The organism is Planktothricoides sp. SR001 (assembly GCF_001276715.1).
Classification (GTDB): Bacteria; Cyanobacteriota; Cyanobacteriia; order Cyanobacteriales; family Laspinemataceae; genus Planktothricoides; species Planktothricoides raciborskii.
The window spans coordinates 1-57,671 of sequence record NZ_LIUQ01000013.1; the positions used below are offsets into that span (position 1 = coordinate 1).

The following is a 57,671-nucleotide window of genomic DNA, read 5'->3' on the forward strand; positions in this document are numbered from 1 at the left end:
AATCCCTGAACCTTACCCGACCAACTGTGGATTTGTTGTCCTAAATGGAAGACAAATACCCGGATTTTCTGGCAAAAGAAGAATCTTAACAAAGATTTAAAAAATTGTCAGGGGTAATTAGGCATCAGCCCCACCCGGAGACTCACTATTCACTGGTGTGAAGCGGGCTGAAAGGGAGGTAACGCTTAACCAGTAAGGGAATCCCTTCGAGCCAATTAGTCAAGGTCAGCCGTGAGGCAAATGTCCGACAGGAACCCTCTCAATAATTAAGTAGCGAAATCTGGTTGATACGCTGCGACCAAAAAGGTCACGGGGAATGGGTAGGTAAATTTTGTGTGTTGCCTACAAAGATACGGAGTTTGATACCTCACGTATTAACGAAATCCCAAAAGTACCCAGGGGGACAGGGCAGCATCCTAAAACTAATAATCCCAAATCCACGGAACGAATTAAAGCCCATATTGGCTCTCAGGATAGGTCGATACTCCTAAGTAGTGATAAGTGTAAGCGCAAGCCATATGGGTGAGAGATGCAGTGCAGAAGCCAAAGACCAGCCTAACAACTGGTATATGCAGACAGCCTGCGCCTAAGTTGAAATGTAGAGTTTCAAGTAGTGATATATATGTCCAAAACACGACAAAAGTTGATGGTGGAATGGAACGAAATCCCCTGGAAAATAATCCAGCGGAAAGTGTTCAAGTTACAAAAGCGAATCTACAGAGCGGCTAGTAGGGGCAACGATGTCTTAGCAAAAGGGCTCCAGAAATTACTGTTAAAGTCATATTACGCAAAACTACTCGCTGTAAGGCAAGTAACTCAACTCAATAGAGGAAAGAAGACAGCCGGGGTTGACGGGATAAAATCACTGACACCCGTACAAAGGCTTAGTCTGGCCTCCAGATTGTCACTAACCTATAAGGCCAAAGCAGTCCGCAGAGTATGGATACCAAAACCCGGACGGGATGAAAAACGCCCCCTGGGGATACCAACAGTGGAGGATAGAGCGCGTCAGGCATTGGTAAAAATGGCACTAGAGCCGTATTGGGAATCCCAATTTGAGGAAACCTCGTATGGTTTTAGGCCAGGTAGGTCAACACATGACGCCGTAGCCAGAATATATCTTGTAATAAACAAGAAACCTAATTATGTTCTGGATGCAGATATATCTAAGTGTTTTGACAAAATCAACCACACCTACTTACTGAAAAAGCTCCAATGTCCAGCAAAAGTCCGACACCAGGTTAAAACTTGGTTAAAAGCCGGAATCATGGACGGAGGAGCCTTTGAAAAGCCAGAGGCAGGTACACCCCAAGGTGGGGTTATCTCACCCCTTTTGGCCAACATAGCACTAGATGGGATGATTCGGGATGTAGAAAGTCAATTTCCTATGTACTATTACAGCAAAAAAGGCTTATACACACCCCCTGTCAGAATCATTAGATACGCCGATGATTTTGTGGTACTACACCCAGAGTTAGAGGTCATCCATAAGGCTAAAGCGGCAATTGAAGCTTGGCTAAAACCAGTTGGTTTGGAATTAAAACCAGAAAAAACCAGGATATGTCACACCCTTAATCAGTTGGTTACAGGAAGTGAATTGACTGTAACTCCCGGTTTTGATTTCTTGGGATTCAACATCCGACAATATCCAGTTGGAAAACACAAATCAGGGAAAAACCCCCAAGGGAAACTACTGGGATATAAAACCCTGATTAAGCCGAGTAAGAAAGCAATCAAAGCTCACCATGTAGCCCTAAAAGAAGTTATTAAGACCCACAAAACAGCCCCGCAAGCGGGACTCATTGGTAGATTAAATCCAATGATTAAAGGGTGGGCAAACTACTATTCAGGGGTAGCAGCCAAGGAAACGTTCTCATCAGAAGACATGGTTCTTTGGCAAATGCTCAGAGCATGGTCAGTAAGTAGACGTGGAAGAAAACAAAAAGCCCAAGCAATACGCAAGTATTATCGCAAAGGCCGACATGGTACATGGACGTTTGCCACAGCAGACGGATTAACGCTATGGAAACACCAGGATGTGGAAATCAAGAGACATACCTTAGTCAAGCCTGACAAATCCCCGTATGACGGCGACTGGGTTTACTGGAGCACCAGGCGAGGACAAGACATAGAAGCCCCTACAAGAGTGGCAAAACTGCTGAAAAAGCAGAAGGGTAAATGTCCATATTGCGGGCAATACTTCACAAGCAGCGACCTGTTGGAAGTAGACCACATCATTCCTAAAAGCCAAGGCGGAAAGGATGAATACAAAAACCTGCAATTGCTTCACGCTCATTGTCACGATTTAAAGTCAAGATATGACGGGAGCACCCAAGGACATCAGGAGGAAGAACTGCCGCTCTGGTAATCGTACCTGTGTAAAAGGTCAATTTAGGTAGGAACCCAGTGCCGTGAAAGTGGCACGCTGGGTTCTGAATGGGAGGTGGGGAAAGCGATTCCCCCATCGACCCCTAATCCTAGTACAAAAGAACTAAGCCCAATCACTTCAACTGGCCGTAGTCATGCGAAACAATTCAGAACCCCCCGCCTTACCACCAGCAGTCCAGAGAGTTATTCCCGCATTTCGCCTTGGCGGATGGATTAGCTTTTGGGTTCAGGTCGTCCTAGCCGTCGTAGCTAGTATCATCTTCTTATTCGCGATTATCTTTGAAACCAGCAATTCTGGGGCTTCAGGCGGTGGGAGTAATCCCGGAACCAGCGCCGGAATCTTTTTTGCGGTGAGTGGAATAATCGCCCTACTGGTAAGTATCTATTGGTCATTCCGTTATACCAGGTTGGCGTTGCAGTTAAAAGCGAGTCAGGCTTCCCTGCGTCCCAAAAAAGCAGATGCCATGCAAATTTTGCGTTTGGGTGTGATCATCAATCTCGTTGGGATGTTTTTAAGTTTACTGGCCGCTGAATCGATTAGTGGGATTCTTTTGGGTAAAGCCCTGCAATCTCAAGCGGCGCGGGTTTCCTTGACTGTTCCTATGCAACAATTGATCCAACCGTTGGATATTTTTGTGATCTTGGCGAACACCCACACCATTTTCGCTCACTTCATCGGTTTAGTTACTGGGTTGTGGGTGATCAACTGGATTACGCGAGATAATAGTTAACCTTGCCAGAAAGTCCCGGAATGAAACCGCCAATTATGGCGGTTTTTTGCTGGCTGATGAAATGCGATCGCTCATCAGTTGGCGCTATTAAAGCAAGTCACTATCAGTGACTTGCTTATAACCAATCACCAATAAGCGATAATCCTGATATGACATCGATCGCTCCTCTCATGCCTAATGTTGATGATTTTGTGATTACATAACTTAACAATGTCGGAAACTGGAATTTTTGTGGAGTCTAGGAAGTGGCTTCAGCCTGCGATCGCTCTCCAGGCTGACTCCAGCTAACTCTAAGATATTGTTCCGGATTCAGACAGTCGCCAAAATATGCCGATTCGATCCGGTGTAATTCCAATAGCAAGCGATATTTGTAACGATTTCTGATAAAATGTAATAAAAGTTAAAAATTCGTCATAAATTCTAAATGACTTTATTGGTTGTCGGTGCCACAGGTACATTAGGAAGACAAATTGCGCGACGCGCCCTTGATGAAGGATATCAAGTGCGTTGTTTAGTCCGTAGTTTCAAAAGAGCAGCCTTTTTAAAAGAGTGGGGCGCGGAACTGGTGCGGGGAAATCTTTGCGATCCTGAGACTTTACCTGCCGCTTTCGATGGGGTGACTGCGGTGATTGATGCAGCCACAGCCAGAGCCACAGACTCTTTAAGTATCAAGCAAGTTGACTGGGAAGGCAAACTAGCGCTGATGGAAGCCGCCAAGTCTGCGGGGGTGCAGCGTTATATTTTCTTCTCGATTTTAGACGCGGAGAAATATCCCGATGTACCCTTAATGGAAATTAAGCGCTGTAATGAAGCGGCGTTAGCGGAATCAGGGCTAAACTATACAATTCTTCGTCTAGCCGGATTCATGCAAGGGTTAATTGGTCAGTATGCGATTCCGATTTTGGATAATCAGGCGGTTTGGATGACCGGTGAGGTGGTGCCGATCGCCTATATGAACACGCAGGATATTGCCAAATTTGCCATCCGCGCTCTATCTGTACCAGAAACGGAAAACAAAACCTTTCCCGTGGTAGGGACTCGTGCCTGGAGTGGTGATGAAATTGTGGCGTTGTGTAATCGCTTGGCGGGTAAAGAAGCCAAAATTATCCGCTCACCCCTGAGTTTATTGAGAACCGTGCGTAAAATTGCCCGATTCTTCCAATGGAGTTGGAATGTGGCCGATCGCCTCGCATTTGTGGAAGTGCTCGCTAGTGGCAAACCCTTAACGGCGTCAATGGATGAAGTTTATCCGGTCTTTGGCTTGGATCCCAAAGAAACCACCACTTTAGAAGGGTATTTGCAAGAATACTTCAGTCGAATTATGAAAAAACTCAAGGAACTGGATTACGAAAAAGAAAAAAACAGCAAGATGCAAAAGAAAAGGAAGATTCCTTTTTAGGCAATCCCAATCTAGCAACAGAAACCGGGTTTCTATGAGCGTTGTTGGTTGGTGGCAAGGGTTGACGTTAATTACCCGGTTTCTCAGAGGTTTGCCCTAGACCATACGGTAGAACCATGCTAAAAATGTCCTAGGGGCAAACCCTATCTCTGTGCTGTGTAAAACTTAAACCGAAGAAAGGCTGCTGAATGTCGCCCAAAGCAGGCATTATTTATAACGACAATAAACCGATCGCTTGTCGTGTTGCCCTCGAATGGCAAGACAAGCTGACTGATGCTGGTTGGCAGGTGGTCTCCACCACCGGAGTCGGGGGAATTCTAGGTTACTCCAGTCCAGAAAAACCTATCTGTCATACCGCGATCGACCAACTGGTTCCCCCTGGGTTCGATCAGGATATGACTTTTGGCTTAGTGCTGGGTGGGGATGGCACTGTATTGTCCTCGTTCCGCCAAGTGGCACCGGCGGGGATCCCATTGCTGACGGTGAATACTGGTCACATGGGTTTCTTGACAGAAATCTACCTGAACCATCTCCCGGAAGCGATGGCACAAGTTCTTGCCGGTGACTATCAAATTGAAGAGCGGACAATGGTCACGGTGCAAGTGATTCGGGACAATATCGTAGTTTGGGAAGCACTCTGTATGAATGAAATGGTGCTTCACCGGGAACCGTTGACCAGTATGTGCCACTTTGAAATCGAAGTGGGGCATCATGCACCTGTGGATATCGCCGCTGATGGGGTGATTATTTCCACACCCACGGGATCCACCGCTTATGGCCTGTCTGCAGGCGGCCCGGTGATTACCCCTGATGTGCCAGTATTACAGCTAGTGCCGATTTGTCCTCATTCGTTGGCTTCAAGGGCTTTAGTTTTTGCCAATAGTGAGCCGGTGAATATTTTTGCCGCGAATCCCGATCGCCTGGTGATGGTGGTGGATGGCAATGCGGGATGTTATGTGTTGCCGGAGGATCGAGTCCACATCAAGCGATCACCCTATAGTGCCCGGTTTATTCGCTTAAAACGGCCTGAATTTTTCCATGTGCTGCGAGAAAAGTTAGGCTGGGGATTGCCTCATGTGGCTAAACCCACTTCAGTGGAGTTACCGTGATCTTTGATCCGCTCGATGGTATGTCGCTGACATTAAAATCCTTGAACCTAAAAAAATGAATTTTGATGATAAAACTTATCGATCAAAAATAATATGAAAAATCCAGGGAAATTAAAAAGCAGTAAAAATACACTATTTGTATTTTTACAATCAGCAATATTTATGCTGATTAAATAATAAATGTGTAATTTTGTTGTTGCTAAAAGTCAGCATTTATTTATATGCCGAAAAATCTTGATGTTTAGGATATAACGATAATATTGTGATGAATAATTGGTATAATATCCAAGGTATTTTGATTTAGGAATAATTTAGGGTAAGGTTAGGGTAAGGAAGCCAAAAATCATCAGAAGATTCAGAGAATTAATTGAAATGAAAAAAATATTGCTCTGCTTTCATGGTTTTGAGGTTTTGCCTGTAGGCTTCCTAACTCAATAAAAAAATAAATTAATCAATGACGAGCTATTAGTCAGTGAAAAAATCTATGGAATCAATCTGCGATCGCTGTATATAATGGCAACTTTTGAACTTAAAATATGTCTTGGACTGCTATGGCCACAAACCCGATTCCAGGGAAAGACAGAAGAGGAGAAGCAGAAGGCGGATGATACAACAAACAGCAATCCTAGAACTATTTGAGAAAGGCGGCATTTCTATGTGGCCGCTATTGTTCCTCTCGATCTTATCGTTGAGCACGATTCTAGAACGGCTGGTCTTTTGGCTGGGCGTAATGAGCAAAGAAAGAGAACTGATCAATCGCGTGCTAGAAGCGGCCCGTTATGACTGGCAGGTGGCTCAAGAAATTGCCAAACAAGGGAGTAAACAACCGATTGGTCGATTCCTGTATGCTCCTTTGCGACTGCAAAATGCCGAGCCAGAACTGTTTCGTCTGGCGTTGGAGTCAGCGGCAGATAATGAGTTGGCGGCAATGCGTCGCGGCGAAAAAATTATGGAAGCGGTGATTGCTTTGTCACCAATGCTGGGTTTGCTGGGAACGGTTTTAGGTTTGATTAACTCCCTGGGTTCGATTCGTTTGGGTGATATCGGCACTAATGCGACGCGAGATGTTACCTCTGGAATTGGTGAGGCGCTGATTAGTACGGCGGCAGGACTGATTGTGGCAATTATGACCCTAGCCTTTTATCGGATGTTTCAAGGCTTTTTGTTCTCGCAGATGAAGATGTTCCGCAAGTCGGGGAATGAGTTAGAGCTGCTGTATCGGCAGTTTTGGGCAGAAGGTAGGCATAGTCAGGGGATGCCCCAGATGAACCCCCAAAGTCCGCAAAGTCCGCGATCGCTGTCGGCACCATCAGAAAGAAACATCAGTGCGGTTGAATCAGCCGATGGAGTGGCGCGATTCCCGCAAGGGATCCGCTTCGCGGAATCGCTGACTGACAGTCCCTTATCCCCAAGTTCGGGTTCTTTATCTGAGGGTTCAATACCTGAGAAAACCGGGCGACTGACTGACAGTCCCTTATCCTCAAGTTCGGGTTCTTTATCTGAGAGTTCAATACCTGAGAAAACCGGGCGACTCACGGAACCTTCTGCTTCAGAAATACCGACTTCTTTACCTATAGAGGATAGTCAGGTAGCGGATAGTCAGCGATCGACTCCAGAGACGCCGTTGCCGGGGGCGGGCACCGCGATCGCACCGCCCCTACCCAACAATGAACGCACCAGCACTCCTCCTGAGTCCAACACCTCTACAGTCGCCAACCACACGGAGGCAAAAGCGCCTGAAAGACCACCGGCAGCAGATAATAAACCAGAAGAAACCAGCAATGTTTAGGGCAAAAGTAGGGGCTTTTCCGTTGGCGGTGGTTCCCCTGTTTCCAGGTTGCCTTGTTTCGAGGTTGCCCTGTTTCGATGTTGCCCAGGGTCTTATGAGGGCTGACGCGATCGATAATTTTGGGTAAAATCGGGGCGGGGTCACTGCCCCTACAGATGCTTAATTTAATTGGGGGAGAGAGGCGATCGATGAAGATAAACCAGGATATTCAAGGGGAAGAAGCTCGCATTGAGCTAATTCCACTGATTGACGTAATTTTTTGCATTCTGACATTTTTTATTTTGGCAGCCTTGCAACTCACGCGCCAGCCCGTGATTGATGTAGCCTTGCCGAAAGCAGCTACCGGGGAGACGCAGACACAAGAAATGTTAATTGTCCGGCTAGAACCAGCGGGACAGGTCTATGTTTATATAGAAGAACAGCCTAGACTGGTGACATTAGACCAGTTAGAACAAATCCTCAGCTTTTATCACAGCAGTAATCCTATGGCGCTCATGGTGTTGTATGCCAGCGAGGAGGTCAAATATAATCTGGTGGTGGAAGTGCTCGATCGCATGAGAGCGGTCGGTGGCACCAGAGTAGCATTGGCGACCCTTCCCCGTGATGCCAGTTCCCAGCCGTCCATTCCCACACCAACCACCTTGCCACCGAGTAATATTCAATTACCACCACCTCCTGCCACCACCCAGCCGTAACCATTAGGGTGGGCATTGTCCCCCTACATACTGGCTGAATCGCTAAATTGTTATCGGATATAGACAAAAAGAAAATGGAAAACCAAAACCCTGAATCCCTAGAAAAAATTCGCCAACAATTTGACACCGGCCCTTATCCCAGAACTCCATTAGAAACTTCATGTAAAAACAACTATAACCTATTGTATTATCATAACTATGCTACCCCATTTTATTTAAGAAACCAAAAAGTAATTGATACCAAAGACAAAATTATTTTAGATGCTGGCTGTGGATCGGGATATAAAGCTTTAGCATTAGCCGAAGCAAATCCAAACGCCAAAATTGTGGGGATAGATATTTCTCCTAAATCCGTTGAACTGGCTAAAGCCCGACTAGAATATCATGGATTCAATGATGCAGAATTTCATGTTTTATCCATAGAAGAATTGCCCAGCTTAGAAATGCAGTTTGACTATATTAACTGTGACGAAGTTCTATATCTGCTGCCTGAACCCGCGATCGGGCTCCGGGCAATGAAAGCGGTTTTAAAGCCCGCAGGAATTATCCGCGCAAATCTCCACAGTTCTCTGCATCGGGTTTATTACTATCGGTCACAAGAAATGTTCAAAATGATGGGGTTGATGGATGACAACCCAGGAGAAATGGAAATTTCCATCGTTCGTGACATGATGCAAGCCTTGAAAGATAACGTTCAGCTTAAGGCGATTACTTGGAAAGATAATCAACAAGATAAACCAGAATTTTTTCTGGCGAATTATTTACTTCAAGAAGACAAAGGGTACACAATCACCGAAATGTTTTCTGCCATCCAAACTGCTGACTTAGAGTTCATCAGTATGGTAAATTGGCGACATTGGGAACTAATGGATCTATTTGAAGACGGCGAAGATTTGCCAGTGTTTCTCGCCATGAGTCTCCCAGAACTGTCTGTGGAAGAGCGATTACATCTGTTTGAGTTGTTGCATCCAATCCATCGACTGCTGGACTTTTGGTGCGGTCATCCGAACGCTGCCTCATCCTTTGTTCCTGTTAACAAGTGGCAAGAGGCCGAGATTAGAAGTGCCAGAGTACATTTACATCCTCAGCTAAGAAATCCTCAGTTAAAAGACCATCTGATTGCTTGTGTCACCGACCAACAATCTTTTGAAATTAGTCGCGACGTTAAGGGTTCAGCGATGAATCCTGTGATGATCGGAAGTCATCTTGCGGCCTGTCTGCTACCCCTGTGGGATGAACCTCAGTCAGTGACAGCCTTGGAGGAACGCTGGCTCCAGATTCGTCCGGTGGATCCGATCACCCTGACACCGATTAGTCCGCAAAAAGCTTTTGAGGAGATTAAAGAACTCTTAACTCATCTCGAAGTCTTTCTTTATGTACTTTTGGAACGTTGCGATTAACCGTTCAAGATCAAAATCACGATCAAATCCCATGTTTTTAGGAGATTAAGAGGTATTCGACGATTTTTTCTCTGGTTAATCTTTTATTTATAGATATCTTCTAGGTGTGGGCTTTTGCCCCCCGCTCAGTTTTTGTCAAAATTAACCGATAATTGCTATGTCTGGGTAAGCAAAAGCCCATTTTAATCGGCTGGTATCAGGAAATTTTAAATATCCTGGCATCCCACAAAAATTATCGAGGTAAAATCTAAATTCAATCGCTGGTTTTTTCAGCAAATATAAGCAAATATACGGAAAGTAAAAATGGAAAATCAACACGCTGAATCCCTAGAAAAAATTCGCCAACAATTTGAAACAGGCCCTTATCCCAGAGTTCCCTTAGAAAATTCTTTAAAAGAAGATTATAATTCTTTATATTATCACAATTATGTCACATCCTTTTATTTAAGGAATCAAAAAGTAATTGATACCAAAGACAAAATTATTTTAGATGCTGGCTGTGGCACTGGATATAAGGCTTTAGCATTAGCAGAAGCCAACCCAGAGGCAAAAATTGTTTGCATAGATATATCAGAAAACTCATTAAAGATATCTCAAGAAAGACTAAAATTTCATGGATTTAGGAATAATATAGAATTTCATCTTTTGTGTATTGAAGATTTGCCCAGCTTAGGGATGCAGTTTGACTATATCAATTGTGACGATGTTCTCTATCTGCTGCCTGAACCGGCGATTGGACTACAGGGGATGAAATCGGTTTTAAAGCCCGAAGGAATTATTCGCGCCAATCTCCACAGTTCCCTGAATCGGGTTTATCTTTATCGGGCGCAAGAAATATTCAAAATGATGGGGTTGATGGATGAAAACCCAGGGGAACTGGAAATATCTATCGTCCGTGAAATGATGAAAGCCTTGAAAAATGACGTTCAACTTAAAGCAACAACTTGGGCTGATAATCGAGAAAATAACCCAGAGTTTTTTATGATGAATTACTTGTTCCAAGAAGACAAAGGGTACACAGTAAACGAAATGTTTGCTGCGATGAAAGCCGCTGATTTAGAGTTCATCAGTATGGTGAATTGGCGACACTGGGAACTGATGGATTTATTTGAAGATTGGGAGAATTTGCCGGTATTTCTGGCCATGAGCTTACCAGAACTCTCGGCGGAAGATCGATTACATCTGTTTGAATTGTTGCATCCGAGGCATCGACTGCTTGACTTTTGGTGCGGTCATCCCAACAATGGTTCAAGTTTTGTTCCTGTTGACGATTGGCAAGACGCAGACTGGCGAAGTGCCAGAGTGTATTTGCACCCTCAGCTAAGAAATTCTAAGTTAAAAGACTATTTGATCCAATGTGTCATCGACCATCAATCTTTTGAAATTAGTCGGGACGTTCCCCACCCAACAATGAATCCGGTAATCATCGGCAGTGATATTGCTGCCTGTCTGCTACCTCTGTGGGATGAGCCTCAGTCAGTGACGGCCTTGGTGGAACGCTGGCTCCAGATTCGTCCGGTGGATCCGCTCACCCTCAACCCCGTGAGTCAGGAAAAAGCGTTATTAGAGATTACCAAATTTTTAACTGACCTGGAAGCCTTTCTATATGTGCTTTTGGAGCGTTGTGATTGAAGGTGGAAAAAAATTTTGCCGATGGGTGATATAAAAGTCAGAGACGGTGGGTAAGTTATCTCTAGAAGTTAAAAAAACAAGCATCCCACATCTCAAGGAGACCTTTAAAATGAAAACCGAATTAAAAGTCAAATTCCTCCAACACCTGAACGAAAAAAGAAGAGAAGGCGGTTTCACCCTGATTGAACTGCTCGTGGTGGTGATCATCATCGGGATTCTGGCTGCTGTGGCTCTGCCCTCCCTCCTCAGCCAAGCCAACAAAGCCAAGCAGGTTGAAGCTCGGAATAATATTGGTGCGATGAACCGGGCACAGCAAGCATACTTTTTGGAAAATAACAACACATTCGCAACAATCAAGGATAATTTAGGCATTGGGATCAAAAATAGTCCTAACTATACCTACACCATCAGTGCTGGTACTCCTAATGCTCAAGCCATCCAGATAGCACAGATAGATGCGGCTACCACAGGACAATCTCTCAAAGGCTATAAAGGGTTAACATACACCTCTACAGGTACAGCAGCGACAGAAGTTCTGACCCTGGGACTCCTCTGCGAGGCAAAAAGCCCTGGTTCTCAAGCTGGAGACCCTACCAGTGCTGGCTGTACTGCCGGTGATAAGAACCTCGCCGAATAATCAATACATAGTTTAATTTATGTCTGGTCGAGGAATGTGCCTGACGCAGAATTAGACAGGGAGAGTTATTCTTCCATTTTCAAGAGTGAGTAGTTGAAACTACTCACTCTCAATTATTTTTGGTTGGATTGTTTACAAGCTGGGATGAGTCACGCTGATGATCGAGGATGTTCGGGAAACTGACTTTGTGGATTGGCTGGAGCAAGCCGATCGGCATCGGCTCAAAGGAAATTATACCGAAGCAGCCAGCATTTACGAGCAGGCAATTGCCACGGAGCCTGACGTAAAATCTCACTACTGGCATTTAGGCTTGCTGTTACTTTTGCAGGGAGAAGAAGAAGCGGCTCATACCACTTGGCTGGTGGGGATGATGGATGGTGACTCTGAGCAGATCGAGCAGTGGACAGAGGAACTACGGCTGGTGCTGGAAACAGAAGCTTTAAGGCAAGAAGAATTGGGAGAGGATATGGTTGCCTGGTTGATTCGGCAACATATTCGGGAAATTTGCCCCCAGGATATTCACAACTTGTTGCATTTGATCCAACTTGGGAGCAAAATTAATCGTTTGCGAGAGGAGGAGTTAACTGCTTGGGATGCGATCGCAGTGCTAAAATCAGTCACTCCTAAGCAGATCGATCGGGATTTGCTCCTACAAGTTTTACGCAGCTTAATCAATGTGGCTCCACTGCATCCTTATCCGCAGGAATTTGCCGAAGCTTGTGTGCAGCATCTATCAGAAAGTGCTGAGTTTCGGGATCTGCTGATGGAGGTGGCGACGCAAATTGCCTATGAACTACATCAACCCAAAATCGCGATCGCCTGGGGAGAGTTATGTTTGCGGGCTGGGACTAGCACGCAACCCCAAGAACTTTTAGGGAATTTGGCTGGTATTTATGACTATGCGGGGAATTTTTCCCAGGCGATTGAAATGGCAAAACGCGCTTATGCTTTATGCGAAACTTTGCCAGACCAAGTTTTTGCGAATTACCGCATCCTGAAAAGCTTGCTCGGTGCTGGGGGATACTGGGAGGAAGCTAATGTTGCTTTAACGAAACAAGATTCATTGATGTTATCGCTGATAGCGGAAAAACCGCCAGAACTGGACTTGGTGAGGGCGAAACGTTTGCTGAGTTCTACTTTTTTATTTCCCTACTTGCGAGACGATCCGGTAAAAAATCGCCAGATTCAAAATTCTGTTGCCGATCTGTTTCAGTTTTATATTCAAGAATCAGCGCGGGAGATAGTAAGAAAATTTCAGGAGCAAGCGGTACAGCGTCGGCAAATTAATCCAACTGACAGACGTTTAAAAATTGGCTATATTTCTCATTGTCTGCGATCCCATTCTGTGGGCTGGTTAGCGCGATGGTTATTTCAGTATCACGATCGCCAGCGGTTTGAAATTCACGGCTATTTTATGAACTATCAGCCCTTGGACGATCCCTTACAAGCCTGGTATATGAATCATGTTGACCAAGTACATCAATTAGGTGCGGATAGCCTTAAGATTGCGGCAGAAATTGCCCAGGACGAAATTGATATTTTGATTGATATTGATAGCTTAACCTTGGATAGAACTTTTACGGTTATGGCCTATAAACCTGCGCCGATTCAAGTAACCTGGCTAGGTTGGGATGCGGCGGGATTACCTGCGATTGATTATTTCATCGCTGACCCTTATGTATTACCAGTCAAAGCCGCAAATTACTATACAGAAAAAATATGGTCTTTGCCGCAAACTTATATTGCAGTGGATGGCTTTGAGGTAGGAATTCCCACCCTACGGCGAGAGGATTTAGATATTCCCACTGATGCAGTAGTTTATTACATTGGTCAGAAGGGATATAAGGGTAATCTCCCCACAGCCCGACTACAAATGAAGATTCTTAAAGCGGTGCCGAATAGCTACTTTTTGATTAAAAGTAGGGCAGATGAAACGGCAGTAAAAAATTTCTTTACTGAACTAGCAGAAGCCGAAGGTGTGGACAGTTCTCGTTTAAGATTTATCCCGTCTGCTCCCTCAGAAGAAATTCACCGAGCGAATCTCGGCCTTGTTGATGTGGTATTAGATACTTATCCTTACAATGGCGCAACTACTACATTAGAAACGCTCTGGATGGGGGTGCCTATGGTGACGCGAGTTGGCCAGCAATTTTCGGCTCGCAACAGCTATACGATGATGCTGAATGCTGGAATCACTGAAGGGATTGCTTGGACAGATGAAGAATATATAGAATGGGGAATTCGTCTGGGGACAAAGCCACAACTGAGACAAGAAATATCCTGGAAATTGTTACAAGGAAGACAAACAAAACCCCTGTGGAATGCCAAACAGTTTACCCGTGAAATGGAAAATGCTTATCAGCAAATGTGGCAAATATATCTCAATGGTGCATGATAAATGGAAAATCACGAAAACTACAATAATCACTGGGAACAAAAAGCCTATCAATGCTGGATGCAAGGAGATTATGCTGGGGCGGCAAAATTTTACGATATTGCATCCGCAACGCTGCGCGAAAGAGCAATTTTGGCGCGTCCCGACATCCAGCAAAATTATTGGCTGATGAGCTTGATGTATTTATTGGCAGAAAATGAACCAGAAGCGGAAAGAGTTTGGCAAGAGAAATTAGCAGATAATAATTTGACGATTTCTGAGCCAGAGCAGAGGGAAAATTGGCTAATTGAATTAATTTCAATTTTCGATGCAGAAGCGGAAAGACAAAAGACAATTGCTCAGTTTAAAACCGCTTGGTTGATTCGGAACCATATTTTAAAATTAGCGGAGAAATTGCTCGAAGTTGCCACTTCGGGCAAAAATCAGGCAATTGCTTATCATCTAATGATTAAAATTTTACTAGAAAGTGGGGGCAATTGGGAAAAAGCACGGCAACTTTATCAAGAATATCAAAAATTACTGGAGGCGATCGCCAAAAAGGATGTGGCGATCGAATCCAGTTTTACTCTTGAATTGATGGCAACGTTGGGATTTCAAGCTTACTTCTGCGACTGTCCCCAACAGATGCACCAGTTTAACAATGAATTTGCTAGGTTTTACTACGAAAAAGTTAGAGCATATTTTCCTGATTTATCCCTGGAAAGGAAATCAAAGTTAAACATTCCAGAAAACCGAGATAAAAATTTAAAAATCGGCTACCTATCCAGCGGGTTTAACCGACACTCAGTTGGTTGGTTAGTCCGATGGATCTTCAAATATCACAATCGAGAAAAATACCAAATTTTTGCTTATAACTTAGGAAGTAAAAATGACGATTTAAAATATTTTTTTGAAGACATACAACAATCTCCATCAAATTTCATTGATGTTTTTAATTGGGGGGCTAGGGAAATTGCCGAATTAATTGCTAGGGACGAAATTGATATATTAGTGGATTTAGATAGCATTACTCATCGCTTGACTTCTCAGGTATTGGCATTACAACCGGCTCCCATTCAAATAACGTGGTTGGGGTGCGATGCTTCGGGATTACCAGCGATCGATTATTTTATTGCCGATCCTTATGTTTTGCCGGAAACAGCCTCAGATTATTATGCCCAAAAAATTTGGCGACTGCCCAAAGTATATGTGGCTGTGGATGGGTTTGAAGTGGGAATCCCGACGATCCGAAGAGATAGCTTAGGAATTCCCAACGATGCAGTGGTTTATTTCAGTTCCCAAACCGGATATAAACGCAATCCCGAAAATGCCAGATTACAATTGCGAATCATTAAACAAGTAAAAAATAGCTATTTTCTAATCAAAAATTTAGGAGATGAAGCCTTAACTAGAAGATTTTTTGAGCAATTGGCGGATGAAGAAGATGTAGATAGCTCCCGGCTGCGATTTTTACCACAAGTTTCTTTAGAAGAAATTCACCGAGCTAATCTGGGAATTGCCGATGTGGTGCTGGATACTTATCCCTATAATGGGGCAACAAATACGTTAGAAACACTGTGGATGGGGATTCCCCTGGTTACAAGGGTGGGGGAACAATTTGCGGCTCGTAATAGTTATACCATGATGGTCAATGCAGGCATAACCGAAGGGATTGCTTGGAGTGATGAAGCTTATGTAGAATGGGGTATTAAACTGGGTCAAAATTCCAGGTTAAGGCAAGAAATATCTTGGAAATTATTACAAGGAAGACAAACAGAACCCCTCTGGAATACGAAGCAATTTACTCGTGAGATGGAAAACGCTTACGAGCAAATGTGGCAGGCAAAGCAAAAATATTTGGCAAGTAAATTTTAGGAGGCTGTTTCCTCAATGGAAAACCAGAATAATTGGGAACAAAAAGCTGCTCAATGCTGGATGGCAGGAGACTACAATCAGGCGGCACAGCTTTATGAACAGGCAATTTCAGCTAATCCAAAACAGCGACAAAATTACTGGTATTTGGGGCTAATGTTGCTGTTGGGAGGAGAAGAAGAAGAAGCTCATACCACTTGGCTTCTAGGAATGATGGAAGGTGATTCTGAGCAAATGGAGGCTTGGACGGCAGAACTGTTGCAAATTCTGGAAACTGAGGCGAACAGGCAACAAGAAAAAGCCGAGAATTCACCAGCTTGGTTAATTCGACAACATTTGCGAGAAATTTGTCCCGGAGATATTTATAACCTATTGCAGCTAGTTCAACTGGCGATCGCTCAAGAGACATTAACTCCAGAGGACTTTGCCGCTTGGAACATTATTGAACTCCTAGAATCTACAAATCCTGGTAGTTTGGATTCGCAATTACTGATAAAAGTGGCAGAAAACTTATTGGAGTTTGCCCCCTTAGAATCATATTCCCAAGAATTTGTTGCTGCTTGTTTGCCTCATCTGAAAGGAAATTCAAATTTTCGAGATGTTCTCTTGGTGGCAGCCGCTAAAATTGGCTACCAGATGCGGGAAACGGACATCGCAATCGCGATCGCCCAATTATGTTTGCAGGTTAATGCGGAACATCCCGAAGAAATTTGGAGAAATCTGGCTCGTTTTTACGAAAAATCAAAGCAGTATGATCTGTCAATAAAAGCAGCGAAACAATGCTATGACCTATGTGAATATTTAGCAGATAAAATTGCCGCCAATTACCAGATTATCACAGCTTTATTAGTTACGGGTGGATACTGGGAAGAAGCAGTGGATATCTTTAAACGGCACGAGTCTATGCTATTGTCGTTTCTAGAGTTTCCACCGCAGGAAATTTTAAAACTCAGAGCATCGCGTTTGCTCACTGCTATGTTTTGTTTCCCCTATTTCAGAGATGAACCAAAAATTAACAGAAAAATCCAAAATAAGATTGCTCATTTGACCCAGGAACGCATCCAAGCAGATGCCAGGAAACAAGGGTATTCCTTTAATCAGCATTTGAATAAACCTGAATTGATGACTCAGGGAAGACGCTTAAAGATTGGATATATCGGCAATTGTCTGAGAAAACATTCCGTAGGTTGGATGGCAAGAGGAGTGTTTCAATATCACGATCGCGATCGGTTTGAAATTCACGGCTATTTCGTAGACTATGAGCCAGGGGATTCGCTGCAAGAATGGTATATTCATCATGTTGACCAAGCTCACAAATTAGGCTCGAATGCTTTACAAATTGCTGAGGAAATCGTCAACGATGAAATTGATATTTTAATCGATGTTGATAGCCTAACTTGGGAGGTTACATTTCAGGTGATGGCGTTGAAACCAGCCCCCATTCAAGCTACTTGGCTAGGCTTGGATGCGGCGGGACTGCCAGCCATTGACTACTATCTAGCCGATCCATTCGTTTTACCAGAAAATGCCCAAGATTACTATGTGGAAAAAATCTTGCGCTTCCCCAAAACTTACATCGCCTTGGATGGGTATGAAGTGAGTGTTCCCACCATGCGGCGCGACGAATTAGAAATTCCAGCGGCAGCAGTGGTTTATTACAGTGGTCAAACCAGTTCCAAACGCAATCCAGATATGGCAAGACTGCAAATGAAGGTTATTAAAGAGGTGCCAAATAGCTACTTTTTGATTAAAACTTGGCCTGATGTAGAAGGGGTGAAACAATTCTTTCTAGAATTGGCAGAATCAGAAGGAGTGGCGGTTTCCCGACTGCGATTTTTACCTAACGATTCTTCGGAAATTCATCGAGCTAACTTAGGAATAGTTGATGTGGCACTCGATACCTATCCTTATAGTGGTGCAACCACAACTTTGGAAATACTTTGGATGGGCATTCCCATCGTAACTCGCGTGGGCGAACAATGGGCTGCCCGGAATAGCTATACCATGATGGTCAATGCTGGAATTACCGAAGGCATTGCTTGGACAGATGAAGAATATATCAAATGGGGAGTTCGTCTGGGTTTAGACTCAGAATTGCGGCAAAAGATATGGTGGAAATTACGGCAAGGTCGCCAAACCGCACCCCTTTGGAATGCTCGGCAATTTACTCAGGAAATAGAACAAGCCTATCAGCAAATGTGGGAGAAGTTTCTCCAAGATTCAAGGGTTATACCATAAATGACTACAGCAATTTTCTAGGGCGAAGCATTTGTGGATTGCCGATTTGTGATTTTTTCCATAAATTTTGCCACAAATGCTTCGCCCCTACAAAGGTGCTCTATTAATCTGAAAAAATCTGTCAGTCAAGGTCAAGAATTAAAAATCATTAATCTTGTAGTCTTTCAGATAATCTCGAAGTTTAGCCACGATCGGTAGAGAAGCTAATCCTTGTTCTTTCAGTTCTGGAATTTGGCTGAGAACCTCAATTATATTATTAGCAAAATTATAATTAGGGTCATTTTTGCCATATTCCAGAGTGAGATACTGTAGTAACTCTACCGTATAGTCAGGAAAGTTCATCAGGTCAGCGATCGCAGCTAATTTGAGAATGTTCTGCGGATTTTTTAGGGGTGAGTCAAGGTCTTCTCGGATTAAATCGCGGAAATAAAGAGCATCTCCCCACAGTAATTGTCCGGCGCAAGAAGTTGATTGAATTGGCGAATCTTTGCGAGGCCGACGAGCACCCGCTAAATCAAATAGTGTAAATCCTTGGTTTCGCAAATAATTGTCCACATCTCCAAATAAAGGTTGATTAGCATAAATTTCAGAAAAGTTAACTTCCACTTGAACCGCTAAAATACTGCGGTCTAAAATTTTACCAGCCCCCTCCATTACCTGAATTTCTGCTCCTTGAATATCCAGTTGGAGAAAATCGATTTCCTGAATTGCTTCGGCTTCGCAAAAGGTATCTAAAGTGGTTGTTTCTATTTCAACCGTAAAATCTAGTTTAACTAAATCAGAAAGTCCGGCAAACCGATTAATGAAAGATTCATTTGGTGGATATAGAGAGCAACACATGGGATTTTTCGTTACATAAAGCGTGGCTTCACCCACAGTTTTTGCCAATGCCAAGGGAATATGTTTTTCCGTCCAATTAATCTGTCTCTGTTCGATATCTTCATTGGCTGCATCACAAGCATCAGCATCGGCATCAAATCCATAAATGGTCAGGTTGGGAGCAAAAAGATTCCAGCCTTGACTCCCGTAGTCATCTTGGCTGGTTATTTTTCGAGAACCCACATTACAGATTGTCATGGAAATTTGATCTAAATGACCACTTTTCTTTAAACTTTCCACAAAAGCTGACATGGCAAAATTCTCACTTTTCAAAATTGACTTTTCTGGGCAGGTATAGCAATGATATTCAAGTTGCTGGATAAATTATCAGCGGGATCTGATATGGGAATGAGTTGTCCAACATAGGGCTGATAGCGGAATAATTGATATCCATGACTGCGGAGATAGTCAGCTACAGGTAAGTTACTGCCCTGAGATCCAGCAATATTTTCATATAGAATTACTGGAGAAAACTGAGATAAAATTCTTTGACTGCCCATTAAAACAGAAAGCTCATGTCCTTCGGCATCAATTTTGATAAAATCGACTCGCTTCAGGTTTTCTTTTTCCATCAGGCTATCTAGGGTAAAGCAGGGAACTTCTAGATAAGATTCAGGGTTGATATTTTCGCTTGTGTCATCAGTGATAATTGCATTGAGTTCACTAGAATTACTCAGGGATAATCGAACTTTACCATTGCGATCGCTGGCGGCACCTGCACAGATTTTCACCCAAGAAATCTGATTAATTTCACAAGTTTCTTCCAAGCATTCAACACAACCGGGAAAAGGCTCTATCGCTAATACCAAACCTGTTGAACCAACACATCGGGCAGCACTAAAGCTATAAACTCCTACATTTGCCCCTACGTCGATCGCAGTCATTCCCGGTTGAATATGATTTCGCCAAAACTCCATTTCTTTTTCAAACCAGTCTCCTTCGGAAAGTAGTATGCTCGTAACCATACTATGACAAGTTGGCTCAACTGCCAAGAGCCACTCTTTTTCAAAAGGTATATATGTTTTTGAACTATCAACTCCTAAATCAGTCCAACGCCACTCTAAACTCTTAGGATTGTACCAAACGTCATTCCGGGCAAAATCCAGCCAAAATTGTGCTAAGTCTTTTTGCTTTATATCTAGAGCCATCAAATAGATGGCTTGAATGATCTGAAAACTAGAAATTGGCGCATAGTTGGCTAACTTTAAGTTGAGCAATCCCAGAGAGATATTTTTGGGTAACAGTTGAAAGCCACTGATTAAGTAGTTCCAGATATACTGGTTTAATAGTTCAACCGCTATTTCTATAACTTGTAATCTTTTCTTGGTATAGGTAATTACAGCATCTCGGCGTCCTAGGGATTGAATTTGTAATTGCTTAATGGCTTCTCTCAATAATAAGAGACATTGAGTATAGCCCTCCTGAGATGCGATGATTTCCAGGAGTAAATCACTGTCGATCGCCGTTTTTGAGAAGCGAGGCAGATACACAATACCGGGTGAAATTTCTGCCAAATTCACATACGCTGCTTGAACTGTATCATCCCAAGTAGAAAATACTAAAGGAATCGCTGTTTCAATATCTCCCGTCACTATCAACAACAGAGCAAGATGGGCAGCACAAAGAGGATGATTGTATTGTTCTACGCCCTGATTTAAGGCTTCAAATGCCATTTCAAGATAAATCTCTTTCATGGATGAATCTTGACAATTTTCTGCCTCAATTAGCGAGAGAACCGCAACATTATTAAAATCTAAGGCAGAGTTAGGTTGCTCCCAAGAGGTATTTTTCAGACTCGAAACAATATGAGGAAATAAACTGCGATCTAGATTGGGACAAGCCTGCTCTATGTATCGCCAATAATCAGCAGATAAATCAGGATTTTCCATAGGGATTACAGGTAAAGGGGTAAATTCGTTGCCATATGAACCATATGAAATTTGTAACTCCCAAATACCTGTTGGTGATTCAACGGCACGACCAGCACAAAAATTTTCGATTGACAAAACTGAAATATCTTCTGCCTTAGCTGAGGCGATCGCCTCCTTATTTTCGTTTTCCAAAACTATTCTCCCATGAATCCGAGGTAGTAGTGCTTGCCACTGAATTTTACTGAGTTGTCCAATCACGCAAATATCCGGGCCACTTTCCAGGTCTAGTTCTTGTTCCAGCATCAAATTCATCACAATGCTAGAGACAGCCATATCGGCATCCTCGTCAGAAATATTGGTACTATCTACCAGCAGAGTCATGTTATTTTTATCGGGATGAGAGGCGATCGCACCGATCGCCGTTGCCAACTCTTCTAACAGCGCATCTTCCGATGCAGTCCAGTCTGGAAATATAATTAGGTTAATGTTTCTTAATCGCAGTTGATGGGCAAGTTCTTGCTGCTGATCGGCAGTCAAAGATTCTGGTTCTGATATTGACTCTATATATTCCAATAGCGTTTTAGCTTCAGCAAAATCTGGTACAGCTTGCAAAACATCGGTGATGGCTTTTTTGGCCAAAGATATTTGATTAATTTTTACCGCTGCTTGTGCAAGATACCAGACAAAACGCCAGTGATTACAACCCAAGTTGATCGCGGCGATTAATTCTGATAACGCTTTCCCATAGCTTCCTTGTTCTTGTAAATATAGCGCCCACCAAAGTCTCAAATAACCATCTTTTTCATAATATTCGCGGTATTGAGAAATCCCACCTTCTCCGGTGGCTAACAACATTGAGGATTGGGCGATTTTTTTGTCTGCTGCCAATAATTCTGCAACATTATTTGATGTCAAGCTAATTTGAAATTCCGGCGATGTTTCTCCCAAAGCTTGAATAAACAATTCTGCCCCAGAAAGATTTTCTGACTCTCCGGTGACATCCTTCAGGGTCACAGGTTGATCGATTTGAGGATATCCGTAAAGAGTGCCCCATTCGCGATCGCGCTTCGGCTGCTTCAGCAAATTTTCGTAAATTTGATTAATTTTTTTTGCTGCATTTTCCGCACCAAAAATTTGGCGGGCATAATCCTGGGCATTTTTGCCAATTCTCGATCGTTCTTCTGGATAATGATATAGATATTCAAGGGCTTGCTGATATTCCAGTTCGCTATTAACAACTAACCCGGTGTAATTGTCCATCACTAGACTTTTAATCCCACCATATGGAAAGACAACCGGAGGAATTCCGGCATACATAGCTTCTTGCAAATTTAATTCGGCTGCGGCATAAGTATCTGGACATAATGGGTAGCCATAAACATCTAAAATCTCTAGGACTGATTTAATATTTTCCACAAAGCCCCAAAACTCAAATCGGTCAGCAGTCCCCATTAATCCAGCCTGCTGTTTAAAATAGCTTTGCTTATCCCCACCGCAAACAATAAAGCGAATATTAGGGACGTTTATTTTGCTACTCATTGGCACATAATTGGGGTGCATTTTGGCAAAATTGACGCTGCCAATATAGCCCACATTAAATGTTTCGTGGGGTTGCGGTTTTATATCAGTCAGTCGAGCAAAGTCAGCCCCATCATACACCATCCCAGTTTTTGACAATCTAATTTCAGTGGGCAGACTTTGAAAAACCGGCAGTTCTGATGAATATGGATTACAGGCGATCGCGCAATCCGCAAATCCCACTAACTCTTGAGTAATGACTTGGGGTGGGTTATCTCCAGCAATGTGAAACCATAGAATCAGACGCATGGGGGGCAATTCTAACCGGAGAAACTCGTATATCTGCGGATTATTCCAAAAATGAAATTGCACAATGTCTGCATTTTCTATGGCTTGGATCAGAGTCGGGAAATCGGGACTATTAATCACCGTTATACCGGCTGATTTTACCATAGCCATTGCATGGGGCTTGGCCGGATCTAAAGACATGACAATATGTTCAAAACTCCCCAGTTCTGATGAATACTTAGCAGTAGCGATCATGGAGCGAGCCGCTCCACCATTTCCCAGGCAGTGGATAATATGAAGAATCTTAGTATTGTTCATGTCTTATAGGTTAATTGGTAAATTTACGATACACTCGAATGGTAGAAAAAACGCCAGGAATAATTGGCAGATGGGCTTGAGTTTGGGTCGGATCCGTGGGATACAACAATGGAATCTCGATCGCTTCACACCCATAGACCTTTTCCATTAGTTCTTCACAGGCTTGCTTAATTCCCGGTTCTTGACCTCCGTGGTGAAATAAAATTGCATCTCTATTTTCATCATTCATTGCTGGCAAATAATCGTGAAAAGCCATAATCCCTCCTGGTGCGAGGATGGGGAAATAATCGAGAATATCCTGCCGCACTCCCTGATAACTATGATCGCCATCAATAAATATAAAAAGAGGAAAATTGCCATCGGACTCAAATATCTGCGCTAATTCACTCACCGCTTGGTGAGAAAATTCCCGTAAATGTGTCACCCGATCTGCCAATTTTGGTAGAAGTTCGTAAAAAGCTGGAGTTCCTCCCGGTTCCACTGTAAACCCGTGAAAATCTACTGCCATTCTATCCAAAGTCCGACAAGTCAAAAATAGTGAACTTCCAGCATAAGAACCAATTTCCACAAACCTTAATGGATCAGAAATTTCTGGCAATAACTTTCGCAGGATGTAGTAAAGCTGGAAACGTTCGTTTTGAGACATTTGACTTTCAATATCATGGGCTACTGGATCGTCCTGATAAAATTCTTGAACTAAGTCAGGTTCTAAGATGGGATTTAAAGGAAACTTATCCGGGCAGGAAAACCAAACACCTGTGCTATCAATGGGCTTAAGATCAAAATGAATTTGTCTTTGAGTTTCAAATTCATGGATGGCTTGACGACATCCTGACCAGTGACCATAGTCATCTACCTGAATAACACCATGATTAACAACTCGGTCATATAAATTATCTAAGATATTTTTGGTTGATTCATACCAATCCCCATCCATATGCAAAAAAGCAATCATGCCGATCGCATTCCGAACGGTAGGTAAAGTATGCTCAAAATAGCCTTTAACCGTTTGCACAATCTGCCAAACACCCAGTTGCGTACAAATTTCTCGAACACTGGTTTCTGGTGCAGCACAAGTGCCGGTTCCCCAACCCGTTGCATCCGCAGGAATGTGATTAAATTGGTCGGCATCCGTTGGAGTTGGCATCCCTTCAAAAGAATCAAAAGCATATAGATAACGTGCTTGCTTACTGTACCGTTGAATCACAGCCGCCATTAAAGCTGTGGAACCGCCACCGGCCACACCACATTCAACAATATTGCCAGAAATATTTGCCAAACAAATTTGTTTGACTAGCGAAAATAGAGAATAGAGACGAGATTCGCTCAACATCGTGTAAGGACGGATTCTCTGATAGAGTGCTTGAAATTCTGCATCTTCAATTGTTCCAGTCACCAGTTCTGGATATGCTGAAATCAGTTCTTGACGGCATTCTTTGGCTTCTAGATTGTTAGGGAAATATCGCAGTTCTTCATGCAAGACTTCCAGTGCCGCAGCGGGTTGATTCATTTGCAGAAAACAAGTTGCCCGTAAATAATCAAGTCCGACGATCGGTTGTTTGCATGATTTTGCTTGATTCAACCAATGGAAAGCTTCATTAACTTGACCAGACTGCAACGCTGCCGTCGCTTGTTCCATTAACTGCCCGACGGTTCCCGCCCTCAGTTCTCCTAGTAGCAACTGGGCTTTTTTATGGCTTGGCACAATGTCTAATAAACTCTTCAAAGAGTCAACCGCTTGCCGGGGATAACCAAGTCTGGCTAAAGCTAAAGCTTTACCATAGTTAAGATGTGGTACATCTGGATATTGGGCGATCGCTTCTTGAAAAAGAGTCAAAGCTTCCCCGTTCTGGTTCTCGTTCAGCTTATTAACTCCTTCCTCGATCAAGTTTAATGGTGCATGGTTGGGATCAGTTGCTTGAATTTGCCCACTAAACAACTGTTTTTCTGTGAAATTATCCGCTTGAGTGTTACGCAAAATAAATGGCGGATGTTTTAAAGGAAAAGACATCATCTTAGTCGGTAAATTTGCCAGCGGATTTTTCCCCTTCGTGTGAGTCCCTTCTGCTTCAAACCCGATATTAGACACTAAATTGATATTGGGTAAAATTGTTAAACCCCTGCGAATCCAACAGGATAGTTGCCAAGGATAATCCCAAGTATCTAAACGCTCATCGTAAACTTGTTGAAACACATTTGACCAACAGCGAATTGCCAGATCATCCTCAAGGATATCCTGAAGACAATTCTCTGCTTTGACTTGAGGCCAAAGCTTCATTTCTCGATCGTAATGCTGCCAAGATCGCTTCCAAGTTGCCCATCCCCAGGAATGAGCATACCGGGAAAAATAATAACTGTATGGAGTTTTCTGTTGGTTAAATTGAAAGTTATCTCCCGCGATCGCCATAATTTGTTCGTGATGACGATATTTTTCTAGTAATTCCTCACAGAACCGAAAGAATGTTATATCGGGTAAACAGTCATCTTCTAAGATAATGGCTTCTTCTACCTGATTAAATACCCAATCTAATCCGCTGGAAATGCGTTTTCGACAGCCTAAATTTGTTTCCGAGTAATTCGTCAGTACCTCACAATCCCAGTCTACCTGTTTAATAATTGCCCGTCCTGCTTGACATTTTTCTAATTCTCCGGCTGCCTCGGTTCTCGGCCCATCTGCAATCACTAGAAGCTTAGGGGGTTGAGCTTGACGAATTCTCTCAAATACTCGCTGAGTGGTATCAGGTCTTTTAAAAATAAAAAAGCAAACCGGAGTGTTTATCCTTAAATTATCCATCTTAATTCAGGTTGGTAATTGTTGACTGTTTAGCTGAATACAGCAAGGCTAATTCATCCAGATTTAATTCAGGTAAATTTGACAATTCGCTGCTATGATTTTTAGCTATTTTTTCCTGGTTCAAAATTAGGCGATAGTTGAGGATAGGCAACAGTTCCAACCATTTTTTTTCACTTAAATCTGGCAGTAGACAAATCTCTGGGGCTGTTGCATCGTCTAATTCTTCTTCCATCATAATTTTCATTAACACCGTAGATAAAACTAGATTAGACTCTTCATCAGAAACATCACTCTGATCGATAAGCAATGTTATCCGATCTGACTCTGGATGCTTAAAAAGCAATAATATCACAGATGCCAACTGGTCAATCAGCGAATTCTCCGGCTGTAACCAATCAGGGAACACTATTAAATTAATCTCTCTAAGATTTAAACTAGAAATCAACTCCTGCTTCGCGTGTTGTTTAATCGCTGTATCTATGATACACCACAAGCCGCTAATACTTTTTTCCATGGAAAACTCAGCACAAATCCGCTTTCTGGCAGCTTGGCCAAGTTGTGCAGCGAGGAGAGGATCTTTGATTAATCGCAATATGCGATCGGCCATCGCATCCACATCAGCTTCCTGGACGAGAAAACCTGTCTCCCCGTCTATCACCACCTCTGGAATGCCACCACTACGAGTGCTAATCACTGGCAAGCCAGAAGCCCCCGCCTCTAAAAATACAACTCCTTGGGCTTCGCATTGTCCATCAGATGTTTGAATTGAATGTTGAAGAAAAGCTCTAGCTGAACGCATTAATTCAGCGATTTCCCAGGGATTTTTTACCCCTAAAAATTTTACATTTTTCTCGATTTTCAGCGCTTTAGTAATTTGTTTACAGCTTTCTAATAAAACTCCGTCACCCACCATCATTAAATGGGCTTCACCAAAATCTTGAATAGCTTTGGCAAAAGCTAAAAGAGTCAAATGCGGGCCTTTTAGATCGACCAAACGTGATACAGCTAGAAACACTGGCTCTGAAGTAGCAGGATTAGCCCCACAAAATATAGATGGGTCAACCCCATTGGTGTTTACCTGAATTTTTTCTAAGGGTAATCCTAGATCGAGTAGCTGGGTTTTAATGAACTCAGTGGGGGCGACAATCGCTGCTAATTTGTGAAAAAGTTCTGGATAGAAATGACCTTCGTTTTCCAGTACCACAGTCTCCATTGCTTCACCATGAGTGTGGACAATCAGCGGTAATCCTGCGGCTTCACAAACATTCATTAGCGCAACTCCAGTGGGAATATATTCTGCCAAGACAGCTTCGACATTATTTTCCCAGAAAAATTGACCAAGACCGGCGATATTCTGAATCTCTGGTGATCCTCTATGTAAAACAATCACCTTGGCTGGTAAGCGTTCAATGTGGTTACGAATGAAGGTTTCCGAGTAGGCATTTTCATTGGGATGAACAATACATATTACTCTATCTTCTAAGGGTGGCTTTGAATGTGTAGGGTCATTTAAACTAGAATATTCCATATAGTAATATGTTGAATTGGATTCATTTATAATATATCGATCGCCCCCCACTGAATTTATCCTGTATTTCGGGAATTTCCGAAACCCGTTAATCTTAAACTACCCAAAAACTCCGGTTGAGCGATCGCGCTTACAGAATTAACCATCACAAACAAAGGATACATCAGACAGTCCAACTAACGCAGTCCTTTTTCTCGCAACAGACCATCAGCCCATGCTGCATCTGCTTCTGAAAGTGGGGGAACCGGCGATAAACCATAATCGATCGCTGCTGTCATAGCCTGCCAAATCCTACAACTTGTTTAACTTTGCCAGTCAGCCAGGAGTTCTGGGTCTTGGGGACGCCAAGGCAGGGGAAAGACAGGAATAGCTTCCCGGAAAGTAAAAGCATAGACCATAGCATTGGGACGGCGATCTCCCCGACTGATTAGCTATATTGCTCTTTATTTCTAATCTGTTCGATTTTTTCGCGAATCACTTGGCCAATTTCTTCGGGAGGCATATCGGCTGAATAGATTGGGCGATCGGGATTACGTCTTAACAGTTCTCCCAAGGCGTCACTAAACATCTCATCATTACTTCTATGATCTGACAAGAATTGTTTTAATTGAGCAACTGTCATCTCTTGAAAATTGGACATTACACAAACTCCCATTTACCATCGGCATAAATTACAATTGCGATTTCTTCTGATGTGCCAGCTTGAAGATAGATCGTTTTATATTTATGATCGTATCGAAATACATGAATTGGCTGAAACCCGTTGGAAAGCCATTGACATAAAATTACGGCTTTTAAAGACTGAGCTTCCGTTGGCAATTTTCACTCCTTAATCAATTAATTGGTTTATTATAGCCCGATCATAAACTGAGCAGAAATCAGACTGTCCAACCTGTCCAACTACCGCAGTCCTTGTTCTCGCAACAGCACATCTACCCATGCTGCATCTGCTTCTGAAAGTGAGGGAACCGGCGATAAGCGATAATCGATCGCTGCTGTCATAGCCTGCCAAATCGTACAAGTTGTTTAACAAAGTCTGCAAGTCAACCAAGGGTTCTGGGTCTTGGGGACGCAAAGGCAGGGGAAAGACAGGAATAGCTTCCCGGAGAGTAAAAGCATAGACCATAGCATTGGGACGCCGATCGCCCCGACTGACCAAAATGCGATAATCGGTTGGTGGCACTTCACCAATGGCGGGCATTTTCTCCCCAGTTCTGAGCAAATCAATTTCGACCAAATGAGTGGAACTGCCCAGCACTTGTCTCCGCTTGCGGATATATGCGTCCCGACCTTCTCCAGGACGTTTGTTGCTCGGAGACAAAATTTCAATAGCCGTAACCACTTCCCCGGTTTTCACTCGTCTAATTTCTAAATAGCCTTCCTTAACCGTAGTCGGCATTGGCATGGTAACGGCGAACGGTCGATCTTTGGTTGACGCCAAAGTACCAGCGGTAGAATATCTTGGTGGTTGACTTGATGGGGTTGATGATTTGGGCTGCCATACTGTTACATCAGGAAGACCGACTAATAAAAAATCATCCACATCAGTCTGATAAGTCCGCTTTTCAATCGCCACTCGATAGGTCGGACGCAACTGAGGACTCAACCAGTCTGCCAAGTTAACAATCAATCGATTATGAACTTCAGGCCATTCTTGGGGATCTTCTAAATACGGATCCATCCCAGGAAACGGAGAAGGCATACCAACACCTCCAGGTTAAACAGGCTTGTTGATTATGATAACTTTTCGATAAACTCTTGAATCCTTTGCCAGACTTGCTCTACTAAATCAAGGTCATCCGCATTAAACCATTCAATGTCTGCATCCCGCTGAAACCAGGTACGTTGCCGTTTGGCAAATTGCCTAGTATGTAAAATAGTCAGCCCGATCGCCTCTTCTAAGCTAATCTTTCCCGCCAAATAGTCTTTAATTTCTGCATAACCCAGGGTATTCAGCAACGGTAAGTCTCTGCCATATTTTTCACAAAGATATTCCACTTCGGCCACAAAACCCGCCGAAATCATAAGTTGCGTCCGTCGGGAAATGCGTTCGCGAAGCGGCGCGGATGCGCCATCGCGAAGCGGCGCGGATGCGCTATCGCTCAATGCCTGGGTTTCGCAGTCTAACCCAATCTGTAAGATCGGATAGCCCGGTGGATTTTCGCCCTGCTGTTGCGAAATCGGACACCCCGTCACATAATAAACCTCCAAAGCCCGTAAAGTTCGCACCGAATCATTGCCATGAATTTTCGCTGCTGCTAACGGGTCTACCTGTTGCAGCATTGAATAACATTGGGATTGCCCCAAATCAGCTAACTGCGATCGCAGTTCTGGGTGTGGTGGCACTCGCGGAATTTTCATCCCCCTAACCACAGATTTAATATATAAACCCGTCCCACCGACGAGGAGGGGTGGAGGGGTGTATGGTGTAGAAGCAATCAAAGACTGTGCTTGTTGTTGATAATCTGCAACCGTGAGAGTTTCCGTAGGATCGCAGATATCGATTAAATAATGCGGGACTTGCTGTTGCTCTTCCCGCGTCGGTTTAGCGGTGCCAATGTCAAAATCTCGATACACTTGGCGCGAATCGGCACTAATTATAATAGAATGCAAACGATGAGCGATCGCGATCGCCAGTCCCGACTTACCCGTAGCCGTTGCTCCACAAATTACAATTAATCCGCCCATAAAATTTTCTCTAACTGCCAACTGAGTTGAATTTTACAGCAACAATAGACCCTGCACCCCCCTGATAAATTTTACAGGAAATTGCTCTATCATCGCCTATAACCGTTTTGTGCTAAACTTTTTAAAGTTTTTCATATCTCAACGGTTAATATAGGCTATTCGCCTCATAATTGGAGCAATTTTACTATGACCAGTAGTTACAGCGCCGATCAAATTCAGGTTCTTGAAGGTTTGGAAGCAGTACGCAAACGACCTGGAATGTATATCGGCTCAACCGGCCCGCGCGGACTCCACCACCTAGTTTACGAGGTAGTGGACAACTCCATTGATGAGGCGCTGGCTGGTTATTGCACCCACATAGAAGTGGATCTAAATGCCGATGGATCTGTCACCGTCACCGATGATGGTCGAGGGATTCCCACGGATACCCATTCTAAAACCGGCAAATCTGCCCTGGAAACGGTTATGACTGTACTCCATGCGGGCGGTAAATTTGGCGGTGGCGGCTATAAAGTGTCTGGTGGCTTGCACGGGGTGGGCGTCTCCGTGGTCAACGCTTTATCGGAATGGGTGGAAGTCACCGTATGGCGCGACAACAAAGTCCATAATCAACGCTACGAACGAGGCAAACCCGTCGGGGAACTGGAAGCCAAGCCGTACAAAGAAAACCGCACCGGCACCTCGGTTTGCTTTCTGCCAGACAGCACCATTTTCACCACCGGCATTGAGTTTGATTATAAAACCATTGCCGGACGGATTCGGGAACTGGCTTATCTGAATGCCGGAGTGAAAATTACTTTTACAGACAACCGCTTGGATTTGTTGGGCAGCGACAAACCTCACAGCGAAACCTACTGCTATGAAGGAGGCATTCAAGAATATGTCGCCTATATGAACCGGGAAAAAACTCCCCTACATGAGGAGATTATCTATATTTCCGGCGATCGCAACAATGTCCAAGTAGAAGTGGCGTTGCAATGGTGTACCGATGCCTACAACGATAACCTACTGGGTTTTGCCAACAATATTCGCACTATTGATGGCGGCACTCACTTAGAAGGTCTGAAGGCGGTGTTGACCCGCAGCATGAATAACGTCGCCCGGAAACGCGGCAAACTGAAAGAGAAAGATGCCAACCTGGGCGGTGAAAATATCCGGGAAGGTTTAACCGCTGTGATTTCCGTGAAGGTGCCAGACCCGGAATTTGAAGGTCAAACCAAGACTAAGTTGGGGAATACAGAAGTTCGGGGGATTGTTGATTCTCTGGTGGCTCAAGTGCTCACCGAGTATTTGGATTTTCGCCCCCATATTGCGGATGCCATTTTAGATAAAGCGATCCAAGCATTTAAAGCCGCTGAAGCAGCACGTCTCGCACGGGAACAAGTCCGCCGAAAGTCAGTGCTAGAGTCGTCTCCACTGCCCGGTAAATTGGCCGATTGTAGCTCCAAAGAAGCCTCAGAAAGTGAGATATATTTGGTCGAAGGCGACAGCGCCAGTGGCTGTTTTTTTGGAGAAACTGAACTTGTTTTAACGGATGGGCGCTGTTTGAGCTTTAAAGAGTTGGTTGAGGAACAGGCAGCGGGGAAAGAACATTTCTGCTACACCATTCGGGATGATGGTCACATTGCGGTGGAGCGGATTATTAACGCTCGGATGACTAAGGCCAATGCGGAAGTAGTTAAGGTGACATTGGACAGTGGGGAAACGATCATCTGCACTCCCGATCATCCATTTATGTTGCGCGATGGGACTTATAAACCAGCAGCTTCCCTGACACGGGACGATCATTTGATGCCTTTTTACCAGTGTCTTTCTGAAAAAAATAAGAACGGCACGGGGTTGAAGGGGTATGAAATGGTTTGGAGTCCGAAGCGCAATGATTGGATCTATACTCATCTGTTGGCGGATTTTTATAATCTGGAACATGGGGTTTATCAAACTTCAGATGGCAACCACCGACATCATGTAGATTTCAACAAGCTGAACAATAATCCGACCAATATTCAGCGACTTCCAGAGGAAGAACATTTAGCCCTCCATCGGGCTCATCTGGAGAAAACATTGCATCGTCCAGATGTGATCGAAAAGAGCCGACGCATTCATCAGAGTCCAGAGTTTCGGGCTATGATGAGCGAGCGGATGCTTCAACCGGACACCCGAGAGATGCTTTCAGCCAACGCCAAGGCTCTGTGGGAATCCCCAGAACATAAAGCCTATATGATGGCTAAGTGGCGAGAGTTTTATGATAGTAACGAATCCTACCGCTTGGAAAATCGGGAACGACTTGACCGAGTACAGCGGGAGTATTGGAGCGATCCAGCCCATCGTGAGGAGCAAGCCCAACGAGTGCGGGAGTATTTTGCTTATCATCCCCATCTGCGGGAACAGTATTCACAGATGGCTAAGGAGCAATGGAAAGACGAGGATTTGCTGGCATGGCGCCGGGAAAAAACCAAGGAGCAATGGACTCCAGAGTTTCGCAGCAAGCGTCGTGAGGCGTTGGATAAAACCTATTACCGCAAAACTATTGAAGCTTTAAAGAAAGTTCACACCTATTGCGGTTATATGGATGTGGAAACTTATGAGTCATACCGTAAATGTCAAAAAGATCGCTCTCTGTTGACGTTTAAAACATTTTGCGATCGCTATTTTGATGGGGATGATGTCCGGGCGCGGGATGCTATTCGCAACTACAACCATCAGATTATTTCGGTGGAACCAATGGAGGAACGATTTGATGTTTATGATATCGAAGTTCCCAACACCCATAACTTTGCTTTAGCCAGTGGGATATTTGTTCACAACAGTGCTAAACAAGGGCGCGATCGCCGATTCCAAGCGATTCTCCCGCTACGGGGGAAAATCCTCAACATTGAAAAAACTGACGATGCGAAAATTTACAAAAATAACGAAATTCAATCGCTGATTTCTGCTATAGGTTTGGGGATTAAAGGGGAAGAATTTAACCCCGATCAACTGCGTTATCACCGTGTCATAATTATGACTGACGCTGATGTAGATGGGGCCCACATTCGTACCTTATTATTGACCTTTTTCTATCGCTATCAACGGGATTTGGTAGACCAAGGTTATGTGTATATTGCTTGTCCTCCTTTGTATAAGGTAGAACGCGGTCGCAATCATGTGTATTGCTACAGTGATCGCGAGTTGCAAGAACATTTAGCCCAATTACCGCCGAATGCGAATTACACAATTCAGCGGTTTAAAGGGTTAGGTGAAATGATGCCAGACCAACTTTGGGAAACCACCATGAACCCGGAAACTCGCACCCTGAAACGGGTGGAAATTGAAGATGCTGCCGAAGCCGATCGCATCTTTACCATTTTAATGGGCGATCGCGTCGGGCCGCGTCGGGAGTTTATTGAACAACACAGTAAACACCTCAATTTCACTGATTTAGATATCTAAACATCTACCTGTTTGAGCTTTAACTCATAATAGATTTTGGTCAGGTTAATTGATGAATTAACCTGACCATTTTTTCTGGATAAATTAACTCTAAAAACAGGTATTGTTTACCCGATAAATATTATGGTTTTTCTGCTGATACCCTGGCTGAAATTGTTCTATTCATATGAAAGTAGAGGGTTTTTCAACCATCGATGTTATTTAGCTTCTGGCTGATTTACCACCAAATTAGGCCAAATGCGATCGCAGAAAAACAGAGTTCCCGAAGCTACACAAATAGGGATAACCAACAGATTTAACACGGGAACACTAATTAAAAAAAGACAAACCAAGGCAAAACTACCACTAGCGGGTAAATGACCAAACACAATCTTCAATTTTTGCCGAAAACTTAAACGGCGACGTTCCAAAGGCCCATCAAAAAAATCCAAACAAACCAAAGTTGCCGCCACACCTACGCCAATAATCGTCGCCACCACCGTACCGCCAATGGGGATTAAAAAATTCAGCAAAAATAACAGGATGCCGAATCCCCCAGCGAACAGCAATTTTTTAATTTCAAACATCAATGCTCGCCAAATATCGCGCAGCAAAGCACCCATTCCCTCTGCCATTGGTGGTAGCTGACCTGTCCGCAGTTTCTCGATTTGCTCAGACAGTTGACCGTACCAAGGGGCACCGAGGATGCTGCCAATTTGCAACACCAGCAAGCCAATTAAAATCAGCAATCCTGCCACCAGCACTAACCGGAGTAACCAACCGATCGCCACCGCAATCATCGTCAAAGCCCCTAACCAAGGGGGAAGATTAGCGATTAAGCTTTCGATCCAACCGGACAGACCCCGCACCAGGGCATCAATCTGATTTAAGCCGGGAAACAACAAACCCAGATAAAGCAGAATCCCAGTAATCAAATTTACCAGGATAGGAATGACGATATATTGCAACAGTTTCGGGTTGTGCCGCAAAAATATCAGAGTGCGGAATGGGTAAGTCGCTCCGGCAATTAATCCAAAGCCACGAGGTCTAAAGCCACGAGGCGATCGCTGTTGGGGGGAAATTGGTTCAGGGGTTTGAGGTTCTGTCATCCAATGCTTATGAAATCTAGCGAGGACAAAAATTTTTTGTCTCTCCAGTGTAAATCTTTAGTGTAAATCTTTGCGAGGTCTTTTTTTCCGCTGGTTTGCTGCGGATTTTTCTGGGTACTCCTGTCCTGCTTCTCTAGCAAAAAGCCTCTGGCTGACCGAAGGGCAAAAAAAAACGCCCACAAAAGGGCGTTTGCCATCAGGGTGCATCTACATGAAATTAATCTAGCATACGAGGGGTAAAACCCCCCATACTTGTTACAATTCTTTACATTTAAGAGAGGAGAGAGGTTCGGGGCAGAGATTTGTCATAAGTTATCAGTCCGAGGATGCTAACGAGAGATTTCTGACAGAATCGAAATTGATTTTTTAAATTTAGCTTATAAATTTGTATATAGTTTTTTTATACATAAAGTAAATTTGAATGGGATTAGAAAAAAAATCAACAAAATCAGCAAAAACATGGCATCAGCTTTGAAGACGCCCAAGAAATATTGAAAGGCATTATTTTTACTGCTGTTGACGACCGATTCGACTATGGAGAGATTAGAGAAATTAGTATTGGTCTAATCCGAGGCGTAGTGATTGTGAGAGTTGCCCATGGAGAAAGACAAGGTTATATTCGCTTAATTTCGGATCGAAAAGCTACCCCAAAAGAAAAAAAACAATACAGTATCTCAGACGAACGACTTAAAGAGTTACAAAATATTCGAGATTCGGCGATTGATACTTCTGATATTCGTGAATTAGACGATCGCTTATGGGAACAAGGAAAAATGTTGAAACCGCTAAATAAAAAAGCGATTTCTATTCGGATAGACTCTGAGGTATTAGACTGGTTTAAAAGTCAACGGAAAAAATATCAATCTTTATTTAATAAATACGGTTTTGCATTTAGATGTTAATTATCAGCAACAAAAAAAGTAATTAAAAAGTAATTAAATATCACTATTTAATTACTTTTTAATTAAAAAGTAATTAAATATAGAAATATAGTCCAGCATCCGATAGGGTGAGCAAATTTTGCCCACCCTAATAACTACTAAATAATTTCATCGATAATGGCTAAGACCTGCTTGGGCAATAGTTTATCTTTGAACCAAATAATCGGCACCGAAACATCCCGAACATTCACCCCAGCTTTTTCTAAATTTAAGCGTTCGGAAACCGCGAGAATCAAGTTTTTACATTCTGACTTTTTGACTTGGGCAAATTTTTTGCGTAAGTATTCTGGACGCCAATAACCGACGATTTCAAAGAGGAGCGATCGCCCATCTGGATGCACCAACCGAAAATCAGGAATCATCACACTCCCAGGAATGGGAATTAGATCCACTTCTCTTTCTAACCGCCACTCGGTTTTCTGTTGATGCCAGCGATCGACAAATGATTCCTCTAACATACTGTCATAGGTTTTACCGGGAGGATAGTGGCTGACTAAATCACAATCAGAATTTAGGGTAAACCGGCCACTTTTCCACTGATTCGTATAAGTATCACGGCTTTGTAATTGGGCAGATAAACTCCATTTGGTGACGTGCAATAAAGCCGGTAACATTTTCGCCAGGGCTAGTCCATAGCGAGTATTAACTTTCAATACGCTAGTCGGGCCATCAATGGTAATAGTAAAACCATGATCCGCGTCTCCTTCAATATAAGCCATTAGTTGAAATAATTTCAGATAGCGGAATAACAGTTTATATTCCCCCGGATCGTTCCGATGAGCATGAATCACAATATGAGTGGCCTTGTAAAAAATCCCCTGTACTTGGGAAAGATTGTAGCGATTTAGCAACGCTTCTGGAGTGGGTGCTTCAAATTCCGTGAGAATTTTACTTTCTTCTAAATCCGCATAAAGTGCCGCTTGAATTTGGCTGGGAATAATTTCTTTTTCTTGTTCTTGACTTAGTTGGCTGGCTAATTTTTCTAAGGTTAATTCAGTGGCTTGACGACTGGGAACCGTTGCGGCAGCTAGGGTGAACACTCTGTATCGGAGTTCTTGCGGTTCCAGTGGACTAATGACTTCAAACTTACAAAAACCACTGCGTAATAAATGAGCAAGTCCTCGTTTAATCCGATAGTCGGTATTGTCCCCTTCTAATTCTAAAAGTTGTCGATTTAATTCCCCTTGACAACAGCCCACCGCTTCTTGGAAACAGGTGATGATTTGCTCTGCTGTCTTCAAATTTTTAGGGTTTATTGCCAGGTTTTTGGGCATAATTGTTTCCCCATTAGTTCTCAAGCTTAATAAATCAGTGGGTAACATAGTTGATGATTGGGTCTAACTATAAAAAATGGTTTTTATTAATGTATGATTTGAGTTAAACTATAAAATATGTAGATCTAAAGCATTACTGAACTGATTTTGTCACAAAATATTGAATAAGTCAATATGTCTAGAAAAGATACCTATCACGATTTAGTTAAATCAGCTTTAATGAAAGAAGGCTGGAGAATTTCCCACGAGCCTTATTTTCTGCAATCCGATCCCAAGCTTTCGATTGATTTAGGGGCAGAAAGAATCATAGCGGCTGACAAAAATCGTGATAAAATTGGAGTAGAAGTCAAGAGTTTTATTGCAGACTCCCAGGTCACGGAACTGCATCTGTAGGTCAGTATGGCATCTATCGATAATTATTAAAAATCCAAGAACCGGATAGAGAACTTTACTTGGCTGTTACTATTGACGCTTTTGAGAATATATTCAGTAGGCAGGTGGGAAAAGTAGCGATTAATTATTTCAAGTTAAAACTAATTGTTTTTTCTTTCGATGAGGAGGAATTACAATGGATTCTCACATAATTTTTTACAGAGAATGCGTGAAAAATTTTCTCGGTCAATATGAATCTCTTCAAGATGAGAATTCTAAAATCGAGCTAATTTTTGATGATGAACGAATGCGCTATATGGTTTTGTGGGTGGGATGGCATAAATATAAGCGCATCCATCAATGTGCTGTGCATATTGATATTGTGGGCGATCGCATTCTGATTCAGCGTAATGATACGGAAGATGCGATCGCAGAAAAACTGGTAGAGATGGGAATTTCTCAGGAAAATATTCTGATGAGTTTTATACATCCTCAACATCAAGATTACGAAGAAAAAGAAGTGGGAGTCGTTGCCGCGATCGCCAACGCTAATTAGCCGCGATATTGCATCCGCAAGGGGTTGCGCGATATTGCTCCGCAACGCTAACGCGATATTGCTCCGCAACGCTCCTGCGCGTTCGCACGAAAGCCGAATCAAAAACCGGGTTTTGATAAATCTGTAGCTTTGCCTAAGAATCTATCACAAAAACCCGGTTTTTTTAGATCCAGAAAATAGCCAGCAAAATGCCCGATTGTTATCAAGATAAATTTCCCCTTAATCTTTATCAGGGTCATCGGATTTTTTCGGCCATTTTGCTGATTTTTCTGCGGCTTTTTTTCTGGGGGTTTTGTTCACCCCATATAAAGGAATGGGGGGTTCTGGTGATTTAGTTGTTTCAGGGTTTGGCTCGGGGACAATTTCTAATTGTCTGGGTTGATATTTGGCCGGTTTTTGCGGTTTTTTATTCCCATTTTTATCGCCATTTTTCTCTCCATGTCGTCGCTGAGAGGTGTTTTCTTCTGCGGTATTTTCGGCAATGACTTCATATAAAATTGCCAGTTTATCAGGGGTGTTGCCTTTACGCAAAACTCGCCCTAGTCGCTGAATATATTCTCGTTCTGAACCTGTCCCAGAAAGCAGAATGGCGACTCTGGCATCAGGGACATCAACTCCTTCATTGAGGACATGAGAAGCGACGAGGGTTTTATATTCGCCACTGCGAAATCGGGTGAGGATTTGGTGCCTTTCTTTGATGGGAGTTTGATGGGTAATTGCGGGGATGAGAAATTGTTGGGAAATTCGGTAAACGGTGGAGTTATCCGCTGTGAAAATGAGGATGCGTTCGGGATGATGTTGGGCAAGTAAGTCCGCCATAATTCTCATTTTGCCGTCGGTTCCTAGGGCAATTTCTCTGGCTTCTCGATGGGCTAACATGGCTCTTCTTCCCGCAGGCGATCGCGCCGAAACTTGGACAAAGTTCTGCCAACCTTCTAGGCTACCGAGAGAAATTTTCGCCGATTTTAAGAATTCATTGCGGGTATTGATTAATTGGTTGTAGCGATCGCGCTCATGTTGGGATAATTTTACTTTAATTTTGACAATTTCATGGTCAGCGAGAGCACCTCCCGCCAGTTCTTCGGCAGTTTGGCGATAAACTTCGGGACCAATGAGATAATTTAAGTCAGAATGTTTACCATCCGATCGCTCTGGAGTGGCAGACAGTCCCAAGCGATAAGGGGCGATCGCAAATTCCGCAATCACCCGATTAAAATCTGTGGGTAAATGATGGCATTCATCAAACACAATCAAAGCGTAACGATTGCCCAAAGTTTCTGCATGAATGGCCGCACTATCATAGGTAGAAATTAAAATTGGGCTTTTGTCCCGCGAACCCCCGCCGAGGAGTCCCACCTCGACATCAGGAAATGCGGCTTCTAAGTGGGCATACCATTGGTGCATTAAATCCAGAGTTGGCACCACCACCAAGGTACTCCGAGGGGTGCATTGCATGGCTAACTGGGCTAAATAGGTTTTTCCCGCTGCGGTGGGCAACACCACCACCCCTTGACGTTTAGCTTTTTTCCAAGCCCACAACGCCTCCTCTTGATGCCGATAAGGGGGCATTTCCAAACTGGGGACTAACTCCAGGGCTTCAAACCCTTTGGCTTCGTCATTAAATTGAATGTCTTCCCCTTGAAGGGCTTCTAATAAGGGACGGTATTGAATGGCGGGGATGCGAAATTTTTCCACCCGGTCGTCCCAGGTGACAAATTCTACCCAGGCTTTACCCTTCGGTGGTGGATGCAGTAATAAGGTGCCGCGATCGTAAGTGATGGTCGGTATGCGTGCCATGTTCAGACTCCGATGCGCCAGACGCCGCTCCCATCTTACCACCACTAATGACCAGATTGACAATCTGAATCTAACAATCGCAGGTCTTTGCTCCGGAAATTTATGACGATTTGAGTAATCTTGGGTAAGATTGGGTAAGTTTCCTGCTTCTGTAGTTAACCCCTGGTTATTGTAAGGGAGAACAGGCATAAAGGGATCGCTTTCTTAGCCAATTTGCCTGGTCGATCAGAAAAACGCTGTAGATTTAGAAACCCGGTTTCTGGGTAGAAACCGGGTTTTGATTACTTTGCTTAAGTTTAAATTAAGTGGAATTTCAGCTTAAATTAAGCTTAAATTAAGCGGAAACCATACCGCCTGCGGCTTGCAGACGCGCCCGGGCTCTTTTCAGCGCTTGCTTGGCCTGAATTTGTTGCTGACGGCTGCCGGTGACCGCAGCATTCAGATTTTTTTCCGCTTCAGCATATGCTTTCCGGGCAGCTTCTTTGTCAATGGACTCACCGAGTTCGGCACCATTGACTAAGATCGTGACTTGATTATTTTCCACTTCGGCAAAGCCACCGAGTAGGGCGATCGCCACCCACTCTTTCTCTGGCCGTACCCGCATCACACCCACATCCAACGCCGTTAGCAAAGGAGCGTGACCGCTCAAAATGCCAAGCTGACCAGTGGTACTGGGCAGAATGACTTCTTGAGCCGAAGCATCCCAGATGGTCTTATCTGGAGAAATTACGCGAACATTTAGGGTCATAATTTATCGAGGATTGATTGTCAATGATTGACGGTTGACCGTTGACGGTTGACCGTTGACTGTTATTCGTTATTCGTCATTGGTTTGAGATAGCAAACAACTTGCCAACTTGCCAACTTGCCAACTTGCCAACTTGCCAACAAATAACCATTGAGCTTCAACGGTCAACAGCAAATAAAATTACTTGCCTTCGGCTTTCATTTTTTCGGCTTTGGCGATCGCCTCATTAATATCGCCCACCAGATAAAATGCTTGTTCCGGCAGATCGTCCAGTTCCCCAGACAGGATCATCTTGAATCCTTTGATAGTGTCTTCCAACTTCACATACTTACCAGGAGAACCAGTAAACACTTCTGCCACAAAGAACGGTTGGGACAAGAAACGTTCGATCTTCCGAGCCCGTGCCACGGTCAAGCGGTCATCTTCGGACAATTCATCCAGACCCAAAATGGCGATAATATCTTGCAGTTCTTTATAGCGCTGCAAAGTGGCTTGCACAGCCCGGGCAGTATTATAGTGATCCTCACCAACGATATTTGGCTGGAGCATGGTTGAGGTCGAATCCAGGGGATCCACTGCTGGGTAAATTCCCTTAGAAGCCAAACCGCGAGACAACACCGTGGTAGCGTCCAAGTGAGCAAAGGTAGTGGCTGGTGCGGGGTCGGTCAAGTCGTCCGCTGGCACATATACTGCTTGAATCGAAGTAATGGAACCCTCGGTGGTGGAGGTAATCCGTTCTTGCAGTTCACCCATTTCCGTAGCCAGAGTTGGCTGATATCCCACCGCAGAAGGCATCCGACCTAAGAGTGCGGACACTTCAGAACCGGCTTGGACAAACCGGAAAATGTTGTCCACAAACAGCAGCACGTCTTGCTTGTTCACGTCGCGGAAATACTCGGCCATCGTCAAAGCAGACAGACCAACGCGCATCCGGGCTCCCGGTGGCTCATTCATCTGACCGTAAACCAAGGCCACTTTAGATTCGCTGAGGTTCTTTTCATTAATCACCCCAGACTCTTTCATTTCGCTGTAGAGGTCATTACCTTCGCGAGTGCGTTCACCCACTCCAGCAAATACCGACACACCACCGTGAGCTTTGGCGATGTTATTGATCAGTTCCATGATGATCACGGTTTTGCCGACCCCGGCACCACCAAACAGACCCACTTTGCCACCCCGACGATAGGGAGCCAGCAGATCCACCACTTTAATCCCAGTTTCCTGGATGGAGGGCTTGGTTTCCAACTCGACCAGAGTTGGCGCAGAGCGGTGAATGGGGGAGGTTTCTTCGTTACCAACAGGACCGAGGTTATCCACGGGTTCGCCAGTGACGTTAAAAATCCGGCCTAGAGTTGCCTTGCCTACAGGAACGGCAATGGATTTGCCTGTGTCTTCAACTTCCATGCCGCGCACCAAGCCATCGGTGGAGGTCATAGACACGGCGCGAACTTGGTTGTCGCCGAGGAGCTGCTGTACTTCGCAAACCACGGAAACTTCTTGGCCTGATCCGTTTTTACCCTTAATGTTCACTGCGTTGTAAATCTTCGGCAGTTTGCCACTGGGAAATCTGATGTCTACAACGGGACCAATAATCTGGGTAATGAATCCTACGTTTGTTTTTTCTAATGTGGTGACCATGCGCGTTTTTAGAGAATTTACCTATAAAGTGATTCGGTCAAGCTGGGTCTGTCACCCTTAAAATGCCATCTTTAAGGGTATCACTGAAGGGGCTCCGAATTTAGTTATCTTGGAATTTGATTTTCTTTGACTACAGAATTCCGGCGATCCTAAAGATATTATTAATAATTGGTGATTTGTTATTTGTTTGAGAGCCTGGGGGCTCACAGAACATCAGCTTAAGATCATAAGTTTTACCCCTCCCCAGTGAATCTATCTCCTAGCCCCCTGGGGAAGAAAGGGGCGCAAGTGGTAGGATCGCCAAGGGATTTTAAATTTAATCAATCTACAAGTATCCATTTTTAAGGCTGGGAGAAATCTCAATGGGACGAATTTTTATTTCAGCGGGTCATGGGGGTTATGAAAATGGGACGATCGATCCCGGTGCGATCGCTGGTGGCACCACGGAAGCCCAGGAAATGATCTTGCTGCGAGATATGGTTGTGGCCGAACTGCGATCGCGCCGGATAGAAGTTTTATCGGTTCCCGATGACCTGAGTATGGAACAATCCATTTATTGGATCAACTCCAGGGCTAGAACTGGGGATGTAGCCTTAGAAATTCACTTAGGGTCGGCGTCCACTCCCGCCACCCGTGGGGCCAGAGTTTATCATATTGCCAACAACACCCAAAGAAGACAAGACGCCCAAAATCTCCTGCTGGCCTTATTGCGACGGGTGCCACAACTGCCCAGTCAAGGGGTTTTTGCAGACACCATGTCTGGTTTGGGTAGTTTGGCCTTTTGTCGATGGGTGAGTGTCTCATCGCTGTTGATCGAACTGGGCTATATTACCAACCCAGACGATCGCTTTTTACTGCAAAACCGCCGTCGAGACTTTGCGATCGGACTTGCCGAGGGACTGATCGCTTGGAGTGGGGCTACTCCAGCCCCCACACCGACGCCCACACCGACGCCCACACCGACGCCCACACCGACGCCCACACCGACGCCCACACCCACACCTACTTATAGCCGAATTAATATCAATATTAATGGTCAAATCTATGGGGAAGGCGGCATTGTTGTGAATGGCAATGCGTTTATTCCCATTGATTTAGCGGATAGCTTGGGAGTGAATATTTCTCAGGTCACTGAGATTCGTCGGATCACTTACAAAAATATTGTTTATATTAGGGCAGTTGAACTTCGTGATTTTTCCATATCTGTTGGCTGGAATGCTGACACAAGAACTGTCTTGCTGCGATCTATTGTGCAGATATGTCCAGGAGCCTTTGATCGCATCATGGGGCATGGCAACACCTCAGAAGTTCAGCTAATGATGTTCTTAAAAAGTAACAATGAAGCGGCAATTAATCAGTTTCCCGACCTCTCAAAAATTTATCGAGAAGAAGGCAGTATTGAGGGGGTAAATTATGACATCGCTTTCTGTCAAATGTGTTTAGAAACGGATTTTCTCCGCTTTGGTGGGGACATTACTCCGAATCAAAATAATTTTGCCAGTTTAGGTGCGATCGGTGGAGCCACTGCATCTGCCTCTTTCCCCAGTGCACGAATTGGTGTGAGAGCCCATATTCAACGGTTAAAAGCTTATGCCAGCACTGAACCTTTGGTTCAAGACGTCGTAGATCCGCGATTTCGGTTTGTCACGCGAGGAGTTGCCCCTTTAGTGGATCAACTCAGTGGTCGCTGGTCTGTGGATTTGCAATATGGGAAAAAGATTATGGCGTTGATGCGAAGACTCTATGAGTCTGCGGGGTTAATTTAAATAGGCGATTCTCGCGATTCGCCGAAGGGGGGATCCTGCGCGAACGGGCGATCACTGCCCCGGATCTCCCCCTTCGGCGAAAATGTATCTCTTTCTGAGTAATTTTACATATCGATACGCTAGAATAGCAGTACCTCTTCCTCGGATCACAATATCGGTAAAAATATCGGTAGTCTCGATCGCCAACGGTGAATTCGCTTATTTTGTGTAAACCAAAGTCTTCAATAATACGGGCTAAACCAAGGGCGATCGATCCAAAATTTGCTCATCCGAACCTGAGAGAAAAATTCTGTTAGGTTCTTCACGGCAACCCCTTAGCCAAACCGATAAGCATTATTCACAAATAATGACATCACACCCCTGCCCCCTGATTAAGGTGGATTGGGGGGAGGGAAAACTTCAACATCATCTTCAACATCATCGGCGATCGCGCTGATCGTCGATCAGCTTTTTATGTCTAGCTAATGTCTTTAAGATTAAAGATGATTGGAACCACCATCTCAAATGATGGGTCAAATAATCATGGAGTTACTGATATAGTCTGGTCAGCATTGAACCCACCCCAAAATACATCTTATTACCCATTTATTGGGGTGAAAAAAGTGTGGATAGAGTCTAGCGGATATCGCCAAAAAACGATCAATATTTGATGAAATTATCAGCAGATAATTCAGTTATTTGGAGCTAAATAATGGAAATATTAAAGATGGCAACTGCCGATCCTGCTCATAATATATTGGGTTATGAAAAACAGCCCCTCGATGCAATTTTTGCGCCAAAAACCGTAGCGGTAATTGGCGCCACAGAAACTCCCGATAGTGTGGGCAGAACCGTCATGTGGAACTTACTCAGTAGTCCATTTGGCGGCACAATTTTTCCCGTCAATCCCAAGCGGAAAAATGTATTAGGCATCAAAGCTTATCCAAATATTAGTGCGGTTCCGGAACAAGTAGATTTAGTAATAATTGCCACTCCGGCTCCAACCATACCGGGAATCATCAATGAATGCGTCGCCGCCGGAGTCAAAGGGGCAATTATTATCTCTGCCGGGTTCAAAGAAATTGGCGACCAAGGAGTGAAACTGGAACAGCAGATCCTCGCCAATGCTCGGCGGGGCAATCTGCGAATTATTGGGCCAAATTGCCTGGGGGTAATGAACCCTTTAATCGGACTGAATGCGACCTTTGCCAGCACGATCGCCCGTCCGGGAAATGTAGGATTTATCTCTCAAAGTGGCGCCCTTTGTACCTCCATTTTGGATTGGAGTTTACAAGAAAACTTTGGCTTTAGTGCCTTTATTTCCATTGGTTCGATGTTAGACCTAGACTGGGGAGATTTAATTTATTACCTAGGGGACGATCCCCGCACCAGCAGCATCGTCATTTACATGGAATCCGTCGGCAATGCTCGGTCATTTTTGTCCGCCGCGCGGGAGGTCGCCTTAAGCAAACCTATTATCGTAATTAAAGCCGGTCGAACCGAAGCGGCGGCCAAAGCGGCGGCATCTCATACCGGCGCATTGACCGGCAGTGATGAAGTGCTCAATGCCGCATTTCGTCGTTGTGGGGTATTGCGGGTGTATCATATCGCCCATCTATTCTCTATGGCGGAGTTGCTGGCCAAGCAAGATCGACCCACAGGCCAGCGTTTGACGATTATTACCAATGCGGGCGGGCCGGGAGTGCTGACTACCGATACCCTGATCAGTGAAGATGGTGCTTTGGCTGAGTTATCCCCAGAAACGATCGCCTCTCTGAATAAAATTCTGCCGACTCATTGGAGTCACAATAATCCCATTGACATTTTGGGAGATGCGGATCCAGACCGCTATGCCAAAACCCTAGAAATTGCCGCACAGGATCCCAATAGTGATGGCTTGCTGGTAATTTTAACCCCCCAAGCCATGACCGATCCGACTCAGACCGCTGAAACCTTAAAACAATGCGTTCAAAAGCTAACCGGGTCAGCAAAACGTAAACCAGTGCTGGCCAGTTGGATGGGGGGTGCCGAGGTGTCGGCAGGAACCAAAATTCTCAACCAGGCCAATATTCCCACTTTTCCTTACCCAGATACGGCGGTGCGGATTTTTAATTATATGTGGCAATATAGCTACAACTTGAAGGGAATTTATGATACCCCTTCTTTAGCCCAGAATGCGGAAGAATATCCCAGTTGCGATCGCGCTGCCGCCATTATTCAAAAAGCACAAGCCGCCGGTCGGTTTCTCCTGACAGAATTTGAATCCAAGCAGCTACTCGCCACTTACGATATTCCCATTGTGGAAACCCGCTTGGCCACCAGTGAAGCGGAAGCCGTAGAAATGGCCGAGCAAATGGGTTATCCGGTGGTGTTGAAAATTTTCTCGGAAACCATCACCCATAAAACTGATGTCGGTGGAGTCCGGTTGGATCTGGTGGATGCCGAAGAAGTCCAACACGCCTATCGGGCAATTGAAACCTCTGTGACGGAAAAAGTCGGTGCCGAGCATTTCCAAGGTGTCACCGTGCAACGGATGATCAAACTCAAAGATAGCTATGAACTGATTTTAGGCAGTAGTCTCGATCCTCAATTTGGCCCAGTGATGCTGTTTGGCTCTGGGGGACAACTGGTGGAAGTGTTTAAAGATCGGGCTTTAGGGTTGCCACCACTCAACAGTACCTTGGCGCGGCGGATGATGGAACAAACCAAAATCTATAAGGCTCTTCAAGGAGTGCGCGGACGGAAACCCGTGGATCTAAAAGCCCTCGAAGGGCTGATGGTGCAATTTTCTCAACTGATCGTTGAGCATCCTTTGATTAAAGAGATTGATATTAATCCTTTGTTGGTTTCTGAGGCTGGTCTAGTGGCCTTGGATGCCCGCGTACTGCTTCACGACCTGGATATCACCGAAGACCAAATCCCCAAACCCGCGATTCGTCCTTATCCGAATCAATATATCACCAAGATTACGCTCAAGAACGGGCAAGAAGTGAAGATTCGGCCAATCCGACCCGAAGATGAGCCGATGGTGCAGAAGTTCCATGAAACTCTCTCAGAACGCAGTTTGTATTTGCGCTACGCGCAAATTCTTAAAACCAGTCGTTTGTTCGCCCACCAACGCTTGTCCCGGATTTGTTGTATTGACTACGATCGCGAAATTGCCTTGATTGGGGTGCGGCGGCATCCGGAAACCCAGGAACCTGAAATTTTGGGAATTAGTCGATTATCCAAATTGCACAGCAACAAAGAAGAGGCGGAGTTTGCTGTGTTGGTCAGCGATCCGTTCCAAGGACAAGGGTTGGGGACTGAGTTCTTGCGCCAACTGATTTCTATTGGTCGGGCAGAAAATTTATCCGTGATCCGGGCGGAAATTCTCCGACATAATTTCGTGATGCAGCATATTGGCAAAAAATTAGGATTTTTGATTCAGCGCGTTCCCGGAGAACCAATGCTCAGTGCTGAGTTATCCCTTACATCCTAGACACCCGGTTTCAGCGTCAGTCCTAGATGCATAAATCAATGCGATCGCCCGGTCGAATCATTTTTGGATTCCGAGGAATAGCGATCGCATTGATCAAGATAAAGATACAAGATAAAAATGATTTTGTCCGATTGCCCGACCCAAGGCGAACCCCTAGGTCGGGGAACCGTCCATTGAGCAGCCCTGGTTTTTCTGGATGCCCTGGTTTTTCTGGATGTAGATGCGACCATCTTGATGAAAAATCCCCAGCGAGTTACTTGATTTAATCGTCCACAATCTGCGCCCAGTCGGGGAAAGAAGGGGGGAAAAAATTGATATCGTAATCAGAATCTTCCCATTCTTTAACCCAAAGCGGCACTTTGCCTCGTTGGGGTGTCCGAGAAAATAAGCGATCGCCCACTTCGAGAATATAAAACACCTGTTTGAGCGTGTCTCCTCGATCCAAGGCTAAAGTGAGGATGTCATCCAATTCTGGATTAATCCGTTTCACTTTTTCTCGGTCGTCTTCTACCCAGACCAGCTTTAAGGATTTCAGACGGCGGGGACTCAAGTCACTTTTAAAGTAAACTCGCTTTAGGGTGGCCACAGGCTCTAAACTGCGCTCAATTCGGCGAATTTGTTGCACTCGAAGATAGTGCCATTCGGCCAAACGCAACCGCTCTTCGGGCGGAATTTCCCCTTTCTTGGTGGCGTGTTGAAAGCCATATCTCGACAGAGAACAACCCAAATTTGCTAATAAATGGATCAGTTCTCTTTCTTTGGCAGTTGCTTGACGTCTGCCTTGGGTTTTGATGGTTGCTCGTTGTCTTGTAATAGTCATGGTCGATGATGCCACGGGTTTGTGATTACAGATAGCCAGAGGGGTAGAACAGAGCAGCAATGGAAGGCTTGGCATCAGCAATTGCTGGGGAAGTTCTACCCACCTGAAAAATATATTTTCAGATTATTTCCGCGCTGGCTGGCGAATTACTCTCACGGTGATTAACCTATGATTTCGTTTGAATCTCCTCTGTATCGCCATCCTCATCAGTTCCAGTGTATCCTTGCTTATCGCTCTCTTTCGTTCCTTGAGAACGACTATTTTGGAGCATTTCAGAGGATTTTTCCCAGGCAAAACCTGAAGCCGATGCTTTGAGCGGATTCGCACTGGCACTGCCAAGGTTAAATATGGCAAAGCTGGCGGAGATAAGCGCCGCAACTACGAGAATATTCTTTTTCATGAGATGTACCCTGCTTTCCTAAAAATGTCACTTTTGAAGCAATTGCAATCTTCAAAAGTGGGCCTTTGCAATAGACCTCTTGTGGTTTGACCACTCAGCCGTTAATAATGGACACATACAGGCCAAGCCTGTTGAAACTGAACTGTCTTCAATGACGGATCTCTGTTTCCACAATCTTGCACCAATCCTTCTTGTTTGGGGAGAGGATCCTGAGCCATCAGGGACTTGAACCATCAGGGACTAAACCATCAGGGTGCATTATCATCAGGGAATAAAACCATCAGGGTACACAACATCAGGGAGTCAACTCATCAGGGATTTATCAAACATCAGGTGCATCTATCTACATTATTAGCAGCGATCGCCAAAAAGCCATCGTTGCTGTGGTTGAGAAGCTCTTACCTGGCAGTGAGGGTCTCTCAACTTTTTGTTTGAATTAGAGAAATCACACAACACACACTTGGCCAGAACCAAGCCTGTGTAGGCTTTGCCCGCATCTATCTATGCGGATAGAATTCTGCGGTCTAAACACTACACACCTTTACTCTTATTATATCTACAGTCATTGGTTATGCAAAACTGAAAAATTTTTCCGGAATTAACACCTGTAGGAGAAAAAAACTTTTAATTTTAGATAGGTTTTGGCAAAGTTAAGCAAATTTAATTTACGAATATAAAATAAATTTTATTTAAATTTTATTAAAACTGGAAAAATCCAGCCCAGTCAATTTGCTAAAACTAAAAATCCGCAAAATACTGCCGCTGCTATCTTTAACTATCTATGGGGCTGCATTTGCCAAACCATCTCCTTTTCTTCATTGGCTGATGGCCATGACGGATCCCCTGACAAAAACTACACCCCTGGCTTTGAGAAAAGCCAGGGGTTTAACATAAGCTGTAATGTAAGCAAATGGGTTTTTTGCGGATTTTTTTCTTGGCAGACTAGCCAAAATTGCTCCCTGATGGCTTTAAGATTTTTGGGCTTTGGAGAGTAAAGCCATTTTCTGCGGATAGATTTGAATCTCCATTTGATCGTCATCGCGAGTGCCAAGCGATCGCTTCACCTCACCCAAATAAAGCAACTCAGAAATACCCGGTTCAGGATGCAATACGGTTCGCGCCCGAATAGTCAGTTTATCTTCCCCGTTGCGACTAAAACGACCGGGGGAATAAAGATCCGCCGCAGCTTGACGCAGGGTGGCCTCAAGTTCTGACTCAGTAATCGTCGCCGGTACAGCAATCACCGCTTGAGTGGCGGCATCATCGTAAACTAGAGAAAACTTTACCGCCCCAGGAATTGGCGTGCGAACATATAAGCTCACCCCCAAGGCAAATAATCCACCCGTCAGGACAGCCATAAAACTGGTGATCCCCACCAAGCGAAATCTAAATCCCCATCTGAGGATAAAGCTCAATCCGGTCAAAACCGCAAAAACGAGGGTGCCAATTCCCACCCACTTTGAAGCCATCAGAATCAGATCATTGGATATCATAAGAATTTTAAGAATTTTTTTACTCAAGTTTCCGTCTCGTTGCTGACAAACTCAACCGAGTCAGGGTTTGGCGATTCCAAGGCGGCTTTTAAAGCGTGCCAAGAAAGATTAGCACATTTAATCCGCACAGGGAATTGAGCGACTCCTTGCATGACGTTTAGCTTGCGGTGTTCTTTGGGAAATTCTCCCTCCCCTTTCATCATGCCTTGAAATCGTTTGACCATTTCCAGGGCTTCAGAGATGGTTTTTCCTTGTAATGCTTCTGCCATCAGATCCGCAGAAGCCATTGAAATGGCACAGCCTTCCCCTTCAAATTTCACATCTTCGATGCGATCGCCCGCTTGATTAAGCTGGACTGTGATCTCAATGGTGTCACCACAAGAGGGATTGTGGCCGCGTTGGCGACAGTGAACCGGGCTTGTTGTCCCCTTATGCCGAGGGGTTTTGTAGCGCTCCAGAATAACTTGCTGGTAAAGATCGCGCAAATTACCAAGACTCATGGTGTAATTGCTTAGAAGTTAACTTATCTTTACGATACTCCGAATAGTTACAGGTTTTCTTGGAGAATCCATTTTTCTTGGATGCAACCTACTTCAAATCTCAGGTCGTTGCACTTGCTACTTCAACTTCCCTGTTCCCCTAGGCTCACGGATGCGGCTGGGATCAATGCCTGTAGATCGTCGATCGATCGTCGCCTGATTTTGGATGATGGTTATGTCAGGTGGCAAATGTCCACCTGACATAAAACATATCTTGATAGATATATCCCTAGAAGCCTAAATCAACGGCGATGCGATGAGCGCAGGCAAAGCCAGAAAAGGCGACGGCATTTAAACCTTGGCCGGGAAATGTGCTATCCCCCACGCAATATAATCCCGGAATAGATGTGCGATTAAATGGCATGGGTAATAAGCCTAAAAGTTTCCGCTGGGGAATTGGCCCATAGGTGCCATTGTGCCGATTTAAAAATTTTTGGTGGGTGCGAGGAGTGCCGATTTCCATATAATCAAGTCCGGCATCTAATCCAGGAAAAATAGTTTCTAATCGCTCGATGATTCGTCCGGCAGCGGTTTCTTTTTTGCCTTCATATTCGGTGGTAGAGAGTCCTTTCCAGGGAGCGATCCAATCGGGGGTAAAGCTATGGATGATGTGATATCCTTCTGGGGCTAAGTCTGGATCGAGTAAGGTGGGAATTGAGACAAAAATTGTGCCTTCTGGGTCTTGCATATGTTGCCAGTTTTCTAGGAGAATATGATGGCAAGCGGTGTCTGGGGGGATGACAGATTTTTCTACCCCTAAATGTAAGCTGAGGAAGCTGGGAGATTCTTGGTAGCGATCGCGCCAAGTTTGTTCTTTTTTCGGCAGGGGTGTATCCGGTAATAACTTATCAAAAGTATCCCAACGAGTCGCATTGGAAACGATTCGTTTGCCATAATAGATTTCTCCATTGGATAGTTCCACCCCGATTGCCCGTCCTTTTTCCATGAGAATGCGATCGACTCGGGCTTTATATTGAATTTTGCCCCCGTGTTTTTTTAACCCTTCTACCAGTTTTTCGGCAATTTTCCCCACCCCACCTTTGGGATAGTTAATCCCGCCATAATGTCGGTCAGAAAATACCATTCCCGCATTAATCATGGGGGTGATATCTGCGGGGACTACTGACCAGCAGTAGCACTCAATATCAATAAATTTCAGCAGCGTTGGGTCTTTAATATATTTGCGGGCGATATCTCCCACGTTTTTTGGCAGGTATTTCACCAAACCCAAACAAGCTAGAGGGTGTTGAAAAAAGACGCGGGTCAGATAGCCTAGTTCTTCCAGGGATAACAATTCCATCACGTTGAGGCAGTTGAACACTTGCCAGCATTCGTCATAAAAGTTACGGATCCCTTGGCGTTCTTGGGGAAATTTATCTCCCAGTTCTTGCAAAAATTTCTCATAGTCTCGGTGGACTTGCACCCGCAAATCATTGGGCAGGTGGTAATCAATTTGGATCGGATCCGGGATGGTTTCCAGGCTGACATTGACCGCATCTAAGGCACGAGTGAGCAAATTGGTGGTGCCTTGTTTGCCAAAGCCAAAGATCATGGAGGCGCCTACGTCGAAGTGGTAGCCATTGCGTTCAAAGTACCCAGAACTGCCTCCGGGAATGACGTAGCTTTCTAAGACAAGAACTTGTGCGCCTTTTGCAGCTAGTTGGGTGGCTGTGACAAGTCCGCCGATCCCGGAGCCAATAACGATAACGTCAAATTTTGAGGGCATGATCAGTGATGATTGACGATCTAGTTGCGATCGCGGTTGTTGACAATTGTTGACAGAACACAGCAATGCCGTGTCCTTACATTTTACCTTTAAAGCTTTCTCAGGTTAAGTCCCATGCATAAAAAGAAAATACGGGATTAGTTTAATCTTGCCAACTAATCCCGCCTGCCGATCCTTATGAGAGGAGAACACGATATTTACTATAAACTTATTGCAAAGTTTTGTCAATACTTTTTGAGAATTTTTTTCAAAACTTTTAGATATAAAATTTATTGCATATACTTTATCTGCAATAAATTAACATAATTCGCCGATGGAGCATCAACAAATAACAAACAACAAATAACAAATGACAAATAAGAAAAAAATCCTGATCGCCGATCAATCCACGATCGCAAGGCACTATGATGATTTACGTTTAGCCACAAATTTACCGAATATGACTATACAATTGCGTGTCTTCGTTCCACCTCATCCTTTAATTAAGCATTGGCTGGCAGTGGCTCGCGATCGCGACACCCCATCAGTCCTGTTTCGCACCGCCATGACCGAATTAGGCCGTTGGCTGACTTACGAAGCTTGTCGCGATTGGTTGCCCACTCTGGATGTGATGATTTCGACGCCCTTGGCGCCTTGTCCGGCGACAATGGTGAATCCCCAAAAGCCGATCGCGGTGGTGCCGATTCTGCGAGCGGGTTTAGCCCTGATGGACGGAGCGCAAACGGTACTGCCGACGGCATCGATTTATCATTTGGGCATGGTACGGGATGAGGAAACCTTAGAACCTCGGTGTTATGTGAATAAGTTGCCAGAAAAGTTTGAGCCGGAAACCAGAGTGTTGATTTCCGAACCGATGTTGGCGACGGGGGGCACGATTATGGCCACTATGACAGAGTTGACTAATCGTGGGGTGAGTCCGGATCTGATTCGGATTATTTCCGTGGTGACAGCCCCTCCCGCTTTGCAGAAATTGAGTCTACAATATCCCGCGTTAAATATCTATGCCGCTTGTATTGATGAACATCTCAATGAGCAGGGGTTTATTGTTCCGGGATTAGGGGATGCAGGCGATCGCACCTTTGGCACCGAATAAATCCCCAAAATTGTCCGGAGCTATTTGACAAAAAGACTGTTATTCGAGTGATTCACTCGAAGTTATCCTGGAAATATCGGTTAATGAATAGGGAAGAGAAATGAGTGATCAAGATAATTTTACAGGTGGATTAATCGTTGGCGCCGTCGTCGGTGGTTTAGTCGGAGGCGTGATTGGCTTTCTGCTCGGAGGAGGGCGATCGCAAGAGGTTTTAGCCGATGAGAATAGTCCACTGCCGGAATCAAAATTGCGTAAAATCATCAAACGCCCGCTAAAAGGTGAAGAGGAAAAGATTTCTGTCGCACGGCGAACCTTAGAAGAGAAAATTGCTCAACTAAATGAAGCCATTGATGAAGTCCGCTTCCAGTTAGGGGATGACCACGATCATTCTGATGAACTGGACAACCCTGAAGCGATTTCCTCGCCGGTCGCTCCCCGAAAGCCCATGACGGATAACCGAACTGACTGACGCATCTGGAGACGGTTGACTTTCAAATTTGACCAACTTTCAGGAGGTTAACTGCTCCAGACCGCCTCCCCATCGTTTACACTAAATTTAAGCCTTAACCAACTTAATTAATTTGCTTTCGCAGCATAAACTTATGGGAATAGAGATACTCACCCAGACCATAGCCACTTTTCTGAACATCTATTTTGCCCTGTTGATCATCAGGATTCTCTTAAGCTGGTTTCCTCAAGTCAACTGGTACGATCCACCGTTTTCGATTCTCAGTCAGCTAACTGATCCTTATCTGAATATTTTCCGTTCTTTCATTCCCCCAATCGGTGGCATTGACTTTTCCGCAATTTTGGCTATTTTGCTCTTGCAAATTGTGGCTGATGTATTTGCTAGTTTACCAGCAGCAAGTGCATTTTAATAAGGTAAACAAAAATACAAGTAGAGACGTTTTGGTTACGTCTCTACTTTTTTAAATTTCCAGGATCAAAAGTGTTCAATTCGCACCGCAGAGGCAAAACCAGAGGCTTTGAATTGTTTTAAGCTCAAAGGTAATGGATTATTTACCGGCACAGAAATTCTCACTTCAAAATTGCTTTCCCCAGGGGGAACTTCATCAATTTTTCCTACCCGCGTCCGGTTCGGCAGCACGTTATTGTCATTGGCATCATAAATCCGACCATAAACATCCGCATCGTAGACCATTTTATTGGTGGGATTTTTGGCGGTTCCAGTGATAATAAAGCAATTAGCAGGATTGCCAGAACCATCGCTAGTCACCAGCCCTTCGGAGAATTCTGCCGGACAGTCTTTGTAAGATAGGTCAGAGAGGGTAATTTGGGTCATTGCCCAAGCGGGGGGCATCCAAAACCAAGTGGCGATCGCGATCGCTACGGTCATTACCACCCCATAAAAAGCCCGAAAATTCAAATGCCATCCGGCACGCTTCGCGAACAGGCGAAATCGACTCGTATTGAACATTACTTTATTGGTTACTTGATTGGTTAAAATTACGCTAACCACTAGCTTATATCACTTCCCCGGTAATTAAAGGGTTTTTCTATTCATTAGGACTTACGCAACGACTCTATATATGAGTATTGGTGCGTTACCGTCTCGGAACAACACCCTACGGATAGCTTAAATAGGATTGCTATAGGACTTACGCATGGTGTCGATATTTCTGGTTTTGGAGGGGCAATCCGAAAGCGGTGGTTGCCCTTATATATAGCGTATTGGCGTACAGCAATTTTCTCCGCGAGTAAACCACAAATATCTGTAGGGGCGAAGCATTCCGCCAGAAGTTTGATGCTTATAAAGATTAACCTGACTGCCGGAATGCTTCGCCCGCTCGTGGTTTACTCAACAGAAAAGCGCTGTAAGTCCTATTTTGGATTTATGCCCGAAGGCGATTAAGTAGAAACCAGGAATGGCTGATTTTTTGACATTGCTTCTGTCAGGCAATGATACCAATTTTCCATCCCTTCCCCGGTACGGGCTGATACTTCAAAAATACTCGCTTGGGGAGCTACTTTTTGAATATTGGTTAAGGCTTTTTCCCGATTAAATCCCACCACTTCGGCAATATCAATTTTGTTTACAATCACCACATCAGCGGATTTAAACATGGTCGGATATTTTAGGGGTTTATCTTCTCCTTCGGTGACAGATAACATGACTACCCGCATATTTTCGCCTAGGTCATAAGCAGCAGGACAGACCAAATTGCCCACATTTTCAATAATTAGTAAATCCAAAGCATCCAGGTCAAGTTGTTTGACTGCCTTGGCGACCATTTCTGCTTCTAAATGGCAGACCGTTCCGGTGGTAATTTGGATGGCCGGGGCACCGGTTTTACTGAGACGAGAGGCGTCATTATCGGTTTCTAAATCACCGACCACGACTCCAGCTTTTACCTGATTTTTCAAATCACTAATGGTACGTTCTAGCAAGGAAGTTTTGCCAGAACCAGGGGAAGAAAGCAGGTTTAACACTAGCAAACCTTTGGCCATAAAATAGCCTCGGTTCCGTTCCGCAAGGCGATCGTTTTTGTCCAAAATTCCTTGGCTAATTTGAACAATGCGATCGCGCATCCGCGCCGCTTCGCGATCGCCTTTATTCTGACCATTTTGGGAATGGGGATGATGATGATCGTGACCAGAAAGGTGTTGATGATCGTGGTGATGGTCATAGTCATGGTCATGGTTATGATCATGGTTATGATCATGGTCATGGTTATGATCGTGGTTATGGTCATGGTCATGGTCATGGTCATGGTGAAAATGGCTATGAATTCCAATTTCTCCAGTGGTTTTACTACATCCGCAATCTTTGCACATAATTTTATTTTGTTATTTGTTGGTTGTTGGTTGTTGTTAGTTGTTGGTTGTTGGTTGTTTGTTGTTTGTTGTTGCCCCCCCTTTGAAGGGGGGGTTGGGGAGGTCGTTGTTGGCGCTGGTTATCGAAGAACGAAGAACGAAGAACAAACAACCAATAACCAATAACAAATTCAAACAAAGTCCGATAATTCTAGAGAAGTTAATTCAATTTCTTTTCCCGAAATCATTTTTTGACTGAATTGTTCACAAGTTGGACATTGATAAAATACATCAGGTGGGGAAAATTCCCGCTGACAGTGAGAGCAATAACAAACAACGGGGACTGATTCTATTTCTAGAATTGCTCCGTGGGCGATCGTGCCTTGTGTCACCACATCAAAGGCAAACTCTAAGGCTTCGGGAACCACCCCAGACATTTCACCAATCCGCATTTTTAAGCGATTGATTTTGTTTGCTCCTTGCTGACGAGCATTTTCTAGGGCAATTTCTAGGGTTTGTTCCATTAAACTGACTTCATGCATGTCATTATTTTATCGTAGATAATTCTGACAAATTGATCGTGGGGAGAATAGTCAAAATTCGCTGACTAATTGTTTAATTTTTTCTAAAGCAACCGCGATCGCCGCTTGGGTGGTGGGGGAAAATTGTTCGCCAAAGTCGAAGTTAACCGCTGGAATGAGTACCCACCAAGCAGCCGGGGCGACCCCATAAACCTGTTTGGCTAAGGTGAGGAGCGATCGCGGATTACTGGTATGTCCCAAACAATTGGTCGTTTCTGGGACTTCATCGGTCAGGGGATAAACTTGCACCGTTGTAGACTCTGGGTAGGCATCGATAAAAATGGCTCGCTGGACGGTAGCTAGTTCTGCCGCCAATTCTGGAGTTAACTGGTGGACCGCATAACTGCGGATATATGGCAATTTCCACTCCTCGACCAGAGTGGCAACCTGTTGCCCCACCCCATCATCACTGCGGAGGGTATTTCCATATCCAATCACTAATACTGATGGCTGGGTGTTTTTTTCTTGATTGGGAATCATGCTTTTATTTCCTGGGATTCGGTTAATGTGCCGATCGGGTCATCACCGATCGATCGGCGGCAATAAACTCCTTAACAGCCTGATAAATATTTTGTAATTGTTTCATGGTTTCTGCGATCGAGGTGAAATTGTTTTGAGTGATTTCTGCTTCGATTTTACTGGTAATTTCTGGGATGATAAGAATCCCCACATTTTGACTTGTTCCTTTAATTTGCTGCATTTTGTGAGCCAGATGAAAGTAATTTTGCTCCGTGAGGGCGGTCATGGCTTCTTCTAGATAGGTGTCGGTTTGTTGGACAAAGGTTTCTAACAGTTTTTTTTCAAAAAAATGATTGCTTCCAGAGATTTTGTGTAGTCGAGCAAAATCAATGGGAATTTGTGCCGATAATCGGTGTGAATCAACGGCGATCGCCCGTGAATCAGGATTCACCTGTTTGACCGGACTGTTCTGAGCAATCATAGCAGTCTGGGTGAAATGGTTCAAATTTTCTGAAGCGGTGATTCCCTTAAAAGATCCGCTGTGCAGCATCGCATTTTTTAACTGATC

General features: G+C 44.3%; 47 protein-coding genes and 2 pseudogenes (1 of these 49 running past the window's edge). 23 read left to right on the forward strand and 26 right to left on the reverse strand.

Annotation, left to right across the window (positions count from 1 at the left end; genetic code table 11):
- Positions 1-622 precede the first annotated feature (622 nt).
- From ltrA to AM228_RS09825, 12 genes and pseudogenes are all read left to right on the forward strand, one after another.
- Positions 623-2,368: a group II intron reverse transcriptase/maturase gene (gene ltrA / locus AM228_RS09770; protein ID WP_054465939.1), complete on the forward strand. Its 1,746-nt coding sequence runs from the start codon at positions 623-625 to the stop codon at positions 2,366-2,368.
- Positions 2,369-2,522: 154 nt separating this feature from the next.
- On the forward strand, positions 2,523-3,119 hold the full coding sequence (locus AM228_RS09775) for a DUF3611 family protein (protein WP_054465940.1): 597 nt from the start codon (positions 2,523-2,525) through the stop codon (positions 3,117-3,119).
- A 424-nt stretch (positions 3,120-3,543) separates the two neighbouring features.
- Entirely contained in the window at positions 3,544-4,518 is a 975-nt protein-coding gene (locus AM228_RS09780) for an SDR family oxidoreductase (protein WP_054465941.1), read from the forward strand.
- 188 nt (positions 4,519-4,706) lie between these two features.
- Positions 4,707-5,627 (forward strand): NAD(+) kinase, encoded by a 921-nt coding sequence (locus AM228_RS09785; RefSeq protein ID WP_054465942.1) that lies wholly within the window; start codon positions 4,707-4,709, stop codon positions 5,625-5,627.
- Positions 5,628-6,231: 604 nt separating this feature from the next.
- Positions 6,232-6,865, forward strand: a pseudogene (locus AM228_RS35095) (MotA/TolQ/ExbB proton channel family protein); the annotation flags it as partial.
- Positions 6,866-7,604: 739 nt separating this feature from the next.
- A complete protein-coding gene (locus AM228_RS09795) occupies positions 7,605-8,111 on the forward strand; it encodes a biopolymer transporter ExbD (RefSeq protein WP_054465943.1) in 507 nt (168 codons plus the stop codon).
- 74 nt (positions 8,112-8,185) lie between these two features.
- Complete coding sequence (locus AM228_RS09800; RefSeq protein ID WP_054465944.1) at positions 8,186-9,511, forward strand: class I SAM-dependent methyltransferase; 1,326 nt, start codon at positions 8,186-8,188, stop codon at positions 9,509-9,511.
- A gap of 303 nt (positions 9,512-9,814) precedes the next feature.
- Positions 9,815-11,143, forward strand: a complete 1,329-nt coding sequence (locus tag AM228_RS09805; protein ID WP_054465945.1) for a class I SAM-dependent methyltransferase — start codon at positions 9,815-9,817, stop codon at positions 11,141-11,143.
- 109 nt (positions 11,144-11,252) lie between these two features.
- Positions 11,253-11,780 (forward strand): type IV pilin protein, encoded by a 528-nt coding sequence (locus AM228_RS09810; protein WP_054465946.1) that lies wholly within the window; start codon positions 11,253-11,255, stop codon positions 11,778-11,780.
- A gap of 157 nt (positions 11,781-11,937) precedes the next feature.
- Positions 11,938-14,175, forward strand: a complete 2,238-nt coding sequence (locus AM228_RS09815) for a tetratricopeptide repeat protein (RefSeq protein WP_054465947.1) — start codon at positions 11,938-11,940, stop codon at positions 14,173-14,175.
- 3 nt (positions 14,176-14,178) lie between these two features.
- A complete protein-coding gene (locus AM228_RS09820) occupies positions 14,179-16,029 on the forward strand; it encodes a hypothetical protein (protein WP_054465948.1) in 1,851 nt (616 codons plus the stop codon).
- A 15-nt stretch (positions 16,030-16,044) separates the two neighbouring features.
- Positions 16,045-18,264, forward strand: coding sequence for an O-linked N-acetylglucosamine transferase, SPINDLY family protein (locus AM228_RS09825; protein WP_054465949.1), 2,220 nt, complete (start codon positions 16,045-16,047; stop codon positions 18,262-18,264).
- A 138-nt stretch (positions 18,265-18,402) separates the two neighbouring features.
- Here the strand turns inward: AM228_RS09825 and AM228_RS09830 are convergent, their stop codons facing one another.
- The 10 genes from AM228_RS09830 to miaA form a co-directional block, all read right to left on the reverse strand.
- Positions 18,403-19,416 (reverse strand): FkbM family methyltransferase, encoded by a 1,014-nt coding sequence (locus AM228_RS09830; RefSeq protein ID WP_231636733.1) that lies wholly within the window; start codon positions 19,414-19,416, stop codon positions 18,403-18,405.
- A complete protein-coding gene (locus AM228_RS30845) occupies positions 19,413-23,138 on the reverse strand; it encodes an FkbM family methyltransferase (RefSeq protein WP_082348822.1) in 3,726 nt (1,241 codons plus the stop codon). The genes AM228_RS09830 and AM228_RS30845 overlap by 4 nt, the downstream gene beginning before the upstream one ends.
- Before the next feature lie 10 nt (positions 23,139-23,148).
- Entirely contained in the window at positions 23,149-25,932 is a 2,784-nt protein-coding gene (locus AM228_RS29545; protein WP_072160732.1) for a TylF/MycF/NovP-related O-methyltransferase, read from the reverse strand.
- Position 25,933: 1 nt separating this feature from the next.
- Positions 25,934-27,460, reverse strand: coding sequence for a glycosyltransferase (locus AM228_RS09845; RefSeq protein ID WP_054465951.1), 1,527 nt, complete (start codon positions 27,458-27,460; stop codon positions 25,934-25,936).
- 176 nt (positions 27,461-27,636) lie between these two features.
- Positions 27,637-27,738 (reverse strand): DUF4058 family protein, encoded by a 102-nt coding sequence (locus AM228_RS35100; protein WP_231636734.1) that lies wholly within the window; start codon positions 27,736-27,738, stop codon positions 27,637-27,639.
- Positions 27,739-27,762: 24 nt separating this feature from the next.
- Positions 27,763-27,858 (reverse strand): hypothetical protein, encoded by a 96-nt coding sequence (locus AM228_RS36730; protein ID WP_156331668.1) that lies wholly within the window; start codon positions 27,856-27,858, stop codon positions 27,763-27,765.
- 29 nt (positions 27,859-27,887) lie between these two features.
- The gene (locus AM228_RS09850) at positions 27,888-28,100 is read right to left on the reverse strand and encodes a DUF6887 family protein (protein WP_054465952.1); all 213 of its coding nucleotides are present in this window, start codon (positions 28,098-28,100) and stop codon (positions 27,888-27,890) included.
- Positions 28,100-28,279 carry a DUF6888 family protein gene (locus AM228_RS09855; protein WP_054465953.1) on the reverse strand — a complete coding sequence of 60 codons (180 nt, stop codon included), beginning with the start codon at positions 28,277-28,279 and terminating at the stop codon, positions 28,100-28,102. Before AM228_RS09855 ends, AM228_RS09850 begins: the two co-directional genes overlap by 1 nt.
- 10 nt (positions 28,280-28,289) lie before the next feature.
- On the reverse strand, positions 28,290-29,162 hold the full coding sequence (locus AM228_RS09860; protein WP_313890668.1) for a DUF4058 family protein: 873 nt from the start codon (positions 29,160-29,162) through the stop codon (positions 28,290-28,292).
- Between the two features lie 32 nt (positions 29,163-29,194).
- On the reverse strand, positions 29,195-30,148 hold the full coding sequence (gene miaA, locus AM228_RS09865) for a tRNA (adenosine(37)-N6)-dimethylallyltransferase MiaA (protein WP_054465954.1): 954 nt from the start codon (positions 30,146-30,148) through the stop codon (positions 29,195-29,197).
- Between the two features lie 186 nt (positions 30,149-30,334).
- On the opposite strand from miaA, the gene gyrB reads away from it, so the two are divergent.
- Positions 30,335-33,577: a DNA topoisomerase (ATP-hydrolyzing) subunit B gene (gene gyrB / locus AM228_RS09870; RefSeq protein WP_054465955.1), complete on the forward strand. Its 3,243-nt coding sequence runs from the start codon at positions 30,335-30,337 to the stop codon at positions 33,575-33,577.
- 197 nt (positions 33,578-33,774) lie between these two features.
- On the opposite strand, the gene AM228_RS09875 is transcribed toward gyrB, so the two are convergent.
- Positions 33,775-34,665, reverse strand: coding sequence for an EI24 domain-containing protein (locus AM228_RS09875; RefSeq protein ID WP_082348823.1), 891 nt, complete (start codon positions 34,663-34,665; stop codon positions 33,775-33,777).
- Positions 34,666-35,108: 443 nt separating this feature from the next.
- Between AM228_RS09875 and AM228_RS36125 the strand changes: the two are divergent.
- Together AM228_RS36125 and AM228_RS36130 are read left to right on the forward strand one after the other, a co-directional pair.
- Positions 35,109-35,309, forward strand: a pseudogene (locus AM228_RS36125) (BrnT family toxin); the annotation flags it as partial.
- A 129-nt stretch (positions 35,310-35,438) separates the two neighbouring features.
- Entirely contained in the window at positions 35,439-35,567 is a 129-nt protein-coding gene (locus tag AM228_RS36130; RefSeq protein ID WP_255353181.1) for a BrnA antitoxin family protein, read from the forward strand.
- 137 nt (positions 35,568-35,704) lie between these two features.
- Here AM228_RS36130 and AM228_RS09895 read toward each other — a convergent pair whose 3' ends face one another.
- Positions 35,705-36,928 (reverse strand): DUF790 family protein, encoded by a 1,224-nt coding sequence (locus tag AM228_RS09895; RefSeq protein WP_054465957.1) that lies wholly within the window; start codon positions 36,926-36,928, stop codon positions 35,705-35,707.
- A 126-nt stretch (positions 36,929-37,054) separates the two neighbouring features.
- Here AM228_RS09895 and AM228_RS36135 point away from each other — a divergent pair, with 126 nt between their 5' ends.
- The 3 genes from AM228_RS36135 to AM228_RS09905 are packed head-to-tail and all read left to right on the forward strand — an operon-like array spanning position 37,055 to position 37,808.
- Complete coding sequence (locus tag AM228_RS36135; RefSeq protein WP_082348825.1) at positions 37,055-37,273, forward strand: element excision factor XisH family protein; 219 nt, start codon at positions 37,055-37,057, stop codon at positions 37,271-37,273.
- 32 nt (positions 37,274-37,305) lie between these two features.
- Positions 37,306-37,464, forward strand: coding sequence for an element excision factor XisH family protein (locus AM228_RS36735; RefSeq protein WP_082348826.1), 159 nt, complete (start codon positions 37,306-37,308; stop codon positions 37,462-37,464).
- Positions 37,449-37,808, forward strand: a complete 360-nt coding sequence (locus AM228_RS09905) for a XisI protein (RefSeq protein WP_054465958.1) — start codon at positions 37,449-37,451, stop codon at positions 37,806-37,808. Before AM228_RS36735 ends, AM228_RS09905 begins: the two co-directional genes overlap by 16 nt.
- Positions 37,809-38,027: 219 nt before the next feature.
- Here the strand turns inward: AM228_RS09905 and AM228_RS09910 are convergent, their stop codons facing one another.
- The 3 genes from AM228_RS09910 to atpD all read right to left on the reverse strand — a co-directional run bounded on the left by AM228_RS09910 (position 38,028) and on the right by atpD (position 41,991).
- On the reverse strand, positions 38,028-39,605 hold the full coding sequence (locus tag AM228_RS09910) for a DEAD/DEAH box helicase family protein (RefSeq protein WP_054466036.1): 1,578 nt from the start codon (positions 39,603-39,605) through the stop codon (positions 38,028-38,030).
- Positions 39,606-39,939: 334 nt separating this feature from the next.
- Positions 39,940-40,353, reverse strand: coding sequence for an ATP synthase F1 subunit epsilon (gene atpC / locus AM228_RS09915; RefSeq protein WP_054465959.1), 414 nt, complete (start codon positions 40,351-40,353; stop codon positions 39,940-39,942).
- Between the two features lie 180 nt (positions 40,354-40,533).
- The gene (gene atpD / locus AM228_RS09920; protein ID WP_054465960.1) at positions 40,534-41,991 is read right to left on the reverse strand and encodes a F0F1 ATP synthase subunit beta; all 1,458 of its coding nucleotides are present in this window, start codon (positions 41,989-41,991) and stop codon (positions 40,534-40,536) included.
- Positions 41,992-42,353: 362 nt separating this feature from the next.
- Here atpD and AM228_RS09925 point away from each other — a divergent pair, with 362 nt between their 5' ends.
- Positions 42,354-43,757 carry an N-acetylmuramoyl-L-alanine amidase gene (locus AM228_RS09925; RefSeq protein ID WP_054465961.1) on the forward strand — a complete coding sequence of 468 codons (1,404 nt, stop codon included), beginning with the start codon at positions 42,354-42,356 and terminating at the stop codon, positions 43,755-43,757.
- Between the two features lie 691 nt (positions 43,758-44,448).
- Positions 44,449-47,217: a bifunctional acetate--CoA ligase family protein/GNAT family N-acetyltransferase gene (locus AM228_RS09935; RefSeq protein ID WP_054465963.1), complete on the forward strand. Its 2,769-nt coding sequence runs from the start codon at positions 44,449-44,451 to the stop codon at positions 47,215-47,217.
- Between the two features lie 262 nt (positions 47,218-47,479).
- On the opposite strand, the gene AM228_RS09940 is transcribed toward AM228_RS09935, so the two are convergent.
- The 6 genes from AM228_RS09940 to crtH form a co-directional block, all read right to left on the reverse strand.
- Positions 47,480-48,112 carry a hypothetical protein gene (locus tag AM228_RS09940; protein WP_231636736.1) on the reverse strand — a complete coding sequence of 211 codons (633 nt, stop codon included), beginning with the start codon at positions 48,110-48,112 and terminating at the stop codon, positions 47,480-47,482.
- A 91-nt stretch (positions 48,113-48,203) separates the two neighbouring features.
- Positions 48,204-48,437, reverse strand: coding sequence for a hypothetical protein (locus AM228_RS09945; protein ID WP_054465964.1), 234 nt, complete (start codon positions 48,435-48,437; stop codon positions 48,204-48,206).
- 815 nt (positions 48,438-49,252) lie between these two features.
- Positions 49,253-49,387: a hypothetical protein gene (locus AM228_RS36140; RefSeq protein WP_255353179.1), complete on the reverse strand. Its 135-nt coding sequence runs from the start codon at positions 49,385-49,387 to the stop codon at positions 49,253-49,255.
- 18 nt (positions 49,388-49,405) lie between these two features.
- A complete protein-coding gene (locus AM228_RS09950; protein WP_054466038.1) occupies positions 49,406-49,930 on the reverse strand; it encodes a Ycf51 family protein in 525 nt (174 codons plus the stop codon).
- 23 nt (positions 49,931-49,953) lie between these two features.
- Positions 49,954-50,430 carry a Fe-S cluster assembly sulfur transfer protein SufU gene (gene sufU, locus AM228_RS09955; RefSeq protein ID WP_054465965.1) on the reverse strand — a complete coding sequence of 159 codons (477 nt, stop codon included), beginning with the start codon at positions 50,428-50,430 and terminating at the stop codon, positions 49,954-49,956.
- Between the two features lie 268 nt (positions 50,431-50,698).
- On the reverse strand, positions 50,699-52,195 hold the full coding sequence (crtH, locus tag AM228_RS09960) for a carotenoid isomerase (protein ID WP_054465966.1): 1,497 nt from the start codon (positions 52,193-52,195) through the stop codon (positions 50,699-50,701).
- 439 nt (positions 52,196-52,634) lie between these two features.
- Between crtH and upp the strand changes: the two genes are divergently transcribed.
- From upp to AM228_RS09975, 3 genes are all read left to right on the forward strand, one after another.
- Entirely contained in the window at positions 52,635-53,288 is a 654-nt protein-coding gene (upp, locus tag AM228_RS09965) for a uracil phosphoribosyltransferase (RefSeq protein ID WP_054466039.1), read from the forward strand.
- A 100-nt stretch (positions 53,289-53,388) separates the two neighbouring features.
- A complete protein-coding gene (locus AM228_RS09970; protein ID WP_054465967.1) occupies positions 53,389-53,757 on the forward strand; it encodes a hypothetical protein in 369 nt (122 codons plus the stop codon).
- Positions 53,758-53,890: 133 nt separating this feature from the next.
- The gene (locus AM228_RS09975; protein WP_054465968.1) at positions 53,891-54,166 is read left to right on the forward strand and encodes a YggT family protein; all 276 of its coding nucleotides are present in this window, start codon (positions 53,891-53,893) and stop codon (positions 54,164-54,166) included.
- A gap of 65 nt (positions 54,167-54,231) precedes the next feature.
- Here the strand turns inward: AM228_RS09975 and AM228_RS09980 are convergent, their stop codons facing one another.
- The 5 genes from AM228_RS09980 to AM228_RS10000 all read right to left on the reverse strand — a co-directional run.
- Entirely contained in the window at positions 54,232-54,675 is a 444-nt protein-coding gene (locus AM228_RS09980; protein WP_054466040.1) for an FxLYD domain-containing protein, read from the reverse strand.
- A 482-nt stretch (positions 54,676-55,157) separates the two neighbouring features.
- Positions 55,158-56,084, reverse strand: a complete 927-nt coding sequence (hypB, locus tag AM228_RS09985; protein WP_054465969.1) for a hydrogenase nickel incorporation protein HypB — start codon at positions 56,082-56,084, stop codon at positions 55,158-55,160.
- A gap of 170 nt (positions 56,085-56,254) precedes the next feature.
- A complete protein-coding gene (hypA, locus tag AM228_RS09990; RefSeq protein WP_054465970.1) occupies positions 56,255-56,605 on the reverse strand; it encodes a hydrogenase maturation nickel metallochaperone HypA in 351 nt (116 codons plus the stop codon).
- Between the two features lie 51 nt (positions 56,606-56,656).
- Entirely contained in the window at positions 56,657-57,124 is a 468-nt protein-coding gene (locus tag AM228_RS09995; protein WP_054465971.1) for a hydrogenase maturation protease, read from the reverse strand.
- A 22-nt stretch (positions 57,125-57,146) separates the two neighbouring features.
- On the reverse strand, positions 57,147-57,671 hold the 3' portion of the coding sequence (locus AM228_RS10000) for a response regulator (protein WP_156331670.1). Its footprint extends 3,303 nt past the window's final position; the window shows 525 of its 3,828 coding nt (coding positions 3,304-3,828); its start codon lies beyond the right edge, outside the window; it ends in the stop codon at positions 57,147-57,149.

Excerpts from the sequence above, each read along its gene's own strand:
- ltrA (WP_054465939.1), top strand. The coding sequence starts at position 623 with ATGTCCAAAACACGACAAAAGTTGATGGTGGAATGGAACGAAATCCCC.
- AM228_RS09775 (WP_054465940.1), top strand. The coding sequence starts at position 2,523 with ATGCGAAACAATTCAGAACCCCCCGCCTTACCACCAGCAGTCCAGAGA.
- AM228_RS09780 (WP_054465941.1), top strand. The coding sequence starts at position 3,544 with ATGACTTTATTGGTTGTCGGTGCCACAGGTACATTAGGAAGACAAATT.
- AM228_RS09785 (WP_054465942.1), top strand. The coding sequence starts at position 4,707 with ATGTCGCCCAAAGCAGGCATTATTTATAACGACAATAAACCGATCGCT.
- AM228_RS09795 (WP_054465943.1), top strand. The coding sequence starts at position 7,605 with ATGAAGATAAACCAGGATATTCAAGGGGAAGAAGCTCGCATTGAGCTA.
- AM228_RS09800 (WP_054465944.1), top strand. The coding sequence starts at position 8,186 with ATGGAAAACCAAAACCCTGAATCCCTAGAAAAAATTCGCCAACAATTT.
- AM228_RS09805 (WP_054465945.1), top strand. The coding sequence starts at position 9,815 with ATGGAAAATCAACACGCTGAATCCCTAGAAAAAATTCGCCAACAATTT.
- AM228_RS09810 (WP_054465946.1), top strand. The coding sequence starts at position 11,253 with ATGAAAACCGAATTAAAAGTCAAATTCCTCCAACACCTGAACGAAAAA.
- AM228_RS09815 (WP_054465947.1), top strand. The coding sequence starts at position 11,938 with ATGATCGAGGATGTTCGGGAAACTGACTTTGTGGATTGGCTGGAGCAA.
- AM228_RS09820 (WP_054465948.1), top strand. The coding sequence starts at position 14,179 with ATGGAAAATCACGAAAACTACAATAATCACTGGGAACAAAAAGCCTAT.
- AM228_RS09825 (WP_054465949.1), top strand. The coding sequence starts at position 16,045 with ATGGAAAACCAGAATAATTGGGAACAAAAAGCTGCTCAATGCTGGATG.
- AM228_RS30845 (WP_082348822.1), bottom strand. The coding sequence starts at position 23,138 with ATGAACAATACTAAGATTCTTCATATTATCCACTGCCTGGGAAATGGT.
- AM228_RS29545 (WP_072160732.1), bottom strand. The coding sequence starts at position 25,932 with ATGGATAATTTAAGGATAAACACTCCGGTTTGCTTTTTTATTTTTAAA.
- AM228_RS09845 (WP_054465951.1), bottom strand. The coding sequence starts at position 27,460 with ATGGAATATTCTAGTTTAAATGACCCTACACATTCAAAGCCACCCTTA.
- AM228_RS35100 (WP_231636734.1), bottom strand. The coding sequence starts at position 27,738 with ATGACAGCAGCGATCGATTATGGTTTATCGCCGGTTCCCCCACTTTCA.
- AM228_RS36730 (WP_156331668.1), bottom strand. The coding sequence starts at position 27,858 with ATGGTCTATGCTTTTACTTTCCGGGAAGCTATTCCTGTCTTTCCCCTG.
- AM228_RS09850 (WP_054465952.1), bottom strand. The coding sequence starts at position 28,100 with ATGTCCAATTTTCAAGAGATGACAGTTGCTCAATTAAAACAATTCTTG.
- AM228_RS09860 (WP_313890668.1), bottom strand. The coding sequence starts at position 29,162 with ATGCCTTCTCCGTTTCCTGGGATGGATCCGTATTTAGAAGATCCCCAA.
- miaA (WP_054465954.1), bottom strand. The coding sequence starts at position 30,148 with ATGGGCGGATTAATTGTAATTTGTGGAGCAACGGCTACGGGTAAGTCG.
- gyrB (WP_054465955.1), top strand. The coding sequence starts at position 30,335 with ATGACCAGTAGTTACAGCGCCGATCAAATTCAGGTTCTTGAAGGTTTG.
- AM228_RS09875 (WP_082348823.1), bottom strand. The coding sequence starts at position 34,665 with ATGACAGAACCTCAAACCCCTGAACCAATTTCCCCCCAACAGCGATCG.
- AM228_RS36130 (WP_255353181.1), top strand. The coding sequence starts at position 35,439 with ATGTTGAAACCGCTAAATAAAAAAGCGATTTCTATTCGGATAGACTCT.
- AM228_RS09895 (WP_054465957.1), bottom strand. The coding sequence starts at position 36,928 with ATGTTACCCACTGATTTATTAAGCTTGAGAACTAATGGGGAAACAATT.
- AM228_RS36135 (WP_082348825.1), top strand. The coding sequence starts at position 37,055 with ATGTCTAGAAAAGATACCTATCACGATTTAGTTAAATCAGCTTTAATG.
- AM228_RS09905 (WP_054465958.1), top strand. The coding sequence starts at position 37,449 with ATGGATTCTCACATAATTTTTTACAGAGAATGCGTGAAAAATTTTCTC.
- AM228_RS09910 (WP_054466036.1), bottom strand. The coding sequence starts at position 39,605 with ATGGCACGCATACCGACCATCACTTACGATCGCGGCACCTTATTACTG.
- atpC (WP_054465959.1), bottom strand. The coding sequence starts at position 40,353 with ATGACCCTAAATGTTCGCGTAATTTCTCCAGATAAGACCATCTGGGAT.
- atpD (WP_054465960.1), bottom strand. The coding sequence starts at position 41,991 with ATGGTCACCACATTAGAAAAAACAAACGTAGGATTCATTACCCAGATT.
- AM228_RS09925 (WP_054465961.1), top strand. The coding sequence starts at position 42,354 with ATGGGACGAATTTTTATTTCAGCGGGTCATGGGGGTTATGAAAATGGG.
- AM228_RS09935 (WP_054465963.1), top strand. The coding sequence starts at position 44,449 with ATGGAAATATTAAAGATGGCAACTGCCGATCCTGCTCATAATATATTG.
- AM228_RS09940 (WP_231636736.1), bottom strand. The coding sequence starts at position 48,112 with ATGCCAAGCCTTCCATTGCTGCTCTGTTCTACCCCTCTGGCTATCTGT.
- AM228_RS09945 (WP_054465964.1), bottom strand. The coding sequence starts at position 48,437 with ATGAAAAAGAATATTCTCGTAGTTGCGGCGCTTATCTCCGCCAGCTTT.
- AM228_RS09950 (WP_054466038.1), bottom strand. The coding sequence starts at position 49,930 with ATGATATCCAATGATCTGATTCTGATGGCTTCAAAGTGGGTGGGAATT.
- sufU (WP_054465965.1), bottom strand. The coding sequence starts at position 50,430 with ATGAGTCTTGGTAATTTGCGCGATCTTTACCAGCAAGTTATTCTGGAG.
- crtH (WP_054465966.1), bottom strand. The coding sequence starts at position 52,195 with ATGCCCTCAAAATTTGACGTTATCGTTATTGGCTCCGGGATCGGCGGA.
- upp (WP_054466039.1), top strand. The coding sequence starts at position 52,635 with ATGACTATACAATTGCGTGTCTTCGTTCCACCTCATCCTTTAATTAAG.
- AM228_RS09970 (WP_054465967.1), top strand. The coding sequence starts at position 53,389 with ATGAGTGATCAAGATAATTTTACAGGTGGATTAATCGTTGGCGCCGTC.
- AM228_RS09975 (WP_054465968.1), top strand. The coding sequence starts at position 53,891 with ATGGGAATAGAGATACTCACCCAGACCATAGCCACTTTTCTGAACATC.
- hypB (WP_054465969.1), bottom strand. The coding sequence starts at position 56,084 with ATGTGCAAAGATTGCGGATGTAGTAAAACCACTGGAGAAATTGGAATT.
- hypA (WP_054465970.1), bottom strand. The coding sequence starts at position 56,605 with ATGCATGAAGTCAGTTTAATGGAACAAACCCTAGAAATTGCCCTAGAA.
- AM228_RS09995 (WP_054465971.1), bottom strand. The coding sequence starts at position 57,124 with ATGATTCCCAATCAAGAAAAAAACACCCAGCCATCAGTATTAGTGATT.